Source organism: Janthinobacterium salmonicoloratum, from assembly GCF_051380845.1.
GTDB classification, from domain to species: domain Bacteria; phylum Pseudomonadota; class Gammaproteobacteria; order Burkholderiales; family Burkholderiaceae_D; genus Janthinobacterium; species Janthinobacterium lividum_F.
This window is the reverse complement of the sequence record NZ_JBNYXV010000004.1, coordinates 1-55,222: the sequence shown is the minus strand read 5'-3', so window position 1 is coordinate 55,222 and position 55,222 is coordinate 1. Positions and strand designations below refer to the sequence as shown.

At 62.4% G+C, this 55,222-nt stretch carries 53 protein-coding genes (1 of these 53 cut by a window edge); 29 read left to right on the top strand and 24 right to left on the bottom strand.

Annotated elements, in window-relative coordinates:
- Positions 1 to 92 carry the beginning of a protease inhibitor I9 family protein gene (locus ACQ4WY_RS19870; protein ID WP_436505495.1) on the bottom strand. 280 nt of this gene lie to the left of the window's left edge, so only the first 92 of its 372 coding nucleotides appear in the window; it begins with the start codon at positions 90 to 92; its stop codon lies off the left edge, out of view.
- Positions 93 to 357: 265 nt separating this feature from the next.
- On the opposite strand from ACQ4WY_RS19870, the gene gspG reads away from it, so the two are divergent.
- The 12 genes from gspG to ACQ4WY_RS19810 all read left to right on the top strand — a co-directional run bounded on the left by gspG (position 358) and on the right by ACQ4WY_RS19810 (position 10,455).
- The gene (gene gspG, locus ACQ4WY_RS19865) at positions 358 to 801 is read left to right on the top strand and encodes a type II secretion system major pseudopilin GspG (RefSeq protein ID WP_353658382.1); all 444 of its coding nucleotides are present in this window, start codon (positions 358 to 360) and stop codon (positions 799 to 801) included.
- A 38-nt stretch (positions 802 to 839) separates the two neighbouring features.
- The gene (locus tag ACQ4WY_RS19860) at positions 840 to 2,045 is read left to right on the top strand and encodes a type II secretion system F family protein (protein WP_436505494.1); all 1,206 of its coding nucleotides are present in this window, start codon (positions 840 to 842) and stop codon (positions 2,043 to 2,045) included.
- A complete protein-coding gene (locus ACQ4WY_RS19855) occupies positions 2,042 to 3,739 on the top strand; it encodes a GspE/PulE family protein (protein WP_436505492.1) in 1,698 nt (565 codons plus the stop codon). The genes ACQ4WY_RS19860 and ACQ4WY_RS19855 overlap by 4 nt, the downstream gene beginning before the upstream one ends.
- A complete protein-coding gene (locus ACQ4WY_RS19850) occupies positions 3,732 to 4,550 on the top strand; it encodes a hypothetical protein (protein WP_436505491.1) in 819 nt (272 codons plus the stop codon). Before ACQ4WY_RS19855 ends, ACQ4WY_RS19850 begins: the two co-directional genes overlap by 8 nt.
- A complete protein-coding gene (locus tag ACQ4WY_RS19845; RefSeq protein ID WP_436505490.1) occupies positions 4,547 to 5,095 on the top strand; it encodes a ubiquitin family protein in 549 nt (182 codons plus the stop codon). The genes ACQ4WY_RS19850 and ACQ4WY_RS19845 overlap by 4 nt, the downstream gene beginning before the upstream one ends.
- A complete protein-coding gene (locus ACQ4WY_RS19840) occupies positions 5,092 to 5,667 on the top strand; it encodes a hypothetical protein (RefSeq protein WP_436505489.1) in 576 nt (191 codons plus the stop codon). Before ACQ4WY_RS19845 ends, ACQ4WY_RS19840 begins: the two co-directional genes overlap by 4 nt.
- Positions 5,664 to 6,185, top strand: a complete 522-nt coding sequence (locus tag ACQ4WY_RS19835) for a hypothetical protein (RefSeq protein WP_436505488.1) — start codon at positions 5,664 to 5,666, stop codon at positions 6,183 to 6,185. The genes ACQ4WY_RS19840 and ACQ4WY_RS19835 overlap by 4 nt, the downstream gene beginning before the upstream one ends.
- Entirely contained in the window at positions 6,185 to 8,206 is a 2,022-nt protein-coding gene (locus ACQ4WY_RS19830; RefSeq protein ID WP_436505811.1) for a secretin GspD/PilQ domain-containing protein, read from the top strand. Before ACQ4WY_RS19835 ends, ACQ4WY_RS19830 begins: the two co-directional genes overlap by 1 nt.
- Positions 8,203 to 8,685 (top strand): type II secretion system protein, encoded by a 483-nt coding sequence (locus tag ACQ4WY_RS19825; protein ID WP_436505487.1) that lies wholly within the window; start codon positions 8,203 to 8,205, stop codon positions 8,683 to 8,685. Before ACQ4WY_RS19830 ends, ACQ4WY_RS19825 begins: the two co-directional genes overlap by 4 nt.
- Positions 8,686 to 8,688: 3 nt before the next feature.
- Positions 8,689 to 9,081, top strand: coding sequence for a type II secretion system protein (locus ACQ4WY_RS19820; RefSeq protein ID WP_436505486.1), 393 nt, complete (start codon positions 8,689 to 8,691; stop codon positions 9,079 to 9,081).
- A 5-nt stretch (positions 9,082 to 9,086) separates the two neighbouring features.
- On the top strand, positions 9,087 to 9,734 hold the full coding sequence (locus tag ACQ4WY_RS19815; protein ID WP_436505485.1) for a type II secretion system protein: 648 nt from the start codon (positions 9,087 to 9,089) through the stop codon (positions 9,732 to 9,734).
- A 223-nt stretch (positions 9,735 to 9,957) separates the two neighbouring features.
- The gene (locus ACQ4WY_RS19810; protein ID WP_353658372.1) at positions 9,958 to 10,455 is read left to right on the top strand and encodes an FxDxF family PEP-CTERM protein; all 498 of its coding nucleotides are present in this window, start codon (positions 9,958 to 9,960) and stop codon (positions 10,453 to 10,455) included.
- Between the two features lie 75 nt (positions 10,456 to 10,530).
- Here ACQ4WY_RS19810 and murJ read toward each other — a convergent pair whose 3' ends face one another.
- Positions 10,531 to 12,078 carry a murein biosynthesis integral membrane protein MurJ gene (gene murJ, locus ACQ4WY_RS19805; RefSeq protein WP_436505484.1) on the bottom strand — a complete coding sequence of 516 codons (1,548 nt, stop codon included), beginning with the start codon at positions 12,076 to 12,078 and terminating at the stop codon, positions 10,531 to 10,533.
- A gap of 308 nt (positions 12,079 to 12,386) precedes the next feature.
- Here murJ and rpsT point away from each other — a divergent pair, with 308 nt between their 5' ends.
- On the top strand, positions 12,387 to 12,653 hold the full coding sequence (gene rpsT, locus ACQ4WY_RS19800; RefSeq protein ID WP_010395935.1) for a 30S ribosomal protein S20: 267 nt from the start codon (positions 12,387 to 12,389) through the stop codon (positions 12,651 to 12,653).
- Between the two features lie 166 nt (positions 12,654 to 12,819).
- On the opposite strand, the gene ACQ4WY_RS19795 is transcribed toward rpsT, so the two are convergent.
- From ACQ4WY_RS19795 to ACQ4WY_RS19785, 3 genes are all read right to left on the bottom strand, one after another.
- Positions 12,820 to 13,272 carry a DUF192 domain-containing protein gene (locus tag ACQ4WY_RS19795; RefSeq protein ID WP_436505483.1) on the bottom strand — a complete coding sequence of 151 codons (453 nt, stop codon included), beginning with the start codon at positions 13,270 to 13,272 and terminating at the stop codon, positions 12,820 to 12,822.
- A 131-nt stretch (positions 13,273 to 13,403) separates the two neighbouring features.
- Complete coding sequence (locus ACQ4WY_RS19790) at positions 13,404 to 13,727, bottom strand: hypothetical protein (protein WP_353658370.1); 324 nt, start codon at positions 13,725 to 13,727, stop codon at positions 13,404 to 13,406.
- Positions 13,728 to 13,837: 110 nt separating this feature from the next.
- Positions 13,838 to 14,401, bottom strand: coding sequence for a pseudouridine synthase (locus tag ACQ4WY_RS19785; protein WP_353658369.1), 564 nt, complete (start codon positions 14,399 to 14,401; stop codon positions 13,838 to 13,840).
- Positions 14,402 to 14,693: 292 nt separating this feature from the next.
- On the opposite strand from ACQ4WY_RS19785, the gene icd reads away from it, so the two are divergent.
- On the top strand, positions 14,694 to 15,947 hold the full coding sequence (gene icd / locus ACQ4WY_RS19780; protein ID WP_353658368.1) for an NADP-dependent isocitrate dehydrogenase: 1,254 nt from the start codon (positions 14,694 to 14,696) through the stop codon (positions 15,945 to 15,947).
- An 89-nt stretch (positions 15,948 to 16,036) separates the two neighbouring features.
- Here icd and cspE read toward each other — a convergent pair whose 3' ends face one another.
- Positions 16,037 to 16,240, bottom strand: a complete 204-nt coding sequence (cspE, locus tag ACQ4WY_RS19775; protein WP_010395943.1) for a transcription antiterminator/RNA stability regulator CspE — start codon at positions 16,238 to 16,240, stop codon at positions 16,037 to 16,039.
- 322 nt (positions 16,241 to 16,562) lie between these two features.
- Here cspE and clpS point away from each other — a divergent pair, with 322 nt between their 5' ends.
- From clpS to ACQ4WY_RS19760, 3 genes are all read left to right on the top strand, one after another.
- Positions 16,563 to 16,865, top strand: coding sequence for an ATP-dependent Clp protease adapter ClpS (gene clpS, locus ACQ4WY_RS19770; RefSeq protein WP_034751577.1), 303 nt, complete (start codon positions 16,563 to 16,565; stop codon positions 16,863 to 16,865).
- Complete coding sequence (clpA, locus tag ACQ4WY_RS19765) at positions 16,862 to 19,162, top strand: ATP-dependent Clp protease ATP-binding subunit ClpA (protein WP_353658366.1); 2,301 nt, start codon at positions 16,862 to 16,864, stop codon at positions 19,160 to 19,162. The genes clpS and clpA overlap by 4 nt, the downstream gene beginning before the upstream one ends.
- 297 nt (positions 19,163 to 19,459) lie before the next feature.
- Positions 19,460 to 22,822, top strand: coding sequence for a S41 family peptidase (locus ACQ4WY_RS19760; protein ID WP_436505482.1), 3,363 nt, complete (start codon positions 19,460 to 19,462; stop codon positions 22,820 to 22,822).
- Between the two features lie 5 nt (positions 22,823 to 22,827).
- On the opposite strand, the gene ACQ4WY_RS19755 is transcribed toward ACQ4WY_RS19760, so the two are convergent.
- From ACQ4WY_RS19755 to prpR, 5 genes are all read right to left on the bottom strand, one after another.
- Entirely contained in the window at positions 22,828 to 23,547 is a 720-nt protein-coding gene (locus ACQ4WY_RS19755) for a LytR/AlgR family response regulator transcription factor (RefSeq protein ID WP_436505481.1), read from the bottom strand.
- Positions 23,544 to 24,608: a sensor histidine kinase gene (locus ACQ4WY_RS19750; RefSeq protein ID WP_353658363.1), complete on the bottom strand. Its 1,065-nt coding sequence runs from the start codon at positions 24,606 to 24,608 to the stop codon at positions 23,544 to 23,546. Before ACQ4WY_RS19750 ends, ACQ4WY_RS19755 begins: the two co-directional genes overlap by 4 nt.
- A gap of 3 nt (positions 24,609 to 24,611) precedes the next feature.
- A complete protein-coding gene (locus ACQ4WY_RS19745; RefSeq protein WP_436505480.1) occupies positions 24,612 to 25,484 on the bottom strand; it encodes an alpha/beta fold hydrolase in 873 nt (290 codons plus the stop codon).
- Between the two features lie 90 nt (positions 25,485 to 25,574).
- A complete protein-coding gene (locus ACQ4WY_RS19740) occupies positions 25,575 to 26,495 on the bottom strand; it encodes a phytanoyl-CoA dioxygenase family protein (protein WP_436505479.1) in 921 nt (306 codons plus the stop codon).
- 25 nt (positions 26,496 to 26,520) lie between these two features.
- Positions 26,521 to 28,158, bottom strand: coding sequence for a propionate catabolism operon regulatory protein PrpR (gene prpR / locus ACQ4WY_RS19735; RefSeq protein ID WP_436505478.1), 1,638 nt, complete (start codon positions 28,156 to 28,158; stop codon positions 26,521 to 26,523).
- A 211-nt stretch (positions 28,159 to 28,369) separates the two neighbouring features.
- Here prpR and ACQ4WY_RS19730 point away from each other — a divergent pair, with 211 nt between their 5' ends.
- A complete protein-coding gene (locus ACQ4WY_RS19730; RefSeq protein WP_436505477.1) occupies positions 28,370 to 32,014 on the top strand; it encodes a sensor domain-containing protein in 3,645 nt (1,214 codons plus the stop codon).
- Positions 32,015 to 32,109: 95 nt separating this feature from the next.
- Here ACQ4WY_RS19730 and xth read toward each other — a convergent pair whose 3' ends face one another.
- A complete protein-coding gene (gene xth, locus ACQ4WY_RS19725) occupies positions 32,110 to 32,874 on the bottom strand; it encodes an exodeoxyribonuclease III (protein ID WP_436505476.1) in 765 nt (254 codons plus the stop codon).
- 568 nt (positions 32,875 to 33,442) lie between these two features.
- Here xth and ACQ4WY_RS19720 point away from each other — a divergent pair.
- Genes ACQ4WY_RS19720 through ACQ4WY_RS19705 form a run of 4 tightly spaced genes read left to right on the top strand, consistent with a single transcriptional unit; the run spans position 33,443 to position 35,056 of the window.
- Positions 33,443 to 33,814, top strand: coding sequence for a phiTE_015 family protein (locus tag ACQ4WY_RS19720; RefSeq protein WP_096234395.1), 372 nt, complete (start codon positions 33,443 to 33,445; stop codon positions 33,812 to 33,814).
- Positions 33,815 to 33,824: 10 nt separating this feature from the next.
- Positions 33,825 to 34,013: a DUF1653 domain-containing protein gene (locus tag ACQ4WY_RS19715; protein ID WP_034782199.1), complete on the top strand. Its 189-nt coding sequence runs from the start codon at positions 33,825 to 33,827 to the stop codon at positions 34,011 to 34,013.
- 33 nt (positions 34,014 to 34,046) lie between these two features.
- The gene (locus tag ACQ4WY_RS19710) at positions 34,047 to 34,517 is read left to right on the top strand and encodes a CreA family protein (RefSeq protein ID WP_070219479.1); all 471 of its coding nucleotides are present in this window, start codon (positions 34,047 to 34,049) and stop codon (positions 34,515 to 34,517) included.
- An 11-nt stretch (positions 34,518 to 34,528) separates the two neighbouring features.
- On the top strand, positions 34,529 to 35,056 hold the full coding sequence (locus ACQ4WY_RS19705) for a hypothetical protein (protein WP_436505475.1): 528 nt from the start codon (positions 34,529 to 34,531) through the stop codon (positions 35,054 to 35,056).
- Positions 35,057 to 35,241: 185 nt separating this feature from the next.
- Here ACQ4WY_RS19705 and ACQ4WY_RS19700 read toward each other — a convergent pair whose 3' ends face one another.
- On the bottom strand, positions 35,242 to 36,735 hold the full coding sequence (locus ACQ4WY_RS19700) for a leucyl aminopeptidase (protein ID WP_436505474.1): 1,494 nt from the start codon (positions 36,733 to 36,735) through the stop codon (positions 35,242 to 35,244).
- A 67-nt stretch (positions 36,736 to 36,802) separates the two neighbouring features.
- Here ACQ4WY_RS19700 and lptF point away from each other — a divergent pair, with 67 nt between their 5' ends.
- From lptF to ACQ4WY_RS19680, 4 genes are read left to right on the top strand one after another with little or no spacing between them, the layout of a single operon-like run.
- Positions 36,803 to 37,948 carry an LPS export ABC transporter permease LptF gene (gene lptF, locus ACQ4WY_RS19695; protein ID WP_436505473.1) on the top strand — a complete coding sequence of 382 codons (1,146 nt, stop codon included), beginning with the start codon at positions 36,803 to 36,805 and terminating at the stop codon, positions 37,946 to 37,948.
- Positions 37,945 to 39,114, top strand: coding sequence for an LPS export ABC transporter permease LptG (lptG, locus tag ACQ4WY_RS19690; protein ID WP_436505472.1), 1,170 nt, complete (start codon positions 37,945 to 37,947; stop codon positions 39,112 to 39,114). Before lptF ends, lptG begins: the two co-directional genes overlap by 4 nt.
- Positions 39,114 to 39,521, top strand: a complete 408-nt coding sequence (locus ACQ4WY_RS19685) for a sirohydrochlorin chelatase (RefSeq protein WP_436505471.1) — start codon at positions 39,114 to 39,116, stop codon at positions 39,519 to 39,521. The genes lptG and ACQ4WY_RS19685 overlap by 1 nt, the downstream gene beginning before the upstream one ends.
- Complete coding sequence (locus ACQ4WY_RS19680; protein WP_436505469.1) at positions 39,518 to 40,483, top strand: Stealth CR1 domain-containing protein; 966 nt, start codon at positions 39,518 to 39,520, stop codon at positions 40,481 to 40,483. Before ACQ4WY_RS19685 ends, ACQ4WY_RS19680 begins: the two co-directional genes overlap by 4 nt.
- 6 nt (positions 40,484 to 40,489) lie before the next feature.
- Here ACQ4WY_RS19680 and ACQ4WY_RS19675 read toward each other — a convergent pair whose 3' ends face one another.
- The 8 genes from ACQ4WY_RS19675 to ACQ4WY_RS19640 form a co-directional block, all read right to left on the bottom strand.
- Entirely contained in the window at positions 40,490 to 41,140 is a 651-nt protein-coding gene (locus ACQ4WY_RS19675; RefSeq protein WP_436505468.1) for a hypothetical protein, read from the bottom strand.
- Positions 41,141 to 41,385: 245 nt separating this feature from the next.
- On the bottom strand, positions 41,386 to 42,150 hold the full coding sequence (gene cobA / locus ACQ4WY_RS19670) for a uroporphyrinogen-III C-methyltransferase (protein ID WP_436505467.1): 765 nt from the start codon (positions 42,148 to 42,150) through the stop codon (positions 41,386 to 41,388).
- A 28-nt stretch (positions 42,151 to 42,178) separates the two neighbouring features.
- Positions 42,179 to 43,495 (bottom strand): sulfate adenylyltransferase subunit 1, encoded by a 1,317-nt coding sequence (locus ACQ4WY_RS19665; RefSeq protein WP_436505465.1) that lies wholly within the window; start codon positions 43,493 to 43,495, stop codon positions 42,179 to 42,181.
- The gene (gene cysD, locus ACQ4WY_RS19660) at positions 43,495 to 44,406 is read right to left on the bottom strand and encodes a sulfate adenylyltransferase subunit CysD (RefSeq protein WP_121668791.1); all 912 of its coding nucleotides are present in this window, start codon (positions 44,404 to 44,406) and stop codon (positions 43,495 to 43,497) included. Before cysD ends, ACQ4WY_RS19665 begins: the two co-directional genes overlap by 1 nt.
- Before the next feature lie 40 nt (positions 44,407 to 44,446).
- Positions 44,447 to 45,163 (bottom strand): phosphoadenylyl-sulfate reductase, encoded by a 717-nt coding sequence (locus ACQ4WY_RS19655; protein ID WP_436505464.1) that lies wholly within the window; start codon positions 45,161 to 45,163, stop codon positions 44,447 to 44,449.
- Positions 45,164 to 45,172: 9 nt separating this feature from the next.
- Positions 45,173 to 45,733: a DUF934 domain-containing protein gene (locus ACQ4WY_RS19650; protein ID WP_353658346.1), complete on the bottom strand. Its 561-nt coding sequence runs from the start codon at positions 45,731 to 45,733 to the stop codon at positions 45,173 to 45,175.
- A complete protein-coding gene (locus tag ACQ4WY_RS19645; RefSeq protein ID WP_353658345.1) occupies positions 45,726 to 47,414 on the bottom strand; it encodes a nitrite/sulfite reductase in 1,689 nt (562 codons plus the stop codon). Before ACQ4WY_RS19645 ends, ACQ4WY_RS19650 begins: the two co-directional genes overlap by 8 nt.
- Positions 47,415 to 47,484: 70 nt before the next feature.
- Entirely contained in the window at positions 47,485 to 48,258 is a 774-nt protein-coding gene (locus ACQ4WY_RS19640; RefSeq protein WP_034751508.1) for a sulfite exporter TauE/SafE family protein, read from the bottom strand.
- Positions 48,259 to 48,418: 160 nt separating this feature from the next.
- On the opposite strand from ACQ4WY_RS19640, the gene ACQ4WY_RS19635 reads away from it, so the two are divergent.
- The 3 genes from ACQ4WY_RS19635 to ACQ4WY_RS19625 all read left to right on the top strand — a co-directional run bounded on the left by ACQ4WY_RS19635 (position 48,419) and on the right by ACQ4WY_RS19625 (position 51,205).
- Positions 48,419 to 49,360 (top strand): CysB family HTH-type transcriptional regulator, encoded by a 942-nt coding sequence (locus tag ACQ4WY_RS19635; protein WP_034751505.1) that lies wholly within the window; start codon positions 48,419 to 48,421, stop codon positions 49,358 to 49,360.
- A gap of 61 nt (positions 49,361 to 49,421) precedes the next feature.
- Positions 49,422 to 50,072 carry a class I SAM-dependent methyltransferase gene (locus tag ACQ4WY_RS19630; RefSeq protein WP_133993661.1) on the top strand — a complete coding sequence of 217 codons (651 nt, stop codon included), beginning with the start codon at positions 49,422 to 49,424 and terminating at the stop codon, positions 50,070 to 50,072.
- A gap of 185 nt (positions 50,073 to 50,257) precedes the next feature.
- Positions 50,258 to 51,205 (top strand): porin, encoded by a 948-nt coding sequence (locus tag ACQ4WY_RS19625; protein ID WP_436505463.1) that lies wholly within the window; start codon positions 50,258 to 50,260, stop codon positions 51,203 to 51,205.
- A 46-nt stretch (positions 51,206 to 51,251) separates the two neighbouring features.
- Here the strand turns inward: ACQ4WY_RS19625 and ACQ4WY_RS19620 are convergent, their stop codons facing one another.
- From ACQ4WY_RS19620 to ACQ4WY_RS19610, 3 genes are all read right to left on the bottom strand, one after another.
- Positions 51,252 to 52,442, bottom strand: coding sequence for a PAS domain-containing sensor histidine kinase (locus ACQ4WY_RS19620; RefSeq protein WP_353658343.1), 1,191 nt, complete (start codon positions 52,440 to 52,442; stop codon positions 51,252 to 51,254).
- A gap of 160 nt (positions 52,443 to 52,602) precedes the next feature.
- Complete coding sequence (locus ACQ4WY_RS19615; RefSeq protein ID WP_353658342.1) at positions 52,603 to 53,361, bottom strand: LytR/AlgR family response regulator transcription factor; 759 nt, start codon at positions 53,359 to 53,361, stop codon at positions 52,603 to 52,605.
- Between the two features lie 68 nt (positions 53,362 to 53,429).
- A complete protein-coding gene (locus ACQ4WY_RS19610) occupies positions 53,430 to 54,722 on the bottom strand; it encodes a sensor histidine kinase (RefSeq protein ID WP_436505461.1) in 1,293 nt (430 codons plus the stop codon).
- Positions 54,723 to 55,222: the final 500 nt, after the last annotated feature.

Sequence of the window (55,222 nt, the reverse complement as noted above, 5' to 3'; positions counted from 1 at the left end):
GGCTGTCGCTGCGGCGCCGCCGCCGCCGACGCGCCGGCAGGCAACACGCTGGCAGCGGCCAGGATGGCAAGGCTCAAGCGGATTGCAGACATGCAAACTCCTTCGGCAGGCGGCGCGATGGCCGCTCGTGTCCTGATTGTACGCCGGCGGCAGGGCGGGTGGCGCGCGACTTGCGTTAGTGCAGATGCGATGGTTTCCCCCGGAATTTTGTTGTTTTCAGTACAAAGAAAAGATTGTATTAACCATAAGCGGCATGGTAGCCTGCTATGCATCAGGCAGGCGCGCGCCGCCTGTGCGCGGCCACCAGCGGCGCACATGGTGGCAATGTATTGAAGGTAGGCAAGAAGGAGTTAGCGGATGCATGCAGCACACAGGCAGAACCTTGCGGCAACGCGCCATGCGCGCGGCTTTACCTTGCTCGAACTGTTGGTCGTGATCGTGATCATCGGCTTGCTGGCGGCCTATGTCGGCCCCAAATATTTCGCCCAGCTGGGCAAATCCGAAGTGACGGTGGCCAAGGCGCAGATCGAGGCGTTTGAAAAATCGCTCGATACCTACCGCCTCGACGTGGGGCGCTATCCCACCACGGAAGAAGGCCTGGCCGCGCTGCTGGCCGCGCCGCCCGCCGCCGGCACGCGCTGGAATGGTCCCTACCTGAAAAAGGCCGTGCCGCTCGACCCGTGGGGCCATGCCTATCAATACCGCGCACCGGGCAGCAAGGGCGACTATGACATCGTCTCGATGGGCAAGGATGGCCAGCCGGGCGGCAGCGGCGAGAATGCCGACATCAGCTCGCAATAAGGCCAGCGCGCCCACTCTTTCGTTACGGATACGCCATCATGCAGTTTGAAGTACGCGCGCTTTCCACGGACCAGGCAGTAGCGACCTTGCACACGTGCGTGATCGACGGCCGCGACGAAGCCGACGCGCGCCGCCAGGCCGAGGCGCGCGGCCTGTTCGTCAGTGCCATCCGTCCGCTGCGGGCCACGCCGTTCAGCGCGGCCGGGCGCCAGCGCGCGCGGGCCTTGCCCCTGCTGCTGTTCAGCCAGGAATTGCTGGCCTTGCTCAGTGCGGGCCTGGGCATCGTGGAAGCGCTGGAAGCCTTGCTGGAAAAGGAAGCGTCGCCGGCCACGCGCAGCGTGCTCACGCGCCTGCTGGAAGGCTTGCGCGAAGGCAAGCGCTTTTCCGCCGTGCTGGCGGAGCAGGCCGAACTGTTTCCCCCTCTGTATATCGGCATCGTCAAGGCGGCCGAAGGCACCAGCGACTTGCCGCGCGCGCTGTCGCGCTACATCGACTACCAGCAGCGCATCGATACGGTGCGTGGCAAGATCGTCAGCGCCGCCATCTATCCCGCCATCCTGCTGGCCGTGGGCGGCGGCGTCAGCGCCTTCCTGATCAGTTATGTGGTGCCCCGTTTTGCCGAGGTCTACCAGGGTGCCGGGCGCAAGCTGCCGTGGATGTCGCAAGTGATGCTCAGCTGGGGCCAGTTCGTCACCGAACATGGCTTGCTGCTGTTGCTCGGGCTGCTTATCACCGGCGGCGTTGTGTTCACGGCCGTGCGGCGCGCGCTGCGCCATGGCGGCCTGGCGCGCCTGCTGGCGAAGTTGCCCGGCATCGGCGAGCGCGTGCGCATCTATGAACTGTCGCGCCTGTACCTGACTCTGGGCATGCTGGCAGAAGGCGGCATCACCATCGTGCAGGCGATTGCCACCGTGCAGGCGATGGTTTCGCCGGGCATGCAGGCGTCGTTGCAACAGGCGCGCGGCGCCATCGAGGCGGGCCAGCCCCTGTCCTCGGCCTTCGAGCAGCATCAATTGACGACGCCCATTTCCCTGCGCATGCTGCGCGTGGGCGAGCGCACGGGCGACATGGGCCCGATGCTGACGCAGTCGGCCGCCTTTTACGACGGCGAAATCAGCCGCTGGATCGACCGTTTTACGCGCACTTTCGAACCCTTGCTGATGGCTGCCATCGGCCTGGTCGTGGGCGCCATCGTGATCCTGCTGTACATGCCCATCTTTGACCTGGCCGGCGACATTTCATGATGCAAACCGAATCCGTGCCCACCGTGGCCATCGACCCTTCTCTGCTGCAGCGCGCGCGCGTCCTGTGCCGGCAATCGAAGCGCAGCCTGGTCGAGGAATTGCAGCAGTTGAGCGGTATCGAGGCGCGCGCCGTGGTGCGCGAATTGGCGCGCCCCTTCGGCCTGGACGTGCTGGAGACGGCCGACATGCTGGCCTTGTCTCCCGCTTTCGATGTGCTGCCCCTGTCGCAGGCGCTGGCGCGCCACAGCGTGCTGCTGCGCGCCGCCGACGGTCAGCTGGTGGGCGTGATCGCCGACCCTTTTGACCTCGACCTGCAAACCTGGCTCAGTGCGCGCGCCGGGCAGGGCGCCTTGAACGTGCGCCTGGCGCTGCAGGCCGACATCGGCGCCTACCTGTCGAAGCAGGAAGAGTCGGCGCGCGCTGTCGACAGCCTTCTGCCCGGCGCAGCTACCGATGCGCGGCGCGACGGCAAGACGGCCGCCGTGCTGTCGTTCGCCAGCGTCTCGGAAGCGGCCAGCCCCGCCGTCAAGCTGGTCAACTCGACCTTATATGATGCGCTGAAGGCGGGCGCTTCCGACATCCACCTGGAAAGCACGGCCGGCGGCCTGGCCGTCAAGTACCGCGTCGACGGCGTGCTCGATCACGCCACGTCCGTCAACGGCATCGAAGTGGCCGAACACATCATCTCGCGCCTGAAAGTGCTGGCCGAACTCGATATTGCCGAGCGCCGCGTGCCGCAGGACGGCAGCTTCCGCGTCGAATCGGGCGGGCGCGAAATCGATTTGCGCGTCTCCATCATGCCCAGCATCCATGGCGAGGATGCCGTCATCCGCATCCTCGACAAGCGCGCCATGATCGAGGCGTATGGCGCCCTGACCCTCGAAGCGCTGGGCTTTGACGCGCCGTCGCTGCAAGCTCTGCGCGCGCTGGCGCAGGAAGCCTACGGCATGCTGCTCGTCACCGGCCCCACGGGTTCGGGCAAGACGACGACCCTGTATGCGGCGCTGACGGAAATCCATAACGGGCGCGAAAAGATCATCACCATCGAAGACCCCGTCGAATACCAGCTGCCCGGCATCTTGCAAATCCCCGTCAATGAAAAAAAGGGGCTGACCTTTGCCAAGGGCTTGCGCTCGATCCTGCGCCATGACCCCGATAAAATCATGGTGGGTGAAATCCGCGACCGCGAGACGGCGGAAATCGCCGTGCAATCGGCCCTCACGGGCCACCTGGTGCTCACCACCGTGCACGCGAATAATGTCTTCGACGTGTTTGGCCGTTTTACCCACATGGGCATCGATCCGTATGCGTTCGTCTCGGCCCTGAACGGCATCTGGGCGCAGCGGCTGATCCGTACCAACTGCCCCCATTGCGCCACCGACTACACGCCTGACGATGCTGAGCTGGCCAGCGTGGGCCTGGCGCGCGCCGACGTGGCAGGCTATCAATTCAAGCAGGGAAAGGGTTGCGGCGACTGCCGCGGCACGGGCTACAAGGGGCGCCGCTCGATCGCCGAGATTCTCGTGCTGACCGATGAAATCCGCGAACTGATCGTCGATAAAAAGCCGATCCGCCAGATCAAGGTGGCCGCGTATGCGAACGGCACGCGCAGCCTGCGCCTGGCGGCGCTGGAACTGGTCAAGCGGGGCGCCACCACCATCACGGAAATCAAGAGGGTCACCCTGCATGCGTAGAGGTTACGGACTAGGGCTGCGCCTGGGCGTGGCGGCGGGCAAGGTGAGCCTGTGGCGCAGCAGCCGCTGGCGTGCGCCCGCCTGGACCTTGCTGGGCGAAGCCGCGTATGTGCCGGATGACACGCTGCATGGCGATTTTGCCGCCCTGGGCCAGGCGCTGGCGCAGTTGCTGCCAGCCAGCGAGTACGCGGGCTGGCCCCTGTCCGTGGTGCTCGACGATGGGCTGGCGCGCCTGTGGCAAGTGGACATGCCGCAAGGCGCCGCGCGCCTGGCCGATATCGAGGCGGCCGCCGCGCTGCGCTTCCAGTCGCTGTATGGCGATCCTCCGAGCCTGTGGCACAGCAGCAGCGCCTGGGATGCGCGCGCGCCGTTTTCCTGCGCCGTGCCGCGTGCGCTGTTGGCGCAGCTGACGCGCGTGGCGGCCGCACGCAAGCTGGCCCTGATTTTTATTACGCCGCAATTTGCGCGCCACTGGAACCGCTGGCATGGCGCGCTGAAACCGGGCGCCTGGTTTGGCCAGCTGCAGGAGGACGCCTTGACCCTAGGCGTGCGGCACGATGGACGCCTGCGCGCCGTGCGCGCGCTGCCCGTTCCCCCAGACGCCGGCCATGGCTGGCTGGAGCAGATGCTGGCGCGCGAAGCGCTGCTGCAAGGCGTGCCCGCACCGGCGCTGCTGCAGCTGTGCGGCGCGCCGCCAGCGGGCTGGCTGGCGCCGGCGAAAGAGTTTCACTGCCAGATATTCTCGACGCCAGACGGGGATGGCGCCTTGTCGCCGGCCGCCCGGCTGGCCCGCAGCGGAGGCGTGGCATGACGCGCCTCGATATCGATTTCGCGCCACCCAACTGGCGCCGCAGCCTGCACCGCATGCCCGCGTGGGCATGGTGCGTTGGTGCGCTGGGCGTGGCGCTGACCGTCACGGCGGCGTACAGCGGCAGCGCCGCGCTGCAGCGCCAGCAGGCAAGCGAGGCACGCTGGCATCTGGCGCAGCAGCGCGTGATGGCCGCCACGCAGGGGCCGGCGCCGCCACCGCAAGTGCTTATCGCGCCCGCGCAGGCGGCAGCCGTGAACGCGGCCATCCTGCAATTGAACCTGCCGTGGCGCGACTTGCAGGATGCGCTGGCGAGCGCCACGCCGCCCGGCATCGCGCTGCTGGCGCTGGAGCCGGACGCGCGCAAGCGCGTGCTGAAGATCACGGCCGAGACGACGGGCAGCGATGCCATGGTGGGCTACATCGCGCAATTGAAGCAGCAGGAACTTTTCGGCGCACGTGTGCAGCTGCTGCGCCATGAAATCAACGCGCTCGATCCGAACAAACCCTTGCGCTTCCAGCTTGAAGCGCGCTGGGGCACGCCATGATGGCCATCGACATCAGCCTCTTGCGCCTGCGCGTGCAACTGCTGTTGCGCCGCCTGGGCGCGCCCGCCTGCCTGGCCGTGGCCCTCCTCGCGCTGGGCGCGGCCGCCTGGGTCTGGGCCTGGCAGCAGCGGGCCGTGGCGGCGCAGCTGGAAGCGCGGCCCTTGCCCGTGCCATCGCTGGCAGTGGCGGCCGCGGCGCCAGGGGCGACGGCCAGCGAGAACCTGGCGCGCTTTTATGCTGCCCTGGGACCGCAGCGTCACGCGGAGCAACAGGTCAAGCAGTTGTTCGACCTGGCCGCGAAAAACGGTTTGCTGCTGGCGCAAGGCGAATACAAGAGCGGTTACGACAAGGCCAGCAGGGTCGCCACCTGGCAGGTGACCTTGCCGCTGAAGGGCAGTTATGCGGCCGTGTGGCAGTTCGCGCTGCAGGCGCTGCGCGCCGCCCCCTTCGCCTCGCTCGACGAACTGAGTTTTCGCCGCGAGCAGATCGCCGACACGCAACTCGAAGCGCGCTTGCGCCTGACCTTTTATTTGACCGATGGCTTGTCCGACAACGCGGGAGAGGCGCCATGACCCCGCGCCATAGTCTCATGCTGGCCGGCGTGCTGGGCGCGGGTGCCTTGCTGTTGTGGGGCGAGCGCCAGCCCGTGGCCGAGGTGGCCGAAGCCGTCGAGCGGGCCGTCGCGCCCGCGCGCCATGCGGCCGTCAAGCAGCCATCCGCGCAGCCGGCCATCCTGGCCCTGCTGCCGCGCAGCGAGGTGGCGGGTGAGGAGGGCGAAACCTTTGGCGGCGCCGATGGCGTCTTCCAGAGCCAGAACTGGAATCCGCCGCCGCCGAAAATGGCGCTGACGGCCGCGCCGCCGCCACCTCCGCCGATGGCGCCACCGCTGCCCTTCGTCTACCTGGGCAAGGCGGCCGCCGATGGCGCCTGGGAAGTGTTTTTGTCGCGCGCCGACAAGACGTATATCGTGCGCGCCAATACCGTCATCGATGGCGCCTACAAGGTCGTGACGATCGCGCCGCCCGTCATGACGCTCACTTATCTGCCGTTGAACCAGGTTCAGCAGCTCAACATTGGAGTACTCGAGTGATGTCTCGTTCCTTTTCATCGGCGCCGTTGCTGGCGCTGCTGCTGGTGCTGTCAGGCTGCGCCGGGCAGCAGGCATACCGCGACGGGCGCGAGCTGCTTGCGCAAGATCAAATCCCGGCCGGCCTGCAAAAGCTGCAGGAAGCGCTGCAGCAGGACCCCGGCAATGCGCAATACCGCAGCGCCTATCTGCAGGCGCGCGAACGGGCGACTGGCAGCCGTTTGCAGCAGGCCGAGCGCCAGGCGCAGGCGGGGCAGGGCGAGCTGGCGCGCGCCTCCTTCATGAGTGTGCTGGAAATCGATGCGCAGAATGAGCGCGCCATCAGCGGCTTGCGCGCGCTTGAACGCGAGCAGCGCCAGGCCAAGCTGCTGGCCGAAGCGCAGAAAGATATCGAGGCCAAGCGCTACGATCCGGCGCGCCAGCGCCTGAACGCCATCCTCACCGAGCAGCCGAATCACGGCGGCGCGCGCGCGCTGCTGCGCGAAGTCGACGAGAAGACGGCGCCGCCCGTAGTGGAGTCGGGCCTGGCCAAATCGTACAAGCAGCCGATCACCATCGAGTTTCGCGACGCGCCGTTAAAACAGGTGTTCGAGCTGATCGCGCGCCGCTCCGGCCTCAACTTCGTCTTCGACAAGGACGTCAAGGCGGACGCGAAAACCTCGATCTTCCTGAAAAACAGCACGGTGGAATCGGCCGTCTACTTCCTGCTGGTGACGAATCAGCTGGAGCAGCAGGTGATGGATGCGAACACGATCTTGATTTACCCGAACGTGGCGGCCAAGCTGAAGGAATACCAGGAAGTGCTGGTCAAGACCTTCTTCCTGGCGAACGCGGACGCCAAGCAGGTCGCCAACACGCTCAAGACCATCTTGAAGACGCGCGACGTGGTGGCCGATGAAAAGCTTAACCTCGTCATCGTGCGCGACACGCCGGAGGCGATCCGCCTGGCCGAGCGCCTGATCGCGCTGCAGGACGTGCCCGAGGCGGAAGTGGTGCTGGAACTGGAAATCCTCGAAGTCAAGCGCAGCCGCCTGCTGGAACTGGGCGTGGCCTGGCCATCGAGCCTGACCCTCACGCCGCTTTCCACCTCGGGCGGGATAGGCCTGACCATCAGTGACTTGAACAAGCTGAACCAGCGCAGCATCGGCGTGAGCGACCTGTCCGTGACGGCGAATGTCAACAAGACGGACGGCGACGCGAACATCCTGGCCAACCCGCGCATCCGCGTGCGCAACCGGGAAAAGGCGAAATTCGTCATCGGCGACAGGGTGCCCGTGGTGACCACCACCATTTCGCCGGGCACGGGCGGCTTTGCTTCCGAGTCGATCAGCTACCTGGACGTGGGCCTGACGGTGAACGCCGAGCCGACCATCTATTTGAATAATGAAGTGGGCATCCGCATCTCGCTCGAAGTGAGCAACCTGGGGGCGGCCACCATCACCAGGAGCGGCTCGACCCTGTACCAGATCGGCACGCGTCAGGCGTCGACCATGCTGCAGTTGAAGGATGGCGAAAACCAGGTGCTGGCTGGCCTGATCAACAATGAGGAGCGCAGCTCGGGCAACAAGGTGCCGGGCCTGGGCGACATACCCGTGCTGGGACGCCTGTTCGGCAGCAGCAAGGACGACAGTCAGAAGACGGAAATCGTGCTGTCGATCACGCCGCACCTGGTGCGCACGGTGCAGCGCCCGGAAGCGAAGGAGTCGGAATTCTCTGCCGGAACGGAAGGCAGCTTCCGCCGCCGTCCCGACATGGCGGCCAAGGCGCCCACGCAGATGCCGGGTACGGTGATCGTGCGTTCCGGACCGTCCGCCGTCGGCATGCAGCCGGCGCCGGCGCAGCCGCTGATGGCACCGGGCCAGGTGCCATCGACCTTGCCGCAGACATTGCCGCAAACGGTGCCCGCGCCGGAAGTGTCGCCGTCGCCCGAGCCGGCCGCGTCGCCTTTGCCGATATCGGCTGGCCAGCCCCTGCCGCTGTCATCGAGCCAGCCGGTGCCGGTGGCGTCGCCGCCCGCCAAATGAGACTGGCGCATGGGCAGGGGGGCTTCACCCTGATCGAGCTGCTGGTGACCCTGGCCATCCTGGGCGTGCTGGCCACCCTGGTGATCCCCGTCACCCAGGTGACGGTGCAGCGGCGCCAGGAGCAGGAATTGCGGCGCGCGCTGCGCGAGATACGCCAGGGGCTCGATGCCTATAAACGGGCCGGCGACGAGGGCCGCATCCTGCGTGCGCCTGATGCCAGCGGCTACCCGAAAAGCCTGGAACTGCTGGTCGAAGGCGTGCCGGACCAGCGCAACCCGAAGCGCAGCAAGCTGTTTTTCCTGCGCCGCGTGCCGCGCGACCCGTTCAACGCGGACGCGGGCCTGAGCGATGCGCAAACGTGGGGCAAGCGCAGCTACGCCAGCGAAGCGGCCGAACCGCGCGAGGGCGACGATGTCTACGATGTGTATTGCACGTCCGGCAAGACTGGCTTGAACAACGTGCCTTACCGTCTATGGTGAACCATGGCTGCTGAAACCCATCCTGCCCGCGCGCGCGGCTTCACCCTGATCGAGTTGCTGGTGGTGCTCGGCATCGTGGCGCTGCTGCTGACCCTGGCCGTGCCCCGTTACTTTCCCAGCCTCGACAAGGCGAAGGAAACCGTGTTGGCAGATAACTTGCGCAACCTGCGCACGACCATCGACCAGTTCCACGGCGATACGGGCCGTTATCCCGATTCCATCGAGCAACTGGTGGAAAAGAAATACCTGCGCGCCATGCCCATCGATCCCATCACGGACAGCGACGCCAGCTGGGTCATCGTGCCGCCGCCCGACGACACGCCGGGCCTGGTGTATGACGTGAAGAGCGGCGCGCCCGGCAAGGACCGCAGCGGCACGCCGTTCGCCGACTGGTAGCGGCCGTGCATCGTTCTGCGCGCCGCCAGCGCGGTTTTACTTATCTGGGGCTGATCATCCTGGTGGCCATCCTGGGCCTCGTGGGCGCGGCTGGTCTGAAGATGGGCTCCCTGTTGCAGCGCCAAGCTGCCGAGCAGGAATTGCTCGACATCGGCGCGCAGTTTGTCGATGCGCTGCAGAGCTATGCGGGCGCCACGCCAGCTGGCCAGCCGCAGCATCCGCCGACCTTGGCCGCCTTGCTGCGCGACCCCCGCTTTCCGCAGGTGCGCCGCCATTTGCGCAAGCTGTATGTGGACCCCATCACGGGACGCGCCGAGTGGGGCTTGCTGTACCAGCCCGGCAGCCAGGGCATCATCGGCGTGCATAGCCTGTCGTCGTCCAAGCCTTTAAAAGTGGGCAATTTCGAAGCTCGCTTCACGGGGTTCGAAGGCAAGTCGCACCTGTCCGAGTGGCAGTTTGTCACCGGTGGACCCGTGCCGCCGGCGGGACTGGCCCTGGTGCCGGCAGACGCCGTCGCGCCGCCCTCCGCCGCACCGTCAGCGTTGTTTCCGGCACCGCATCCTGCCGCGCCAGCGCCCGAACCATCGGCGCCCGAGGCGGTGGAGCCGGAGGAAGGGACCGGCGTGCAGCAGGAGGCCCCCAATCCGCCGTAACCATAAGTCGATGGTAAAACGATATAGAGAGAACTATTTTCTTTAGGAAATTGCTCTATGCACGCAACCAATTCATGACAGAAATAATTATCCTAAATGCAATTTCAATAAAATAATTACAATTAATTTGATGCCTTTATGCTACCATTGTGGCTGGTACTTTCAGTACTAAAGCGATGGCTGACCCACCTGGCGGCCATAAATTACTTTTAAGGGATAATTTATGAAATTGAAATTTATCGCGGCAGGCATTCTGGCTGCAGCATCGTTCAGCGCATCGGCGGCCACCTACAATCTGGGTATCCTGGATCCGAGCGGCTTCGATACGCGGGCATCGATCACCACCAATTTCGCCGCCAATTCGGTGGTCGACGATTTGTGGACCTTTAAACTGTTGACCCCATCGTCGGCGTCGTTTGGCGCATTGCAAACGTTTTCCGTTGCCGAAGGCGCGATCAGCAATTTCGCCGCTACCCTGGTGGGCTATGGCGACCTGACCCTGACGTCGGTGGCCGGTATCCAAAGCCTGAGCTGGGCTGGTTCCTTGGGGGCAGGCACCTATGAGGTGCACGTTTCGGGCTTGACCGGTTTGCAGAATGGCCAGTACGTGGGCACAGTATCGGCCTTGCCGGTGCCGGAACCTGAAACCTACGGCATGCTGCTGGGCGGCCTGGCGCTGGTCGGCTTCGCCGCACGTCGCCGCGCCCGCAAAGCTGTTTGATTTTCGTTAGCCAGAATGTCAAAACCCGCCGAGGCGGGTTTTTTTGTTTCTACTGCATGACTAGATGCGCGATCGCTACGCGTGGCGTTTGAAATCGCGGAAGCGGAAGCCTACTGCAAATAGCGTTGCAAAGTACGCCACGCCGCACGCGGCCACCACCAGGGCGAGCGCGCCGGCCCGCAACAGCGGATGGGCTTGCATAGCGATCCAGTCGATGCGCATGGCGCCAAAATAGGCCACGCCACCCATCACGATGAGTGCCGGTAGCAGGCGCAGGAAGAACTTGGCCCAGCCCGGTTTCGGCTGGTAGATGCCGCGCTTGCGCAAGCCCCAGTAGAGAAACGTGGCGTTCAGGCAGGCGCCCAGGCCGATCGACAGGGCCAGACCGGCCACGGCGATATACGGCACGAACAGCAGATTCATCAACTGCGTGGCGATCAGCACGCCGATGGCGATTTTCACGGGCGTGCGGATATCCTGGCGCGCATAAAACGCGGGCGCCAGGGTTTTTACCAAAATGATGCCGATCAAACCCAGGCTGTAGGCCACCAGCGGCTCTGTCGACATGGTCACGGATTCGGCCGTGAACTTGCCGTAGTGAAAGAGCGTGGCGATCAGCGGCGTGGCCAGGGTTGCCATGCCGACGGCGGCGGGCAGGGCCAGCAGGAAAGTCAGGCGCAAGCCCCAGTCCAGCAGGGCCGAGTATTCCGTCTTGTCGCCATCGACGTTTGCCTTCGACAGGCTGGGCAGCAAGATGGTGCCCAGGGCCACGCCCAGCATGGCGGTGGGAAACTCCATCAGTCGGTCCGCATACGACAGCCAGGAAATGCTGCCCTCGGCCAGACGCGACGCGATGCTGGTATTGATCATCAGGCTGATCTGCGCTGCCGAAACGGCGAACACGGCCGGCCCCATCTTTTTCAGCACGCGGCGCACGCCGCCGTCGGACAAGCCGATGGCGGGATTGATCGACAGGCGCGGCAGCATGCCGATCTTGATCAGCGCGGGAATCTGGATGGCTACTTGCAGCAGGCCGCCGGCGAACACGGCAATGGCCATGGCGTAGATCGGCTGTTTCAAGTGCGGTGCGAGGAACAGCGAGGCGGCGATGAACGACAGGTTCAGCAGCACCGGCGTAAATGCGGGAATCTTGAATTCGCGCCAGGTATTCAAAATGCCGCCGGCCAGGGCCACGAAGGACATGCAAGTAATATAAGGGAACATCAGACGCGTCATCCACACGGCCGCGTCAAAAGCACCCGGGTCCTTGGACAGGCCCGTGGCGATGGCGTAGACGAACCATGGCGCGCCGACGATGCCGATGGCGGATACGAGCAAAGTAGCCCAGACGAGGGTGGTGGCCACATGGTCGGCCAATCGCTTGCTGGCTTCCTGGCCATGCTGGTTCTTGTATTCAGACAAGATCGGCACGAAGGCTTGCGAGAAGGCACCCTCGGCAAACAGGCGGCGCAACAGGTTGGGGATGCGGAAGGCAACAATGAAGGCGTCCGTGTAGGCGCCGGCGCCAAAGGCGCGCGCGAACAGGCTTTCGCGCAATAATCCGGTTACACGGGACAGCATGGTCATGCTGGAAATGGCGGCGAGGGTTTTAAGCAAGTTCATGGGGGCAGATTATAGCCGGACGGGGTACCGTTAAACGCTTAAAATATGGTAACAAACGCTGCCGATTCGCTGCCAATTCGCCCTTGCCAGCCCCATTTTCAGGTCTTTTTGGCGTCACACACGGTTTTTTGATTTGCCCCCGCTTGAAAATATCGCTATAATCGAAGGCTGTACAGAATTCTGTTACGCAGACACTAATGTTTGACAGGCACTGGTTTGGCACACATGGTTCGGCAGACGCACAGAACGCACCGGTTGGCAAACACTAATGTTTGCAAACGCACTTTGACCCTGTTTTAGGAAATTCCATGGCAAATACCGCACAAGCGCGCAAACGCGCTCGTCAAGCAGTTAAGCAAAACGCACACAATTCGTCCCAACGTTCGACCTTGCGCACGGCTATCAAAGCTGCTCGCAAAGCGATCCAGGGCGGCGACAAGGCAGCTGCTGCTGCAATCTTCCAAGCATCCGTGTCGACCATCGACCGTATCGCTGACAAGAAGATCATCCACAAAAACAAGGCAGCTCGCCATAAGAGCCGTCTGGCAGCTGCTTTGAAAGCACTGTCCGCTTAATATTCGCCAGCAGGCAAGCCACCACGGTGGCCTTGCCTGTGCCGGTACGCTGGCACTGGTTGAAAAGCAAAAACCCGCAGATTCATTCTGGCGGGTTTTTTCGCGTTTTTTTCGTTTTCTTTTCCGTTTTTTTGCGGCCGTGTCCACGCTGGACAGCGGCCACGGCCTACCGCGCCGTCGGCAGGTTGCCGATGCTCATGCCTGGCTTGATGTTCTTTTGCTTGAACCAGCCCAGGTTCATTTCCAGCGCATAGCGCACGGGCACGGTCCTGGTCGAGCAATGGCTGTCGAGCGTGTGTGGCTGCATGTCTTCGATGTTGACGATCTTGCCGCTGGCATCGATAAAAGCCACCGACAGGGGCAGCGGCGTGTTCTTCATCCACATGCATTGCGTCGATGGGTTGCCAAAGACGAACAGCATGCCCGCATTGGCCGGCATCTTTTCACGGTACATCAAACCCTGTTCGCGCTGCTCTTCCGTGGCGGCCACTTCCGCCTGAATCAAATGCATGCCAGCCGACAGTTGCAAGCTCTTGCCTTGCGGTGTTTGCGCTTGGGCAATGCTGGTGCACGCCAGCAGGGCGATAGACAGGCTGAGATGGCGTAGGGAATTTTTCATGGGGCGGGACGGTGGCTGCGAAGCGGCGATTAAGCCATGCTGGCGGCTGCCCGGTCAAGCGTGCTGCCTGTCCGTACCGAAAGCGTGGGGTTACAGCAACATGCTTGCTGCCGTAACCCCGGGAACTGCGTTTATTTCACGGGCTTGCCTGCTTCAGCGGCTGGCTGCTTCGTCTTGTGTGCCTGGGGAATCAGGCGCGGCGCATCGGTTGCGGCCGAGGCCTTGGTCGAGGCACCGGCACGCGCCGCATCCGTGGCGGCCGAAGCGTTGACGGAGGCCGACGCCGGTGGTACCGGCTTGACGGCGTCGGTGGCGGCCGAGGCATGGCTGGCAGCCGATGCGGGTGGCGGCTTGACGGCATCGGTAGCGGCAGAAGCGTGCACCTTGGCGCCCGATTGCGCGAGTGCTGCGCCAGCGAGCAGGGAAGCGGCCAAGGCCAGTATTACTTTTGTCATCATCTTTCCTTTTCAGTCATGTTAAGGTCAGATGATTTTAATGCATTATCTAAAAATAAATAGTGCATCTTGGCAAAATTTGGCGCCCGAGTGGGTTTTTCTTGTCCAGTTCACGCTTTTCCAATGTTCTCGGCCGGCACTTCGCACCATTCGCCGGGCAGGAGGGGGTGGCTGGCCAGCGAGAACGGGCCGATGGCGCTGCGCACCAGGCGCAGGGTGGGCAGGCCGACGGCGGCTGTCATGCGCCGCACTTGCCGGTTTTTTCCTTCCTTGAGGGTGATCGCTAGCCACGAGGTGGGTTTGTCGGCACGCGCGCGGATGGGCGGGTTGCGGGGCCACAGCCAGTCCGGCTCGGCAATGCGCACGGCCTTGCACGGCTTGGTGATGAAGTCGCCCAGGTCCAGCGGCGCCTGCAGGCGCGCCAGACTGGCCGCATCGGGCACGCCGTCGACCTGCACCAGGTAGGTTTTCGCTTCCTTGCGGTCCGGGTGGCTGATCTCGTGCTGCAGGCGGCCGTCGTCCGTCAGCAGCAGCAAGCCTTCGCTGTCGGCGTCGAGCCGGCCGGCCGGGTAGATGCCGGGGATGCTGAGATGGTCGGCCAGAGTGGCGCGGCCATCCTGTGGCGAAAACTGGCACAGGACCTGGAATGGTTTATTGAAGAGGATGAGTGGCATGCTGGTAATGGAATTGATGCAAATGATGGTGGCTGCTGGTTGGCGCCGCAAAAGCGTGGCGCCCTGTAAGATACTGGTGCATAATGTGAAACGCTGGTCTTATGTCTTATAGAAGACTTGAGGCGGTGTGGCGATAAGGTTCTTTGGCGCCGCAGATGGCCCGGGTGTTCTTTCCCTGCTAAAGTGCGTTGTTGCCGCCATGTTCGGGCTTGTTTTTGTAAACTCTGCAACCGCAGAGCGCGTCGCCGGCCTGTGTTGCCCGCCAGCGGTGTGTCCCACTTCGGAGATCACGATGTATCAACATATCACTGTACCTGCTGACGGCCAAAAAATCACCGTCAACGCCGATTTTTCGCTGAATGTACCAGATAATCCCATCGTTCCCTTCATTGAAGGCGATGGCACGGGCATCGATATCAGCCCGGTCATGATCAAGGTGATCGACGCTGCCGTGGCCAAGGCCTACGGCGGCGCGCGCAAGATCAGCTGGATGGAAATCTATGCGGGCGAAAAATCGACGAATGTGTACGGCCCCGACGTGTGGCTGCCGGAAGAAACGTTGGAAGTACTGAAGGATTACGTGGTCTCCATCAAGGGCCCGCTGACCACGCCCGTCGGCGGCGGCATCCGCTCGCTGAACGTGGCCCTGCGCCAGCAGCTCGATTTATATGTCTGCCTGCGTCCCGTGCGCTATTTTACGGGCGTGCCATCGCCCGTGAAAGAGCCGGAAAAGACCGATATGGTGATTTTCCGCGAAAACTCGGAAGACATCTACGCCGGCATCGAATACCAGCAAGGCTCGGCCGAAGCCAAGAAACTGATGGATTTCCTCATCAATGAAATGGGCGTGACCAAGATACGCTTCCCGGCCACGTCCGGCCTGGGCATCAAGCCCGTCTCCATCGAAGGCACGGAGCGCCTGGTGCGCAAGGCCATCCAGTATGCGATCGACAATGACAAGCCATCCGTGACGATCGTGCACAAAGGCAACATCATGAAGTACACGGAAGGCGGCTTCCGCGACTGGGCGTATGCGCTGGCGCAAAAGGAATTCGGCGCCGAGCTGATCGATGGCGGCCCCTGGTGCAAATTCAAGAATCCGAAGACGGGCCGCGACATCATCGTCAAGGATTCCATCGCTGACGCGTTCCTGCAACAGATTTTGCTGCGTCCGGCCGAATACAGCGTCATCGCCACCCTGAATTTGAACGGCGACTATATTTCCGACGCACTGGCGGCGCAAGTGGGCGGCATCGGCATCGCGCCTGGCGCCAACCTGTCCGACTCCGTCGCCATGTTTGAAGCGACGCACGGCACGGCGCCTAAGTACGCGGGCAAGGATTACGTGAATCCCGGTTCGCTGATCCTGTCGGCGGAAATGATGCTGCGCCACATGGGCTGGCTGGAAGCGGCCGACCTGATTATTTCATCGATGCAAAAGTCGATCGCCTCGAAGCGCGTCACCTACGACTTTGCCCGCCTGATGGAAGGCGCCACGCAAGTGTCGTGCTCCGGTTTCGGCGAGGTGATGATCGAACACATGTAATAGCAGGGGCAGGGGGCGCTGCGCACCCTGCGGACGAAAAAAAACCCCGTCAGGAGACGGGGTTTTTCACATCTGAGGGCCGGCGATGCTTAGGCTGCTTGGATGTTGGAAGCTTGCTTGCCTTTAGGGCCTTGCGTGACTTCGAATTGAACTTTTTGACCTTCTTTGAGGGTCTTGAAACCGTTCATGTTGATTGCGGAGAAGTGAGCAAACAAATCTTCGCCGCCGTCATCTGGAGTGATGAAGCCAAAACCTTTGGAATCATTGAACCACTTAACTGTACCTGTTGCCATAAAAAGAACTTTCAAAATTAAAACAAATCACACGAGCCATAAAAGCAAGAAGCTTCTTGCCCCCTCCTCGACGTCTCACTTCTTATCAAGCTGTACATTACTGCAACAGTCGATACAGCCATTGTTGGCGGAATAAATAATGAAGTCAAGCGCTTTTCCATCGATATTGCCAAATTCTTCACGGCAACCAAAAAAGCAACTCTTGATTTTGACAGCAAGGTCGCCATCTGCGCACTATTAAGAAAACGCGTAAGATTGAAAACAATTGGAAAGGCGTAGATATTGCGCATGACAACCACTGTGAAAGCATTAGAATAAGCGTATGGCAACCAAGCACGACACAGAAACCCTGCTGGAGCGGCAGGTACTGAAGCCGCCACCGCTCTACCAGGTAGCCTTGCTCAATGACGACTACACCCCGATGGAATTTGTGGTGGCCATCATTCAGGAGTATTTCAACAAGGACCGTGAAACGGCGACGCAAATCATGCTCAGTGTTCATCGCTACGGCAAAGGAGTGTGCGGCGTGTTCTCTAAAGATATAGCGTGTACCAAAGTGGAGTTCGTTTTAACGCATGCGCGCAAGGCGGGGCACCCCCTGCAGTGCGTGATGGAGGAAGTATGATTGCGCAGGAATTAGAAGTAAGTTTGCACATGGCGTTTGTCGAAGCTCGGCAGGCACGGCACGAATTCATCACGGTTGAGCATTTACTGCTGGCACTGCTGGACAATCCCTCCGCTGCCGAGGTGTTGCGTGCCTGCGCGGTCAATATAGAAGACCTGCGCAAGACCCTCACCAATTTCATCGGCGATAACACGCCGACCGTGCCTGGCACGGGCGAAGTCGACACCCAGCCGACGCTTGGTTTCCAGCGCGTGATCCAGCGCGCCATCATGCACGTCCAGTCCGCCTCGAATGGCAAGAAGGAAGTCACGGGCGCCAATGTGCTGGTGGCCATCTTCGGCGAAAAGGATTCGCATGCGGTGTACTACCTGCACCAGCAGGGCGTGACGCGCCTGGACGTGGTCAATTTCATTTCGCACGGCGTGCGCAAGGACCAGTCGACGGAAAGCGCGAAAGCCTCCGAAGGCGTGGAAGAAGCGCCCGTCGATGGCCAGCCGAAGGAAAGCCCGCTCGACCAGTTCACGCAAAACCTGAACAAGGCCGCTGCCGAAGGCAAGATCGACCCGCTGATCGGCCGCGAGGAAGAAGTCGACCGCGTGATTCAGATCCTGTGCCGCCGCCGCAAGAACAACCCGCTGCTGGTCGGCGAGGCGGGCGTGGGCAAGACGGCCATCGCCGAAGGCCTCGCGTACCGCATCACGCAAAGCGATGTGCCGGAAATCCTGCAAAATGCCGTCGTGTATTCGCTGGACATGGGCGCCTTGCTGGCCGGTACCAAATACCGCGGTGACTTCGAACAGCGCCTGAAAGCCGTGCTGAAGCAATTGAAGGACAATCCGAACGGCATCCTGTTCATCGACGAGATCCACACCATCATCGGTGCCGGCTCGGCTTCGGGCGGTACCCTGGATGCGTCGAACCTGCTGAAACCGGCACTGGCCAACGGCCAGCTGAAATGCATCGGCGCGACCACGTACACGGAATTCCGCGGCGTGTTCGAAAAAGACCATGCCTTGTCGCGCCGCTTCCAGAAAGTGGACGTCAACGAGCCGACCGTCGAGCAAACCGTGCAGATCCTGCGCGGCTTGAAATCGCGCTTCGAAGAGCACCATGGCGTGAAGTACTCGGCTTCGGCCCTGTCGACGGCGGCTGAACTGGCGGCGCGCTTCATCAACGACCGCCACCTGCCCGACAAGGCGATCGACGTCATCGATGAAGCGGGCGCGGCGCAGCGCATCCTGCCGAAGTCGAAGCAAAAGAAAACCATCGGCAAGGCCGAGATCGAGGACATCATCGCGAAGATCGCCCGCATTCCGCCGCAAACGGTCAATCAGGACGACCGCAGCAAGCTGCAAACGATAGACCGCGACTTGCGCAATGTCGTGTTCGGGCAAGATCCCGCTATCGACGCGCTCGCTTCGGCCATCAAGATGGCGCGTGCCGGACTGGGCAAGACGGACAAGCCGATCGGCTCCTTCCTGTTCTCCGGTCCGACCGGTGTCGGCAAGACCGAGGTGGCGAAACAGTTGGCCTTCATCCTCGGTATCGAGCTGATCCGTTTCGACATGTCTGAATACATGGAGCGCCACGCCGTCAGCCGCTTGATCGGCGCGCCACCGGGCTACGTTGGTTTCGACCAGGGTGGTTTGTTGACGGAAGCGATCACCAAGAAGCCGCATGCGGTCTTGCTGCTCGATGAAATTGAAAAAGCCCATCCGGACATTTTCAATATCCTGCTGCAAGTGATGGATCACGGCACCTTGACGGACAACAATGGCCGCAAAGCCGATTTCCGCAACGTGATCATCATCATGACGACCAATGCGGGTGCGGAAAGCTTGCAGAAAGCCTCGATCGGTTTCACCAATTCCAAGCAGGCAGGCGACGAGATGGCCGACATCAAGCGCATGTTTACGCCGGAATTCCGCAACCGCATCGACGCGACCATCAGCTTCCGCGCGCTGGACCAGGAAATCATCCTGCGCGTGGTCGACAAGTTCCTGATGCAGCTGGAAGAGCAGTTGCACGAGAAAAAGGTCGAAGCCGTGTTTACCGAGAAGCTGCGTGCTTTCCTCGGCAAGAAAGGCTTCGATCCGCTGATGGGCGCGCGGCCGATGGCGCGTCTGATCCAGGACATGATCCGCAAGGCCCTGGCCGACGAGCTGCTGTTCGGCCGCCTGGTGACGGGCGGACGGGTCACGGTCGACCTCGACGACAAGGACCAGGTCTTGCTGGAATTCCCGGAACCGCCCGACGCGGCACCGACGGCAGCACCGGAAACGGTGGAAGTGGAATAAGAACACCGAACCAAACCTACTGCGCGTCGCGATTTGCGGCCTCCGATGCTCACTGTGCTCTTGCACAGTTCCGCTTCTCAGCCGCAACTCGCTGCCGCTCGCTACGGTTTTGTTCGGCGTTCAGAGCGTTTCTGCTCTTGTTAAGAAACTCGCCCCACGCAAGTGGCGCGGGTTTTTTTACGTTTTTGCGGGCAATAAAGAAGGTTTTCTTTGGTCCCAGTTATGCCAGAATTGTTGTCCGGTATCGACATGATGTCCATACCATTTCATCGCCCTGACCGCTATCTGGATGCCCACATGAAAATTTCCCGTACTCTTGCCTTCTTCCTGTTGTCCGCCGGCTTGCTGGGTGGCGCCGCTGCCGTCGCCGCTCCTGCTGGCAGCTACTTCCGCTTTCCGGCCGTGCGCGGCGATACCGTTGTCTTCACGGCCGAAGGAGATTTGTGGAAAAGCAGCGTGCGCGGTGGCGCGGCGCAGCGCCTGACTACGCATCCCGGCTATGAAACGAATGCGGCGATTTCGCGCGATGGCCAGTGGCTGGCGTTTTCCGCCGCCTACGAAGGGGCGCAGGAAGCGTATGTGATGCCGCTGGCCGGTGGCTTGCCGCGCCGCATTTCGTATGACAATGGCGGCGTGCTGGTCCTGGGCTGGACGGCGCAGGGCGAGGTGCTGGTCAGCACGCAAAACACGGACGGTCCCGCTTCGCGCCGCATCGTCGCCGCCATCGATCCCGTGAAACAGACGCGCCGCGTGTTTCCCGTGGCCGACGCCAACGACGCCGTGCTCGACGACACGGGCAAGACGCTGTTCTTCACGCGTTTCGGCCTGGCCATGACCAACGACAATGTGCGCAACTACCGGGGCGGCGCGCATGCCACCCTGTGGCGCTATGACCTGGGCGGCAAGGGCGAGGCCGTGCGCATGCACACGGAGCCTGCGGTGTTGGCTGGCAACAACAAGCGCCCCATGTGGTGGCAGGGTCGTGTCTACTATATTAGCGACGCGGGCGGCAGTGACAATCTGTGGAGCATGCTGCCCGACGGCTCCGACCGCCGCGCGCTGACGTTCCATACGCAGTGGGACGTGCGCAATGCCTCGCTGGGCGATGGCAAGGTCGTCTACCAGCTGGGCGCCGATTTGCATGTGCTGGACCTGAATGCGCCCGGCACGGCGGGCGCCTCGCAGCCGCTGGCCATCAGCCTCGTGTCCGATTTTGACCAGCAGCGCGCGCGCCAGATCCGTTCGCCGCTCGACACCCTGAGCAATGTGCAGCTGTCTGGCAAGGATGAGCGCATCATCCTCACCGCTCGCGGGCGCGTCAGCATCGCCGGCACGGGCAGCCTGCGCCGCGTCGATATCGCCGTTCCCGAAGGGGCAAGGGCGCGCGATGCCGTCTTTTCCAGCGACGAGAAATCCGTGTTCGCCATCGTCGACACGAGCGGCGAAAATGAAATCTGGAAGTACGCCGCCGATGGCTCCGGCAAGGGCGAGCAGTTGACGACGCAGGGCGATAATCACCGCTGGAAGCTGTACCCATCGCCGGACGGACGCTGGCTGGCGCACACGGATAAAAAAGGCCGCTTTTGGCTGCTGGACCTGGCGACCAAGGGCAACCAGCTGATCGACGATGCGGGCAAGGCGGGCGTGGACAAGCACGACGAAGTGCAATGGTCGCCCGACAGCCGCAACCTGGGCATCGTGCGCGTAGCCAGCAACGAACAGCGGGAGCAGATCGGCTTGTACAACCTCGCATCGAAACAGCTGCAATTCGTCACCAGCGACCGCTATACGTCCGGTTCACCCGTATTTTCCCCCGACGGGCGCTGGCTGTATTTCCTGTCGGCGCGCAATTTCCAGCTGGCCAACGGGTCGCCGTGGGGCGACCGCAACATGGGCCCCGTGTTCGACAAGCGCATCGGCGTGTACGCGCTGGCGCTGCAGCCGGGCAACCGTTTCCCGTTCCAGCCCGACGATGAGCTGAGCCGGCCTGGCGTCAAGCCGGCCGAGACGGACGATGAAAAGGCGGCCGAATCGGCGGCGGAAAAGGCCCTGGAGAAAGCGGGAGGCAAGGCGGCCGTGAAGAAAGCGCCGGCCAGCTTGCCGGACATCGCCTTCAAGGGTCTGGCCGAGCGCCTGTATGAAGTGCCGCTGGCGGCGGGCAATTACAGCGCGCTGGCCGCCGATGACAAGCGCCTGTATTTCCTCGAACGCGACAGTGGCGAAAACAAGTCCAGCCTGAAGACCTTGGCAATCGGCAATACCGGCTCCAAGCCGGAACTGCTGGTGGCCAATGTGCGCGAATTCGACCTGGCGCAGGATAAAAAGCATTTGTACTATCGCACGGCGGCCGCCACCGGCCCGGGCGAGATGCTGGTGATCGAGGCGGGCGCCAAGCTGCCGGCCGACCTGTCGAAGGCCAAGGTGAAGGTCGACGACTGGACGTTTGTGTCGAATCCGCGCCTGGAGTGGAAGCAGATGTTCAACGACGCCTGGCGTTTGCACCGCGACTTCCTGTACGACGCGAAGATGCGCGGCGTGAACTGGAAGGCGGCGCGCGACAAATATGCGCCGCTGGTCGAGCGGGTCACGGACCGCGCCGAACTCAATGACGTGCTGGGCATGATGGTGGCCGAAGTGGGCGCTCTGCATTCGCAGATCCGTCCCGGCGAACTGCGCCGCACGGAACAGGAAGGCACGCCGGCGGGCCTGGGCGCCGTGCTGACGCGTACCGGCGACGGCTACCTGGTCGAGCATGTCTACCGCAGCGAAGCGGAGCTGCCCTCGGCGCGCGCGCCCCTGTCGCGGCCCGACGTGGATGTGAAGGCGGGCGACGTGATCACGTCCGTCAACGGCAAGGATGTGCTGGCCGCGCGCGACATCAGCGACCTGCTGCTGAACCAGGCCGACAAACAGGTGCTGTTGCAGGTCAAGCGTGGCAATGGCAAGGGCGCGCCGCGCGCCGTCATCGTCACGCCCGTGAACATGGCGAAACAGACGGCGCTGCGTTATGGCGACTGGGAATTGAGCCGCGCCGAGCAGGTGGCCGCCGCCTCGCAAGGACGCATCGGCTACCTGCACCTGCGTGCCATGGGGCCCAATGACATCGCCTCGTTCGCGCGCGATTTTTACGCCAACATCAACCGCGAAGGCCTGATCATCGACGTGCGGCGCAATAACGGCGGCAATATCGACAGCTGGATCATCGAAAAACTGCTGCGCAAGGCCTGGGCCTACTGGGCGCCGCCGGGCGTGCAGCCGTCGTCGAACATGCAGAACACCTTCCGCGGCCACCTGATCGTGCTGGTCGATGAACTCACGTATTCGGATGGCGAGACCTTCGCCGCCGGTATCAAGGCCCTGGGCCTGGCGCCGCTGGTGGGCAAGCGCACGGCCGGCGCCGGCGTCTGGCTCAGCGACAATACGCGCCTGCTGGATAACGGCATGGCGCGCGTGGCGGAAAACGGCCAGTTCGGCATCGACGGCCAGTGGCTGATCGAAGGCGTGGGTGTGGTGCCGGATGTGGAGGTGGAGAACCCGCCGCACGCCACCTTCAATGGCGCCGACCGCCAGCTGGAAGTGGCGCTCGACATGCTGGCGAAAAAGCTCAAGGAGCAGCCGCGCCCCGCCTTCCAGGCGCAGCCGATCCCCGCGCTGAAATAGTCCCGTTACAGGCCGCAGGCGGCCTTGAACTGCTGCGCGCGGCGGCGCGACACCTCGACCACGCTGCCGTCCAGCAGCTGCAGGTCGAGGCCATCGGCGGCGTTCGTCACGAGCTGCGCCACCTGCGCCAGGTTGACGATCTGGCGCCGGTTGGCGCGCAAGAACAGGGCGGGATCGAGCTTTTCTTCCAGCTGGTTCAGGGTGCGCAGCATCAGCGGATGCTGTGTGCCGAAATGCACGCGCGTGTAATTGCCTTCCGATTCCAGCAGCCGGATATCGTCGAGCGCCACGAACCAGCAGCGTTCCCCATCCTTGATGAAGACTTTGCGCGGCGCGGGCGGCGGCACGGCTAGTGCCCGCGCGCCGGCACGCGCCAGCGCCGTGGCCAGTCGCGCCGCCTGCACGGGTTTTTGCAGGTAATCGAGGGCGCTCACTTCAAACGCCTGCAGCGCGTACTGGTCGAAGGCCGTGCAAAAGATGACGTCGGGAGCATCATCCAACGCGGCCAGCAGGTCGAAACCGGAGCCGCCCGGCATTTGCACGTCGAGCAGCAGCAGGTCGGGCCGCAGCTTGCCGATCTGCGCGACGGCGTCGGCCGCGCTGGCCGCCTCGCCCACGATGTCGACCGCACCGCGCTGCACATGCGGCGCCAGCAGCCGCCGCAGTTCGGCGCGCGCCAGGCGCTCGTCATCGACCAGCAGTACTGTGAGCGGCTGACCGTTCATGTTTGCTCCGGCAGGTGGATGGTGGCGTACACCCAGCCGGCCTGTTCGCGCAGTTCCAGGCTGGCGCGTTCGCCGCAGGCCAGCTGCAAGCGCTGGCGTGCATTGCGCAGGCCGACGCAGGTGGAGTTGCCTGGTTCGCGCAAGGCGCCCGTGTTGGCCACCTCGATCTGCAGCATGACGGCGCCGTCGGCAGGGCTGGAACGCCGTACCGCGATGCGGATGTCGGCGCCATCGGCGCTCGTTTCGACGCCATATTTGACGGCGTTTTCCACCAGCGTTTGCAGGGCCATGGGCGGCACACGCACGTGTTCCAGGTCGGGCGCGCTTATTTCGATCGCGAAGCTGACGCGCAGGCGTTCCTCGAAGCGTATCTGTTCGATGGCCAGGTAGGCGCGCACGGCGTCCATTTCGGCCGACAGCGGCACCGTGGCGTGCTGGCCTGATTGCAGCGCGTGGCGCATCAGGCCGGCCAGCTGGTCGATCATGTGCGCGGCTGCTTCGCGGTCTTCGAAGATCAGCGCGCGCACGCTATTGAGGCTATTGAAGAAAAAATGCGGATTGACTTGCGCCTGCAGGGCGCGCAACTGGGCATCCTTGGCCAGCACTTCCAGGCGCAGCGCCTCGGCCTCGAAGCGGCTGGCGCGGCGCAGCGACAGCGCAGTGAAGTAAAACACTGTCCAGGTCAGGAATACCCCGAACCAGAACAGCAACGCGCCGGGCAGCCAGGCGATGCCGCGGATGGTGTCCGGCGGATACATGACGTGGAAGGCGGCCGTCACGCTGGCCGTCTGGATGGCGGCCAGCACGATCAGCGACGGCACGATGCGTTTCCAGCGCAAGCCGTTCGCCGCCCAGCCGCGCCGGCGCAGGACGCCATGCCACAGGTGCGACAGCAGCAAGCCGCCCAGGGAACCCCAGCTGGCAATCGTCACGACGATGCGCAGCTGCGTGGAGCCGCCATACACGCTATTGAACAAGGTGAGCGCGCCCCAGCCGGCCAGCTGGAAGGTCCAGTACCAGTTGATCCTGGCCAGCGGCGGCCGGTGCAAGGGCGCGTTCACTGTCTAGTCCAGGAACTGTTCGATGCGCGCATACATCCAGTCCGGCTGGTCGTACATGATGAAGTGGCGCGCCGTGTCGGCCAGCGCGACTTTTACGCCCGGCAGCTGTGCATACTGCTGCTGGAAGGTCGCTTCGATGGCGGTGCGCGGCGCGTAATCCTTGTAGGCGATCCAGGTGCCCAGCACCAGCGTGGGCGACTGCACTTTCGCCACGTCCTGGCGCAGGTCGCTGGCCATCAGCGTGCCCATGGCCTTGATCACCGTTTCGCGGTTCGAGCGCTGGCCCCAGCCGATGATGCGTTCCACGTCGGCTGGCGCGCTGGCCATGCCGCTCACCGCGCGGCGCTGGCTCGCGGCGTAGGTGGCGTCATCCTGCGCGCGCATGGCCGTTTGCATCTGCGTTGACATGGCTTGCAATTGCGGCGGCGTGATGGACGGCAGTTGCGTCGCACCCAGCGCCGGCAGCGAGTCGACGATCACCAGCTTGCCTGTTTGGGCAGGATGGTCGATGGCCATTTTCAGGGCCAGGAAGCCGCCCAGGCTATGCCCGATGATGGCCGGTTGGCCCAGTTTTTGGGTGCCGATGTAGTCGGCCAGTTGCTGCTCGGCCTGCGCCAGCAAGTCGCCATCGATGGGCGCCACGCCGGCAAAGCCGGCCAGTGTCAGTACGTGGCATTGGCGTGCGGATTGCGGGCCGCACAGGCGCGCCACCGTGCCTTGCCAGACTTCGCCGGAAGACGCCAGGCCGGGAATCAGGATCAGGGGACGGCCTTGTCCGGTGACGTCGACCTTGAATGCGGTGGGCGCGGCGGCCTGGCTGGCGCCCGCCAGCAGCACGGTGGTGAGCAAGATGCATGTTTGCAGTGTTCGTTTCATGGGGTACTCCTCCTTGACGACCATGCTAGCGGCGCAGGCAAGAGGCCGCCAGTGCCGCGGGATGAGCGGCGCCAGGGCGGGATGAGTGGTTCAGAGCCACGCATCCTGGTCCTGGCAGTCGTCCGGAAGATAGGTCAGGTACTGCACCATGCGCGGCGCTGGGCCGCGGTTGGGCGTGGCGCAATGGGGCAGGGACTGGTGCCAGATGATGAAATCACCGGCCGTGCCTTCGACGGGCAAGGGCCGCAAGTCTTCGATGGCCCATTCGCGCGGCTGGCGGCCCGGCGGCACTTGCCGCAGCCAGTCGGCCATGTGCCGCTGGAAGCCGGGCACGCAGTGAAAGGCGCCGTGCTGCGCCGGACAGTCGCTCAGGTAGAGCATGCCTTGCAGCTTGAAGGGAATCGGCTGTTGCAGGCTGACGTCCCAGTGCAGGGCGCTGCCAGGGAAACGGTGCTGCGGCGTTTCCGGCGGATTGAAGCTCACCTTGTCGATGCTGGCGTAGATGCCGGCGCCGGCGCCGTATAGCTGCTGATAGGCGTGACGTATGTGCGCGCCGTGGCGGTTTTCCTCGAGGGCAGGATGGTCGGAAAACTGCAGCATCAGGCCCCGCTTGCCCGGATGCGGCTGGTACCACGATGCCGCATCATCCGGGCTGGCGCCCAGGTAGTCCCAGATGGCCGCCTGGGCGGCGGCGCACTGCGCGCGCGGCACGGCGCCGCGCAGCACCAGATAGCCGTGCTCCTCGAAATGGCGCAGCTCGGCGGCGGACAGCACGTCCTGGTGGGGACTGGCGGCGTGCGCCGGGCGTGGGCGCGTGCGCGCGGCGATCCAGTCCGTGTAGGCCTGCAGGGTCGGCCGTTGCTGATACAGGAAGTGCAGCGCGTCTTCCATCGAAATGCCGCGCGCGTACAGGGCCTTGATATCCCGGTGGTCGCGCGCCAGTGTGCCGCTGGCGTCGCCGTGTCCCGTGCAGCGTTGCCATAAATCGTGGAGGTGAGGCCAATCGTCCATGGTGTTTTGGGTAAGGTTGAAAAAATCAGCCAGCGCGCAGGCGGCGCCACAGGGTGGTGCGGCTGATGCCAAGGTATTGGGCGGCGGCGTCGCGGCGCCCGCCGAAGCGCGCCAGCACGGCGCTGGCGCTTTCATCTTCCAGGCGTGGCGCGATGGCGGCGGCCGGTGCTGGCGTCGGTGTCGGCGGCAGCGCCGGCGTGCCGGCGGCGTTGGCCAGTTCCGGCGCCACGCCCAGCACGAAGGCGGCTGTCAGCGCCTGCAGCGGTTCGGCGGCCAGGAACAGCGCCAGGCGCTCGGCCAGGTTGCGCAGTTCGCGCACGTTGCCGGGCCAGTCGTAGCGGCGCAGCAGCGGTGCGCAAGCCTGGATCTCCGCGTGCAGGTTGGGGTGCGGACGGGCGCCCAGCGCGGCCAGCGCGTTTTTCAGCGACCATTCGGTCAGGCCGGGAATGTCACTGGCGCGTTCGCGCAAGGCGGGCAAATGCAGGCGCAGCACGGCCAGGCGGTAGAACAGGTCGGCGCGGAAGCGTCCTTCGCGGATGCGCTGTTCCAGGTCGCAGTGTGTGGCGCTGATGATGCGCACATTGATGGCGATGGGCCGCGTGCCGCCCACGCGCACCACTTCGCGCTCTTCCAGCACGCGCAGCAAGCGCGTTTGCAGGGCCAGCGGCATTTCGCCGATTTCGTCGAGGAAGAGGGTGCCGTGGTTGGCCGCTTCGAACAGGCCTGCATGGCCGCCCCGGCGCGCGCCCGTGAATGCCCCATCCTCGTGGCCGAACAGTTCCGATTCCAGCAGGGACTCGGCGATGGCGCCGCAATTGATGGCGATGAAGGGCCGGTTGGCACCCAGGCTGCGCGGGCTTTCGCGGTGGATCGCCTGCGCCACCAGTTCCTTGCCGCTGCCCGTCTCGCCCTGGATCAGTACCGTCGCCGGCGAGCGGGCATACAGCACCACCGACTGGCGCAGCGCTTCCATCGCTTCCGATTCGCCGCGCAGGTCGTGCAGGCCGTGGCGTGCGCGCAGGGTGTCGGCGACCACCGCGCGCCGTCCGCGGTTCGATTCGATCTGGGTCAGGCGCGCCAGTTCCAGCGCGTCGTCGAAGGCGCGCCGGATGGCCGTGGCCGAATAGACGAAGACGGCGGCCAGTCCCGCCTCTTCGGCCAGGTCGGTGACGAGGCCCGCGCCGACGACGGCTTTTACGCCGGCCGCCTTCAGTTCATTGATCTGCGCGCGCGCGTCTTCCTCGGTGGCGTAGGTGCGCTGCGCGATCTGGAAGCCGAATGTGGTGGCAAATTCGGCCAGTTCCGGCATCGGGTCCTGATAGGTGACGACGCCGATGTGCGGCGAGATGCGCCGTGCGCGTGCCAGCGCCTGCATCACGTCGTAGCCGCTGGCCTTGGCGATGATGACGGGTACCGACAGCCGGCCTTTCAGGTAGGCGCCGTTCGAACCGGCCGCAATGACGGCGTCGCAGCGCTCGGTGGCCATGCGTTCGCGGATGTGGCGCACGGCGTCGTCGAAACCCAGGTTGATCGGTTCGATCGTCGCCAGGTCGTCGTATTCGAGCGTGATGTCGCGGAACAGGTCGAACAGCCGCGAGACGGAGACGGTCCAGATGACGGGTTTGTCGCGGTGGTCGAGCGGAGGTTGGGGAGGGCGGCGCATGCTTTATTCTAAACGATTTGTTTCAATTTTTTGCCATGCAACGGCGTTGCAACGGGCGTGTTGCAAGTGGTCTGTGGTGTTTCAGATATTGCCAATAAGGAATATGAAGAAACCGCCGGAAACTGGTTTATGATCTAGCAGCACCATGAAACCTGTGAAAGTTTTTTGTTCAGGTGCATGCTCACTTTGCCGTCAACCATCCATGGTGTCCATGAACCGCGTACCGACCAGTCCCGATTTCATCGCCGATGCCTTGCAATTGATCGCCTTGCCGGCCTGCGCCTGCGATGCCTGCGGCATGGTGGTGGCCGCAAATGGCGCCCTGGTCGCCCTGCTGGGCCGGGATGTGTCGGGCCGGCTGCTGGCCGACTGTTTTACGGGCGCCTACCGCGCGTCGAGCACCAGCATGTTGCGTGGCGCGCTCGGTGCTGCCGGGCGCGAGCGGCACTGGGACAGCAGCCTGGAAGGGGAGGCGGGCGCCATCGCCGTGCAGGTCTGGTCCAGGCCCCTGCTGGTGGACGACGGCTTGCCTGGCGCGACCCTGGTGTTTGCCGACATCCGCGTGCAGCAGCGCGACCAGCAAGCCTTGCGCAAGACCCTGCTCGAGCAGCAGGCCATCCTGGAAAGCGCGGCCGTCGGCATCGTCTTTTCCAAGGGCGGCTTCATCGAGGAGTGCAATATTCGCGCCGCCGAGATGTTCGGCTATGCGCGCCACCAGTTGACGGGCATGCCGGGCGCGGTGCTGTACCGCTCCGCCGAGCATTGCCGCATCCTGGGGCTGGAAGCGGCGCCGCTGCTCTCCAAAGGCAAGCCGTACCGTACCGAACTGGAATTGCGGCGCCAGGATGGCACCTTGTTCTGGAGCCGCTTGCACGGACGCGCCGTCGATCCCCTCAATACGCATGACGGCACGGTGTGGATCATCGAAGATATCAGCGACCACCGGCGCGACGAAGATCAGCTGCGCCGCGCCATGCTGGAAATGCAGGCCGTGATGGACAACGCGCCCCTGGCCATCGGTTTTCAGCGCGACAAGGGCGTGCTGCGCTACAACCGGCGCTTTGCCGAATGCTTCGGCTTCGATGGCGACAGCGGCGTGGGCCTGGCCGTCGCCGACCTGTACCCGTCGCGCGCGGCGTATGAAAATGTCGTCCGGCAGGCCTCGCCCCTGCTGCGGCGCGGCCAGCCGTTCCAGGGCGAGATGGAGATGCGCCGCCGCGACGGCTCCACTTTCTGGGCGCTGGCGTATGGCTATGTACTGAACCCGGAGAGCCAGACTGACCGCGGCTTGCGCGACACGATCTGGCTGTTCGACGACCGCAGCGCGCAGAAGGCGGCCGAGGAGGCGACGCGCCAGCTGATGCTCGAGCAGCAGGCCATCCTTGACAATGCCTCCGTCGGCATCCTGTTTTCCCGTTCGCGCCTGGTCCTGCGCTGCAATCCCCGCTTCGCCGAAATGTTCGGCTACGCGCAGGAGGAGATGACGGGCCTGCCCGCCGCCGAGTTGTTTCCTTCGTCTGTCGCCTACGAGGCGTTTGGCGTGCAGGCCACGCCGCTGCTGGGACAGGGCTTGCCGTACGAGCAGGATGAAGCGCTGTTCCGCCGCCGCGACGGCAGCCTGTTCTGGTGCCGCATCCGCGCCAAGGCCGTCGACCAGGCGCACAGCGAGCAGGGCGCCATCTGGATACTCGAAGACATCACGGCCAGCCGCCAGACGCAGATGGAAGTGGCGGCCATCATGACGAATGCCTCGGTGAGCATCCTGTATACCAAGAACCGCCTGATCACGCGCTACAACCTGGGGTTTGCCGCGATGTTCGGCTACAGCGGCGACGAGGCGCTGGGCTTGCCAGGGCGCGCGCTATACGTGTCGCAGCAATCCTACGACTTGCTGGGCGCGGCGGCCTTCCCCTTCCTGTCGGTGGCCAAGCCCTTCCAGACGGAAGTGGAAATGATGCGCCGCGACGGCAGCACCTTGTGGGCGCAGCTGATCGCCTATGTCGTCAATCCGGACGATCCCGCCGCCGGCACCATCTGGATCATCGAGGACCGTACGGAAGCCAAGCGCGCCGAAGAATCCCTGCGCAACGCGCTGCTGGAAAACCAGGCCATCCTCGACAGCGCCGTGCTGGGCATTTCGGTGGTGGAGGGCGGCTACAATTTGCGTGCCAACAGCAAGATGGAAGAGCTGTTCGGCTATGGGCCCGGCGAGATCAACGGCTTGTCGGTGCAAGCCTTGTATCCGGACGTGGCCGCGTGGAAGGCGGCGCGCGGCGAGACGGCGCGCGACTTCGAGGCGGGCAGGGTGCACATGTCGGAATATCAGCTGGTGCGCAAGGACGGCAGCCGCTTCTGGGCGCGCTTGTCCGGCCGGCCGTTTGACCTGGCGCATGCGCATGGCCGTTCCGTGTGGCTGGTCGACGACGTGACGGCGCGCCGCGAGGCGGCCGAGGCGGTGCGCCGCGCGCGCGACGAGCTGGAATTGCGCGTGCAGGAACGCACGGCCGAACTGGCCGGCGCCAACCTGCTGCTGCAGGGCGAGATTGTCGAGCGGCGCCAGGCCGAGGCGCGGGTGCACCACATGGCTTACCACGACAACCTGACGGGCTTGCCGAACCGCGCGCTGCTGTCGGACCGGCTGGAACGGGCCATGCTGGCCTCGCAGCGCTCCGGGCGCAAGCTGGCCGTGATGTTCATCGACCTGGACCGTTTCAAGACCATCAACGATTCGCTGGGTCACATGACGGGCGACCTGCTGCTCAAGGAAGTGGCCGCTCGGCTGTGCGGCGCCGTGCGCGCCAGCGACACGGTGGCGCGCCTGGGCGGCGACGAATTCGTCGTGCTGGTGCCGGGCATCCGCGGCGGCGAGGAAGCGGCCCGCGTGGCCGAGAAGATCATCGAGGCGCTGACGCCCGCCTTTCCGCTCGACGGCCATGTGCTGCATGTGACGCCGTCGATCGGCATCTGCATGTATCCGGACGACGGCGGCGATGTCGACGCCCTGATGCGCCATGCCGATGCGGCGATGTACCACGCCAAGGGCAATGGCCGCAATAACTACCAGTTCTTCACGCAGACGATGAACCAGGCGGCGGCCCTGCACTTCGACCTGGAAAGCAGCTTGCGCACGGCGCTGGCGCTGCAGCAGTTCGAACTGTTTTACCAGCCCGTCATCGATATCGCCACGCGCCGCCTGCATGGCATGGAAGTGCTGCTGCGCTGGCGCCGCCCCGGCCACGGCCTGGTGCTGCCGGACAGCTTCATTCCCATCATGGAGGAAAACGGCTTGATCGTGCCGGTGGGCGAATGGGTGATGCGCCAGGCCTGCGAGCAAAGCATGGCCTGGCAGCGCCAGGGCTTGCAGCCGGTGCCGCTGGCGGTGAATTTGTCGCCGCGCCAGTTCATGCACAAGGGCCTGGTGGCGGCCATCGGCGCCGTGGTGCGGGAAACGGGCATCGATCCGGCACTGCTGGAATTCGAGATCACCGAGACGGCGCTGATGCAGCATGGCGAGCATACGCTGGAGATTTTACGGCAGATCAATGGCATGGGCTTGCGGCTGTCGATCGACGATTTCGGCACCGGCTATTCCAGCCTGGCCTACCTGAAGCGCTTCCCCGTGAAGAAGGTCAAGATCGACCGCGCCTTCATCAAGGACCTCGAGCACAGCGCGGAAGACCGCGCCATCGTGGCGGCCATCATCGCGCTGGCCGACAGCCTGCAATTGTCGGCCGTGGCCGAGGGCGTGGAAACGGAAGAGCAGTTCGCTCTGCTGCAGGCGAAAGGCTGCCGCTATGCGCAGGGTTATCTGTTTTCCGCGCCGGTGCCAGCTGCAAATGCGCGATCGCTGCTGTAACGGTTGCCTGCTTAGTCGATGGTGGCGATGACGGGCGTATGGTCGGACGGCTGTTCCCACTTGCAGTGGTCCACCTTCGATGATGCCCGCATCGCTTAATCGATGGTTGCCACAACCGGCGCATGGTCTGAAGGCTGTTCCCATTTGCGGGGCACGCGGTCGATCACGCAGGACTTGCAGCGGGCGCTCAGGGCCGGCGAGAGCAGGATGTGGTCGATGCGCAGGCCCTTGTTCAGGCGGAAGCCCAGCTGGCGGTAGTCCCACCAGCTGAACGATTTGTCCGCCTGCTCGAACAGGCGGAAGGCGTCCGTCAGGCCGATGTCGAACAGGCGCTGCAGGGCGGCGCGTTCCTTGTCCGACACCAATACCTGGCCAGCCCAGGCGACAGGGTCGTGCACGTCGCGGTCGTCGGGCGCGATATTGTAGTCGCCGACGACGGCCAGTTGCGGGTGCTGCTGCGCTTCTGCGGCCAGCCAGTCGTGCAGGGCGGCCAGCCAGCCCAGCTTGTATTCATACTTGTCCGAGTCGACGCTCTGGCCGTTCGGCACGTAGGCGCAGACGACGCGCACGCCGCCGATGGTCGCGGCCAGGATGCGCTGCTGCGCATCTTCATAGAGGGGATTGTTCTTCACCACATCGGTGATCGGCAGCTTCGACAGGATGGCCACGCCGTTGTAGGTTTTCTGGCCGCTGAAGACCACCTGGTAGCCGGCCGCCTCGATCTCGGCGACGGGGAACTTGTCATCCGTGAGCTTGGTCTCTTGCAGGCAGAGTATGTCGACTGGGTTATCTGTCAGCCACTGCAGCACTTGCGGCAGACGCACTTTGAGCGAGTTGACGTTCCAGGTGGCTATTTTCATGGGATAAATCCTTGCTTGAATAGGTATCGATAGGCGCGAATCTTACCGCATGCGTGTCGATGGCGTCCTGCCTCGCTTGCCGGGGAGTGGTTTTGCTTACTGGCAGGGAAAAGGGGTCTTAATAAAGTATTTGTCTTTAACCAATCGTGACGCATGAATATTATGTTTTTGTGTATCATTGATCAACCCCTATGCTTGATTTGGCATAAGCGGCTGGCGTGGCAGGCCGCGTCCCGCCGTTTAACGCGACAAAGGTGTAAAGTTTCTCGCTAAAACGTAATAAAAACTACTAAAATGGCACAATGTAACAACTGTGTCATACGGCTTTGTTACAGCCTAGTTAAGAACCGAACAGGAAGCAGTTGTAATTAGTTGTAATTGCTATTCCGATTACATGACCACTGTGCCCGGGACGGAGCGTCAATTCCGTCCCGGGCGCCGCCAGACTTGTTATATAAATTGCAGTACTATATCTAGAGACTGTTTTGCGACATCAATAGATGGTACTATTTTGAAATGTTGCAGTTTTAATAGTGAGACTTGCGCGTAGCATTTGCAAAGGAAGAAAATGCGAACTGCATTTGAAGCGTGGGCGCAGCGTGACGGCCACATTGTGCGGCGAAGAGAAGACAAACCGGATGAGTACCTGATTTTCGAGACCCAGCGTCGCTGGGTTATCTGGCAGGCTGCTCTGACGCATGGCAAGACGGCTGCCAAGCCGCGCGTGAGCGCGGCCGAAAAGGCGGCGAAAGCCCAGCGCGCGCTGGAAATGTCTTCCGATGAAGCGACCGTACGCAACAAGGTGCTCAATGAGGTGCTCGACGCCTTCAGCGGCGCCGATGGCGCGGCCGGCATGGAAGGCATACTGAAAGTGATCCAGGGCCTGAAGATGAAGCAGAAGGCACTGGCCGACGACAAGAGCGAAGATTCAACGGCTTGAGGGGACGGCGATGCGTTATCGGCACTACAAGGGCGGCATTTATGAACTGGTGTGCGAAGCCACGCTGGAAGCGGATCTGACGCCGATGATCGTGTATCGCGCCGCCGACGGTTCCATCTGGACCCGGCCGAAAGACGTGTTCTTTCAACTGATCGAAGTCGAAGGCGTCATGGTCCAGCGTTTCGCTCCCATCAACTGATGGCCGCCTGCGTGCGTGCCCGGGATTCTCTTCATGCGTAAATTGCTGCCTGCCGCTTTGGTGCTGGGCTTTGCCTGCGCCGCGGCGCATGCCGAAACCATCGGTTCGGTCGACACGGTGTTCAAACTGATCGGCCCTGACCACAAGATTGTCGTCGAAGCGTATGACGATCCGCGCGTCGCTGGCGTCAGTTGCTATCTGTCGCGCGCCAAGACGGGCGGCATCAAGGGGGCCGTCGGCCTGGCCGAAGACAAGGCCGATGCGGCCGTGGCTTGCCGCCAGGTGGGGCCGCTGCAATTCAAGGGCAAGCTGCCGCGCCAGGAAGAAGTGTTTACCGAGCGTGCCTCGATCTTCTTCAAGCATGTGCGTGTCGTGCGCATGGTCGACAGCAAGCGCAATGCGCTGGTCTACCTCGTGTATTCCGACCGCTTGATCGAGGGCAGTCCGAAAAACAGCGTCACCGCCGTCGCCGTGCCCGGCGACCAGCCGATTCCCGTCCGTTAAGCGAGCGTCCCATGCGCGTACCATCGTCTGCCGCCCTTGCCGCCAGGACGCTGCTGCTGTTTGGCCTGGGCGGCTGCGCCACGCTGACGGGCAACACCGAGCAGATGGTGCTGGTGCAAACCATCCAGGACAACCGCGAATTGACCGGCGCTGGCTGCATCCTCAGTAATGATGTGGGCAAGTGGTTTGTCACCACGCCCGGACGCATCACCATCCGCAAGAGCCAGGAACCCTTAAAAGTCGACTGCCGGAAGCACGGCTCGCCCGCCATCGCGACGGACGACCATATCGACCCCAAGCTCAATGGCAGCGTCTGGGGCAATGTCATCCTGACCCTGGGCGTCGGCTATTTCGTCGACCGCAACACGGGCGCCGGCTTCGACTACCCGTCGATCCTGACCATCGTCATGCAAGACCCCGCGCGCCTGCCGCCGCCGCCCGCGCCCGTCGCCGTGAAACAGCCCCCGGCCGCAGTGCCGGAAACGGTGGTGCAGCCGAAAGTGGCACCATCGCCTTTGCCCAATTCCGTCGTCTACTGAATCAAATACACATAAAAAAGCCGCCAGGTCAGTGACCATGGCGGCTCTCTTCTTACTTAACGACGCCTGACAAAACCGTAGCGAGCGGGAGCTAGTGGTGGTCGAGAAGCGCAGCTGTACTTTATGTACAGCGAGCATCGCCGGCCGCCAATAGCCCCGCGCAGTAGGTTTGGTCTGGCGTTCTCTTACACGCGGTTGATGAGGAACGTCGTCAGCAGGGGGACTGGACGGCCGGTCGCGCCTTTTGCGCCGCCCGATTTCCATGCCGTGCCGGCGATGTCCAGATGCGCCCAGGTGTACTTCTTGGTGAAGTTTTCCAGGAAGGCCGCTGCCGTCACCGAACCGCCGCCTGGCGTGCCGATGTTGGCCAGGTCGGCGAAGTTCGACTTCAGCTGCTCGTTGTACGCCTCTTCGATCGGCATGCGCCATGCCGTGTCGCTCGACTGCTTGCCCGCTGCCAGCAGCTCATTGGCCAGCTGGTCATGCGCCGCATCGCTGCGCGTAAACAGGCCGCTGTTGTGGTGGCCCAGGGCCACGACGCAAGCGCCCGTCAGGGTGGCGATATCGACCACGGCTGCCGGCTTGAAGCGTTCGGCGTAGGTCAGCGCGTCGCACAGCACCAGACGGCCTTCGGCGTCCGTATTCAGCACTTCGATGGTCAGGCCGTTCATGGATGTGACGATGTCCCCCGGCTTGGTGGCGCGGCCCGATGGCATGTTTTCGCACGCGGCGATGACGCCGATGACGTTCAGCTTCAGGTTCATTTCACCGATGGCGCGGAAGGTGCCCAGGACCGAGGCGGCGCCGCACATGTCGTACTTCATTTCATCCATGCCAGGACCGGCCTTGATCGAAATGCCGCCCGTGTCGAAGGTGATGCCCTTGCCGACCAGGACCACCGGCGCATCCTTGGCTTTGCCGCCCATGTGTTTCAGGACGATGAACTTCGGTGGCTGCTCGCTGCCGTTGGTGACGGACAGGAAGCTGCCCATTTTCAGCGCTTCGAGCTGTTTGCGGTCCAGTACTTCGACTTCAAACTTGTAATCCTTGGCCAGCTGCTTGGCGGTGTTGGCCAGGTAGGTCGGATTGGCGATGTTCGCCGGCAGGTCGCCCAGGTTGCGCGTCAGGTCGGAACCGTTGGCGATGGCGATGGCTTGCGCCAGCGCGCCGCGCGTGGCGCTGGTCGCCGCAGCTGCCAGGACGATCTTGCGCACGCCTGCTGGCGCCGGATCTTTTTTGCTTTTTTGCGAGTCGCAGCGGTATTCGCTGTCGTGGGCGGCTTGCACCACGCAACGGATTGCCCAATTTACGTCGCGCTCTTTCACTTCAGCCAGCGGTAATGCGATAATGGCGTCCGCAGCGCCCAGCGAGCCGAAGGCCTTCAGTGCGGCTTGTACGCCGGTTGTGAAGCTTTTTTCGCTGACAGTGTCATCGCTGCCCATGCCTACCAGCAAAACACGTTCGGCGGCGACGCCATCGACTGCGCGCAGCAGCAAAGTGCTGCCAGGCTTGCCGCTGATGTCGCCGGACTTCAGCGCAGCCGAAATCGCACCCTTGCTGTCCAGCGATTTTGCCGCTGGCGACAGTTTTTTGTTTTCGAATACCGCAACCGCGATGCATCCGCTTTTGGCCGTGCCGAGGGTGCTCTTGGTATCGAATGCTTTTATGCTAAAGTCCATTTGGTTCTCCGTTTTCATTTACTAGTAACGTGTTACTCAACTAACTGACCCGAATTATAAACTCCGAATGATCTTTCAACGCGCCCTTCGACGTGAATTGGCTAGTGCCGCCGGGGCCACCTTCACTGTTTTGTTCAGCATCCTGCTCACCTGGATGCTGATCGGTATTCTCGGCAAGGCGGCGGGCGGCAAGATTGCGTCGTCCGACGTCATGTCCCTGATGGTTTTTTCCGCCCTGATGCAGCTGCCCACCATCCTCATCCTCACCGGTTTCATTTCGGTGCTGATGGTCGTCACCCGCAGCTACAAGGAGTCGGAGATGGTGGTGTGGTTCGCCTCCGGCCTGAGCCTGTCGCGCTGGATCTGGCCCGTGCTCAGCTTCGGCCTGCCGCTGGTGCTGGCCACCGGCATCCTGAGCCTGTACGCCACGCCGTGGGCGCAAAAGAAAAGCGATGAATATGTGGCGCGCTTTGAAAAGCGCGAAGACCTGCAGAAAGTCACGCCTGGCCAGTTCCGCGAATCGGCCGGCAGTAACCGCATCTTCTTCGTCGAGGGCGTCAGCGGCGAGAAGACCGTGGTGCAAAACGTCTTCGTCAATACCGTCGATGAAAAAGGCAGCGCCGTCGTCGTCGTCGCCAAGGAAGGCGTGATCAATACCGACGCCAAGGGCGAACGCTTCCTGGTGCTCAAGAGCGGTCGCCGCTACCAGGGCGTGCCGACGCAAGCGGACTTCCAGACCATGGAATTCGAGCAGTACATCATGCGCATCGAGAGCAAACAGCAGGAGCTGGGTGCGGAACTGGGCGTGCGCGCCATGAGCACCATGGCGCTCATCGCCGAGCCGAATCCCTACACCATGGCCGAATTGCTGTGGCGGGTCAGCGCGCCCCTGATCGGCCTGATGCTGATCCTGTTGGCCATTCCGCTGGGCTTTGTCAATCCGCGTGCCGGCAGTTCGACCAACCTGATCATCGCCCTGCTGATTTTCTTTACCTACAGCAATCTGATCAAGGTCATCGAAGCAAGCGTGAAGCAGGGGCGCCTGACCTTCGGCCTGGCCTGGTGGCCGCTGCACCTGCTGGCGGCGCTGGCCGTGGTGGCGCTGTTTGCGTGGCGCCTGAATGTGAACCACCGCTACCATCCGCTGGTCCTGCTGGCGGCTTTCAAGCGCGCGCGCCGCGCCGCCAATACAAGTAAAGCGGCATCGAAATGAAGATTTTACAGCGCTATTTTGCGGTCTCGATATTCCAGGCGGTGCTGTTCGTGCTGCTGGCCTTCCTGGCACTGCAGGCTTTCATTGACCTGACGGGCGAGCTGCCCAAGGTGGGCCGTAACGGCTACACCATCCAGTATGCCTTCCTGTATGTGCTGGTGCTGGTGCCGGGGCATGTGTACGAGGTGATGCCGATCGCGGCGCTGATCGGCACGATCTACACGATGGCGCAGTTTGCCGCCAGTTCGGAATTTACCATCATGCGCGCATCGAGCATGTCGACGGCGATGGCGGCCGGTTTCCTGTTTCGCATCGGTATCGTCTTCGTGGTCATCACCTTCATCTTCGGCGAGTTGATCACGCCGCGCACGGAGCCGCTGGCCGAACGCCTCAAGCTGACCTCGCGTGGCGCGGCCGTGTCGAGCGAGTTTCGCTCGGGCCTGTGGACCAAGGACATGGTCAAGAGCGATGGCCTGACGGGCACCGTCACCGGTTCGCGCTTTTTCAATGTCGGCGAAGCGCGTGCGGACGGCCAGCTGAAAAACGTCAAGCTGTATGAATTCGACACCGATATGCGTTTGCGCACCCTGACCGTGGCGAAGGGAGCGACGTATCAGGGTAATAATATCTGGCGCCTGACCGATGTGACGGAAACCTCGTTCTCGAACAGCGCGGCGGCTTCGCCTGGCTTCGAGCCGAAGCTGGCGAACTACTATGCGCAGGAAACGAGCCTGGTACGCACGGTGCAAAGCGCCAGCAAGGACATGACGTCGGAAGTGACGCCGAAGATACTGACGGTGTCGGCGTCCGATCCCGAGCGCATGTCGGCCAGCGAACTGGCCGTGTACACGCGTCACCTGGCCGAGAACAAGCAGGAAACCGAGCGCTTCCGCATCGCCTTCTGGAAAAAGCTGATCGATCCGCTGGCCATTTTCGTGCTGATGGCGCTGGCACTGCCGTTCGCCTACATGCATACGCGCAGCGGCGGCATCAGCCTGAAGATCTTCATCGGCATCATGATCGGTGTGAGCTTCATGCTGGTCAACACCCTGTTCTCGCATCTCGGGCTGCTCAGCACCTGGCCGGCCTTCCTGACGGCGGTGGCGCCGAGTGCCCTGTATCTGCTGCTGGCGCTGGGCGCCCTGTGGTGGGTGGAACGGCACTGATGGAGACGAACGTGAAACAGGCACTGATTTTGTTTGCCCATGGCGCGCGCGCCGCATCGTGGGCTGCGCCCTTCGAACGCCTGCGCGACCTGACCCAGGCGCGCATGCCTGGCGCCAGCGTGCACCTGGCCTTTCTGGAGCTGATGACGCCGCGCCTGCCCGAGCTGGTAGCGACCCTGCTGGCCGAACTGCCCGCCGGCGCCACCCTGGACGCCACCGTGGTGCCCGTGTTCCTGGGACAGGGCGGGCATGTGCTGCGCGACTTGCCGCTGTTGCTGGAAGAGCTGCGCCAGCAGCATCCGGCACTGCGCTTGACAGTGGTCGAGGCGGTGGGCGAAAACGCCAGCGTGCTCGCCGCCATCGCTGATTACTGCGTGGCGGCGCCAGGCTCCAGCCCTCTCCCTTGAGCGGCATCGACATCGTCTACCTGTGGGTAGACGGCGCCGATCCCGCCTGGCGCACGCGCCGGCAGCAAGCGTATGCCGTCTGGGCCCTGGCGCATCCCGGCCAGTTGGCCCTGCACGGCAACGTGGCGGGGCGCTACCGCGACAACGGCGAACTGCGCTACAACCTGCGCGCGCTCGAGCGCTTCTTCCCCGGCCACGGCCATGTCTACCTGCTGACGGACCGGCAAGTGCCCCGCTGGCTGCGCGCCTCACCGCGCCTGACGGTGATCGACCATGCCAGCCTGATGCCAGGCGCCGCCTTGCCCGTGTTCGACTCCGGCCATATCGAATCGTACCTGCACCATATTCCGGGCCTGTCCGAACGCTTCCTGTATTTGAACGACGACGTATTTTTTGGTGCGCCCTTCGAGCCCGCATTCTGGTTTGGCGGGGAAGGCGACCGGCGTTTGAGTGTGTTTACGGAGAGTGCGCCGCACGATGAGGTGCGCGGCTTGCGCGCCGACGTGGCGGCGCCTGTCAATTGCGCCACGCTGTCGCGGCAATGGCTGTCGGCGCAGTACGCCGCTTACCGGCATGAGCCGCGTCTGTATGCGCATGCGCCGCGGCCCATGCTGAAAAGCGCGCTGCATGTGCTCGAGGCGCTGGCGCCGGCCATGTTTGCCAAGGTGCGTGCGACGGTGTTCCGCTCCTGGCAGGTGCCGGCATTGCTGCCTGACCTGGTGCCGCGCTGGATGGTGCATCAGGGATTGGCGCGGTCGCACATGCTCGACCCGCTGCATATCGCCAGCGGCGATGTGCAGGCGCCGCAGCAGCTTGAGGAGCTGGCGGCGCGTTTCGGCAGCTTGCCGTTTTTCTGTATCAACGATACCTGCGACGAGGCCGAGGACGATGACCCGCGCCTGCTGCGCGTGGCCGCCACCTTGCAGCGGCTGCTGCCGCTGCCATCGTCCTTTGAAATTTGAAGGCGGTTAAGTCGCTTTCTTTTTTGGCGCCAGGCTGATGCGCGCGGCGGCCGAACTGTCGGACAGCGAAGCGAGGAACAGCAGCAAATAGGCGCCCAGTTCGAAGACTTCCTCGCCCAGCAGCGCGTAGGCGTCCGGCATGCCATGGAAGACCTTCTTGTCGAAGGGCCAGCCGGCGACCATCAGCAAGCCGCCGATGGCCGTCAGGATGGTGATGCGCATGCTGAAAATCAGGTTGGCATGGGCAAACACCTTGCGGGAACGCGGCACGAAAAAGATCAGCACGCGTATTAGTATCAGCAATTCCACCACGCGCAGGGCTTTTTCCAGTTGCGCCCAGGCGGGCGCCGTGCCGAACTGGTCGATATCGAGTTCGCGCAGCAGGAAACCGAACAGCAGGGCAGACAAGCCGGCATGCATCAGGAAGCGCAGCGACTGGCGGTCCGTCTCTTGCCAGGCGCGCACGCCGTGCACGGTGCAAGCCAGGGCCAGGAACAGCGCCTGCAGCCATTCCAGCAAATGGTTTTCATCGTCGATATTCGGGAACACCGTCCACAGGGCGATAGAGGCGAGCATGCTCAAGAGCACGGCGCTGGCGACGCCGGCATTGCTGCGGCTGAGCGAAGTCAGGGCTTCGCGCATGGAGGTGAAATTCATGTGTGCTTGTAAGGCTAAAGTTGCGCGGCGCGGTATTGCAGCCTGCGGGCGCAGCTTTTTTCGGGGAGATTGCTGGGCGGTCCCGTCAGCAGGAAGACCTTGCGGCTAGCGCTATGACAGGTAAAGCATGAATTTATTGCTACTACGCAATAACTTCTCGAGAAAAGATGCGTGAGCATCGTATCATGTTTCCTCGGAATACGTCGGTTACTGACTTTAAAGTCGGTAAAATACGCTGTGTTTATTCAAGCATGGCGCGCCAGAATGAGTGCCGCTTCTTCCGTGGCCTGGTGCGTGCGCGCGGCCATGGCGTCGCCCAGCATCACCAGCACGGGGCCGTGGGTGTCGCCCAGGCCATGCGCCAGGGCGCTCAGCGGCAGGCGCACGATGCGCTGGTCCGGGCGGCTGCAGTTTTCTATCACCACTACCGGGGTGTCGGCACGGCGGCCCTGCGCCAGCAGGCGCTGCGCCGTGGCCATGGCTTCGCGGCCACCCATGTATTGCACCAGGGTATCGCAGTCGGGAATGCGCGTTTGGTCCGGTTCGCCCGGCGCCGTGCTGGACGTGAAAAAGGCCACGCTGCGCGACACGCCCCGTTTGGTCAGCGGCTGCTGTGTGGCGGCGGCCGCCGCCAGGGCCGTGGTAATGCCGGGCACCACTTCGACGGCGATGCCCGCCTCTTCCAGCGCGCGTAATTCCTCGTCTGCGCGGCCGAACAGCATGGGGTCGCCCCCTTTCAGGCGCACGACGATGGCGTGCTTGCGCGCGTTGTCGACCAGTTGCTTGTTGATGAAGGCCTGCGCCGTCGATAACTGGCCGCAACGCTTGCCGACAAGAATCTTTTGCGCCTGGGGGCACAGCTCCAGCATCTCTTCGGTGACCAGCGCGTCGTGCAGCACGACGTCCGCTTGCGCCAGCAGGCGCGCGCCGCGCAAGGTCATCAGGTCTTGCGCGCCGGGGCCGGCGCCGATCAGGTAGACCTTGCCGGGGAGTGATGGGGAGCTGTGCATATGGCTGCCTTTCCTGGACGATGCGGGTTTAGAGTCGAACCATGCCGGCCGCGACCGTTTGGTGGGTGACTTCATCGATCAGGATAAACGCCCCCGTGGCGCGGATATCGGCATACGCATCGGCCGCCAGCGCCTGCTGTACGTTCAGGCTGATGCGGGCGATGTCGTTCAGCTTCAAGCCTTCGGCCGGATGGCGCTGCTGCGTATTGATGTCGAGGATAGATTCAATCGCCGTCACTTTTGCCGCCGTCTGTTTCGTGCCGTGCTTGATCCAGTACTTGCGGCGCAGGTCCAGCGCGTCTTCCGACAGCCAGCACACGTCGGCCACCACCTGTTTCAGCAGGGTGGCAGGGCGCTCGCTGCTGGCCAGCAAGTCGCCGCGCGAGATATCGAGGTATTCATTGAGCAGCAGGGTGACGGACTGGCCGACCACAGCCGTTGGCAGCGAACCGTCCAGGGTGACGATATCTTTCACTGTTGCCGTCTGGCCCGACGGCTGCACCACCAGGGTGTCGCCGATGCTGACCTTGCCCGCCTCGATGCGGCCCATGTAGCCGCGGAAGTCGTTCGCTTCGTGGCCGTTGTGGCGCGCCACCAGTTGCACCGGGAAGCGGAAGGGCGTGTCGTGCGATTCATCGTAGACGGACAGCGATTCGAGCAGCTCGATCAGGGTCGGGCCCGTGTACCAGCCCAGCTTGTCGCCGCGTTCGACGACGTTGTCGCCGGTCAAGGCGGACAGCGGAATCGGCGTGATGTCCTTCAAGCCCAGCGACTGGGCGAATTCGCGGTAGGCGGCGACGATGCGGTTATATACCGTCTCATCGTAGTCGACCAGGTCCATCTTGTTGACGGCGACGACCACGTGCTCGATCTGCAGCAAGTGGGCAATCGTCGAATGGCGCTTGGTCTGGATCAGCAATTCCACGCTGCCATCGTCGCCCAGTTTGACTTTCGACACGTCGATCAAAATGATGACGGCGTCGGCCGTGGAGGCGCCCGTGACCATGTTGCGCGTGTATTGCTCGTGGCCCGGCGTGTCTGCGATGATGAATTTGCGTTTCGGCGTGGCAAAGTAACGGTAGGCCACGTCGATGGTGATGCCTTGCTCGCGTTCCGCTTCCAGGCCATCCGTCAGCAGCGACAGGTCGACCGTGTCGCCCACCGTGCGCTTGTGCTTGGAGCGCGACATGGCGTCGAGCTGGTCGGCGAAGATGCCCTTGCTGTCGAACAGCAAACGGCCGATCAGGGTGCTCTTGCCGTCATCGACGGAACCGGCCGTGATAAAGCGCAGCATGCCGCGCTCCAGGCTGTCGGTTGGAATGGTGTTCTGGATTGCTGCGTTCATTAGAAATACCCTGCTTTCTTGCGTTTTTCCATCGAGGCTTCGGAAGTCTGGTCATCCATGCGGGTGGCGCCACGTTCCGTGATTTGCGTGATTGCCGTCTCGGCGATGATGGCGTCGACCGTCGCCGCATCGGATGACACGGGGCAGGTGCACGAGATATCGCCCACGGTGCGGAAGCGCACGACTTGCGTTTCCACGGTTTCGCCTTCGCGCGGCGGCGTCAAATCCGTCAGCGGCACCAGCAAACCATTGCGCGGGATCACCTGGCGCTCGTGCGCGAAGTAGATCGGCGGCAATTCCAATTTTTCACGGGCGATGTATTGCCACACGTCCAATTCCGTCCAGTTCGAGATGGGGAAGACGCGCATGTTTTCACCGGGATGCACGCGGGTGTTATACAGGTCCCACAGCTCGGGACGCTGGGCTTTCGGGTCCCAGGCGCCAAATTCGTCGCGGAAGGAAAAGATGCGTTCCTTGGCGCGGGCTTTTTCCTCGTCGCGGCGCGCGCCGCCGATGCAGGCGTCAAAGCCGTGTTCGGCGATGGTTTCCAGCAAGGTCACGGCTTGCGCCGCATTGCGCGAATCCGTGGCCGGGTTGCGCAGGCGCACGGTGCCGCGCTGGATCGAATCTTCTACGGAGCCGACGATCAGGCGCTCGCCCAGTTCCGCCACTTTCTTGTCACGGAAAGTAATGACTTCCGGGAAGTTGTGGCCCGTGTCGATATGCACGAGGGGAAATGGGAACTTGCCTGGGCGGAAGGCTTTCTCGGCCAAGCGCAGCAGGACGACGGAATCCTTGCCGCCGGAAAACAGCAGCGCGGGATTGGCCGATTCGGCCGCCACTTCGCGCATGATGTGGATGGCTTCCGATTCAAGGCTGTCGAGGTGACGCTGGTTCAAAATATTGCTCATATGGGGTGCTTTCTTGTTCTGCTGAGTCTGTTGTGTCTGTTCAGGCTGCCACGGATTTGATGCGTATCAACTTACCGTCCACCATGTGCAGGCCGCATTCCTTGGAGTCCGGATTTTCCCACCACCAACGCCCGGCCCGTACATCTTCGCCCGGCTGGACGGCCCGCGTACAGGGTTCGCAGCCGATCGACGGGTAGCCCTGGTCGTGCAGCGCGTTGTAGGGCACGTCGTTGGCGCGGATGTAGGCCCACACGTCTTCTTCCGACCAGTCGGCCAGCGGATTGAATTTCGTCATCGCGTGCGCGGCGTCGTCTTCCTGCACGTGCAGCTCGGCGCGCGTGGTGGACTGGGCGCGGCGTTGTCCCGTGACCCAGGCCTTGTTGCCAGCCAGGGCGCGGCCCAGCGGTTCGACCTTGCGGATGCGGCAGCATTCGCGGCGCATCTCGACGCTGTTATAAAAGGCGTTCAAGCCATTCTGCTCTACGTAGGCGGCTACCGCTTCCGGCTGCGGGCGGTACAGGGTGATGTCGTGGTCGTAGCGGACCTTGACCTTGTCGAGCACGGCCAGGGTTTCCTGGTGCAAGCGGCCTGTTTCCAGAGAAAAGATGCCGATTGGCAGCTTTGCCTTGAGAATCATGTCAGTCAGCACCATGTCTTCGGCTGCCAGGCTAGAGGCGAACACGGCCGGCGAAAAATCCGCGGCGATGCGTGTCAGCGTTTGCTCGGTGGCGTTAATCAAAGAAGTCAAATCACTCATGATTGGTCCTCAGATGCCAGCCGCGTTGTCGAGGTCAGGATTCTGGCCTTCGCGCTGGTGACGGCGGAACAGCGGCGATTTTTGATCCCACGACGCCTGGTAGGTTTCCGAAAAGACAGACAAACCTTTCAAGGCGTCATGGATGCTGCGGTCCGGACGCGTCGCATACGCGTCGAAGCCGACCCTGTGCATGGAAAACAGCTGGTCGCGCAGCACGTCGCCAATGGCGCGCAATTCGCCCCGGAAGCCCAGACGGGCGCGCAGGTTGAAGGCGATGGAATAGCCGCGGCCATCCGTGAATTTCGGGAAGTCCACGCCGATGACGGGCAGTTGCGCAACGTCGGCAGCCAGTTCTTCCGGGCGCTCGTCGCTGGCCAGCCAGACGCCGATATCGGGCAGGCGAGCCAGCAGAGTCTCGCGCTGGGCTTGCCATACGGGCAGGGGCACGATGACTTTGCCGGCAGGCACGACCACCGTTTCCGGCGTCTCGCTTTCATCGAGGCGCAGCAAGCCCCAGGCATTCGGCACCACGGCGGCGTTCTTGATGATTTCTTCGCGTACTTCAAACATATTCGTCTTCTCCCACCAGGTTGCCGACCGTGATCGGCGTTGCATATACGTGTTCCTTGAATGGCGCCAGGCCCAGGCGCTGGGCCGTGTCGACGAAGCGCTCGCCTTCATGGCGGTCGCGCACGTAGACGTGCAGCAGGCGGCCGATGACTTCAGGCATCTGCAGGGAAGAGAACGATGGTCCGATGATCTTGCCGATGGCCGCGTTGTTGCCTTGCGCGCCGCCGATCGACACTTGATACCATTCGCTGCCATCCTTGTCGACGCCGAGGATGCCGATGCTGCCCACGTGATGGTGGCCGCAGGCATTGATACAACCGGAAATATTCAATTCGATTTCGCCAATGTCGTGCTGGAAGTCGATGCTGTCGAAGCGTTCCGCAATGGCGGCCGCGATCGGCAGCGACTTGGCGTTGGCCAGCGAGCAGAAATCGCCGCCCGGGCAGCAGATCATGTCCGTCAGCAAACCGATGTTCGGCGTGGCCAGGCCGTGCGCCTTGGCTTCCTGCCACAGTTTGAACAGTTTCGATTGCTCGACGTCGGCCAGCACCAGGTTTTGCTCGTGTGTCACGCGCAGTTCGCCAAAGCTGTAGCGGTCGGCCAGGTCGGCCACGAAGTCGATCTGCTCGGCCGTCGCGTCGCCCGGTGGCACGCCCGTTTTCTTCAAGGACAGTACCACGGCCACGTAGCCGGGGCGCTGGTGCGGCTTGACGTTGCGCGCCAGCCAGTTCACATACGCCTTGTTGTCCGCGTGTTCCGTCTTGTAATCGAGTTCCGGCAGGGCCAGGTAGGCGGGTGGATTGAAGAAGTCTGCCACGCGCTGCATTTCCTCGGCGCTCAATGTTTCCGGACCGTCCTTCAAGTCGACCCACTCTGCTTCCACCTGGCGCGTGAATTCTTCCACGCCGATGGCTTTGAGCAAGATCTTGATACGCGCCTTGTATTTGTTGTCCCGGCGGCCGTGCAAGTTGTACACGCGCATGATGGCCTGGATGTACGTCAGCAAATGCTGCCACGGCAAGAATTCGCGCACGACGCTGCCCAAAATCGGCGTGCGGCCCATGCCGCCGCCGGCCATCACCTTGAAGCCCACCTCGCCAGCCTCATTGCGCACGGCCGTCAAGCCGATGTCGTGCACGGCGATGGCGGCGCGGTCTTCCTCGGCGCCATTGATGGCGACCTTGAATTTACGCGGCAGGGCGATGAACTCGGGGTGGAAGGTGCTCCACTGGCGCAGCACTTCCGCGTACGGGCGCGGATCGATGATTTCATCGGCCGCGACGCCGGCGTACGGATCCGATGTTGTATTACGGATACAGTTGCCCGACGTCTGGATCGCGTGCATTTCCACGGAAGCCAGATCCGTCAGGATGTCGGGAGTCTGCTCCAGCTCGATCCAGTTGAACTGGATATTCTGGCGCGTGGTGAAGTGGCCATAGCCGCGGTCGTACTTGCGCGCGATGTGCGCGAACATGCGCATCTGCTTCGACGACAGCAAGCCGTACGGCACGGCGATGCGCAGCATGTAGGCATGGCGTTGCATGTACAGGCCGTTTTGCAGGCGCAGCGGAATGAATTCCTCTTCCGTCAGTTCATTGGCGATACGGCGCGCAACCTGGTCTCGGTACTGGGCGATGCGTTCTTTGATGATGAGGTGGTCGTACTGATCGTAATGGTACATATCAATTCCTAAAAAAGCCGGGGTGCTGGAAGATTGCCTGGGATGATGTTCTTGATACTGCTCTTGCCACTTAATAGATTAGCTTCACTGCCACGCCGGTCAAGGTCATCGCCAGCAGTACTCTTAAAAACTTTTCCGGCACGGAGCGGGCGACCCAGGAACCGAGCGTGATGCCGGGCAGGGAGCCGACCAGCAGCGAGGCCAGCAATTCCCAGTGGATGGAACCGAGCCACCAGTGGCCCAGGGCGGCGATGGCCGTCAGGGGTACTGCGTAGGCGATATCGGTGCCCGCCACTTCGGCCGAGCTCATGCGTGGATAGAGCATCACCAGCAAGGTTGCGCCGATGGCGCCGGCGCCGATCGACGACACCGTCACCAGCACGCCCAGCACGGCGCCGGCGATGATGGTCGCGGCGGCAAGCTTGTTGCCTTGCAATTGTTTCTCGGGGTGCGCGTTGATCCAGGCCAGCATGCGGCCCTTGAAAATCAGTGCCACGACGGTCAGCAGCACGGAGCCGGCGATCGAGTAACGGATGATCTGGCCGATTTCCGGCGACAGGGTGCCGAACGATTTCAGCGCCAGGGTCGCGATGACGGCGGCGGGCAGGGCGCCGATGCACAGGCGCTTGACGATATCCCAGCGGATGGTGCCGCGCAGGCGGTGCGTCAGGGTGCCGGCGCTCTTGGTGATCGAGGCGAACGCCAGGTCGGTGCCTACCGCTACGGAGGGCGGCACGCCAAACAGCAAGGTCAGCAACGGCGTCATCAGCGAGCCGCCGCCCACGCCGGTCATTCCTACGAGTAATCCTACGGCAAATCCTGAGACTATATAAGACAAAGTCATGCTTGCACCCCCAAAGTACCCGCAATAGTAATAAACTTAGTGTTTATTCCAAACTACTAAGTACGCATTTGCTTATATGCGATATGCGTATATGCATGAACGCAAAATCATGGGTGGGGCGGAAACTCGGCAAATCACGGCAATCTAGGGCAAACCAGCAATGAATCTCCATCAACTGCGCTTCGTGCGCGAAGCGGTCCGGCAGAATTACAACCTGACGGACGCCGCCAAGGCCTTGTTTACGTCGCAACCGGGCGTATCGAAAGCCATCATTGAGCTTGAGGAAGAGCTGGGCGTGGATATTTTTACACGCCACGGCAAACGCATCCGAGGCTTGACGGAGCCGGGCCGCCTGGTGCTGGAATCGGTCGAGCTGATCATGCAGGAAATCGACAGCATGAAGCGCATCGGCAAGGAATTCGCGGCGCAGGACAGTGGCAGCTTTACCATTGCCACCACGCATACGCAGGCGCGCTACACCTTGCCCAAGGTGGTGCAAGCGTTCATGCTGAAGTTCCCGAAGGTGAGATTGTCATTGCTGCAAGGCAATCCGCGCCAGATTGCCGAGATGGTGCAGCGCGACCAGGCCGATCTGGCCATTGCCACGGAATCGATCGCCGCCATCGATGGCTTGATTACCTTGCCATGTTATCAATGGGAGCACGTGGTCGTGGTGCCGGTCGACCATCCGCTGCTCAAGTCGAAGTCCGTGACCTTGGAAGAGATCGCCGCTTTCCCCCTGATTACCTATGACAGTGCGTTCGCCGGACGCAACAAGATCGACCACGCTTTCGTGCTGCGCGGCCTGAAGCCGGACATCTTGCTGGAAGCCATCGATGCGGACGTCATCAAGACTTATGTCGAGTTGGGCATGGGGATTGGTATCATAGCGGGTATGGCCTTCGACGCCGAGCGCGACAAAGGCTTGCGCGCCATCCCTGTCGGCCACCTGTTCGGCATGAATGTGTCGCGCGTGGCCGTCAAGCAAGGCGCGTATTTGCGCAGCTATATCTATACCTTTATCGAGTTGCTGACGCCGACCCTGAACCGCAAGCTCATCGAGCAGGCGATGAGCGGTGATAAAGAGCACTACGAACTATAACAATGCATGAAGTCGGCCGGGCGAGGTGCCTGGCCAAGATTATTTAAGAAGAGAAGAAACAATGATTACCGATCAGCTTGCCAAATATTACGCCACCATCGCGCAGCAGTACGAGCGCGTCTATGACAAGCCCGAACGCCAGGAAGACCTGGAAGTGTTGCGCGACAAGGTTGCCGACGTGCTGGAAGGCCATACCGTGCTGGAACTGGCTTGCGGCACCGGCTACTGGACGGAAGTGGTCGCCGAGTCGGCCGAGTCCGTGCTGGCCACCGATATCAACGATGAAATGCTGGCGCTGGCCCAAGCGCGCGGCTTGTCCGACAACGTCACCTTCGCCAAGTTGGATGCGTTCAATCTGCCCGATGACCTGCTGGGCAAGTTCACGGCCGTGTTCGCCGGTTTCTGGTGGTCGCACGTCAAGCGCGAAGACCAGGACAAATACCTGAAGCAATTGCGCAGCAAGCTGGGCAAGGACATCCTGCTGGTACTGATCGACAATTCCTATGTTGATGGCAGCAGCACGGTCATCGCGCGTACTGACCTGGAAGGCAACACCCACCAGTTCCGCACGACGGATGGGGGCGAGCGCTATGAAGTGCTGAAAAATTTCCCATCGGATAGCCACCTGCGCAAGAAGTTTGCCCACTCGGCCCGCGAAATTCGCATGAAGCGCCTGGAATACTATTGGCTGCTGAGCTGCCGCCTGAAGTAAGGCTGGAACGGCCATACAAGCCGCCCTCGGGCGGTTTTTTTTCGTCTGTTGTTTTTATTTGACAAGATGTTGTGCTAAAAAACAACATCTTGTCGATGTCATATTGTTGAAGTATTTGGTGGGCATGATTCGGTTCAGCAGCTAAGCAGCAACATTCTTGTCCAACCTAATGTAGAGAATCTCAAGTGAAAAAAATTACTCTGGCAGCATTGATCATCGGCACCTTCGCAGCAGCTACGGCACAAGCACAATCGAACGTCACCGTGTACGGCCTGGTTGACCTCGGTATTGCCAAGACCACTGGCCAGCCGACGGTACAGCGCGAAAACAATGCGTCGCGCCTCGGTTTCAAGGGTACGGAAGATCTGGGTGGCGGCCTGTCCGCCATTTTCAACCTGGAAAGTGAGTTCCTGGCTGACACCGGCGCGCAAAAAGGCGTGTTGTTCGACCGTCAAGCATATGTGGGCTTGAAAGGCGCGTTTGGTACCGCCATCCTGGGCCGCACCAAGAATCTGGTCGATGGCACCATCGCCCGCGTCGACCCATTCAACACCTATGGCGTGGTCGGCAAGAACAATGAAACCCTGCTGCGTTCGGGCGTCGGCTCGTCGCGCGTCAACAATGCCGTGACCTACAACAGCCCAAGCTTTGAAGGTTTCGTGGGCAGCCTGCAATACGTGCTGAGCGAAGTCAACAGTGCTGACGCAGGCGTGATCGGCCTGGCAACTTACGACAACGGCCCGATCAGCTTGCACGCCGGCTACGAAAAAGCCGTGCAAGCAACGGCAACGGCGGCCAAGCCTGACCTGTGGTCCATCGGTGGCGGCTATAAATTCGGCCCAGCCAAGATCACGGCCGCCTACTCGAAAGGCGACACCAAGGTGGCGACCACTGGTGAATACAAGTCTTACCTGATCGGCCTGAACTACACGGTTGGCGGCGGCGATGCCAAAGTGTCGTATGGTAAGCAAGAGCAAAGCAACAACAAGTTCAAGGATCAGGACACCATCAAGGAATTTGGCGTCGGTTACGACTACCACCTGTCGAAGCGCACCGACGTGTACGCTTACGCTGGCCGCGAGCGCGTCAAGTCGCTGACCTCGTACCAGATTGGCCTGGCACACAAATTCTAAGCACCATTCGATGTGACGAAGTAGAAGGCGCCTGCGGGCGCCTTTTTTATTGCATCGCCGCTGCTGCCGCCTCGGCATGCATGGGCAACGAGATTTCGATGCGCGTGCCGCCCAGCTCGCTATCGGCGCCGATATGGATGCTGCCATTCAAGCCCCAGACCCGCTCGCGCATGCCCAGCAAGCCCAGGGCCGTGGCTTTTTCCAGGTCGCGTTCGGCGATGCCGCGGCCGTCATCCTGGATGGCGATGGCCAGCGAGGAGTCGATGCGGTGCAGGGCGATGGTGATGTGGCTGGCCTCGGAATGGCGCGCGATATTCGTCAGCGCTTCCTGCACGATGCGGTAAATGGCGGTGCTGCGCGCATCGTCTAGGACGAGGTCGGCTTCGTCGGCCAGCAAGTCGAAATGGATGGCGCGGCGCAGCAGGAAGTCGTGGCGCAGTTTTTGTAGCGCAAAATACAATCCCCCTTCATCGAGTGCGCGCGGACGCAGGTTGCTGGCGATGCGCCGCAGCGAGGTGATGGCCGTCACCAGCAAGCTGTCCATGCTGTGCAGCAACGCTTGCAGGGGCACGGTGGTGTCCGTGTGCTGGCGCAACAGGGTCAGGTCGCCCCGCAAGGTGGCCAGCAATTGTCCCAGATCATCATGCAGTTCACGCGCAATATGCTTGCGCTCTTCTTCGCGGATGGATTGCAGCGTGCTCGACAATTCACGCAGTTGCGAAAAGGAGCGGGCCAGCTGTTCATGCATCTGCTGTCGCGTACTAATGTCGCGCACGATGATGGTAAACACGCTATGGCCGTTTTCCTGCATGGCCGAGAGCGAGCCTTCGAGCGGAAACACGGCGCCATCGTTGCGCCGGCCCGTCAAGGTGTAGTCGGTGGTGCGCCGGCCCGTCAGGCGCAGCTCCTGGCTGATGTCGCAAAACGGCGGATCTCCATCGTGCTTGCCCAAGCCGCCCAGGGTACGCAAGTCGCGCAGGATGTAGTGGCTCAGGCGCATGCCGCGCATGCCGGCCGGCGTGTCGTCGAACAATCTGGCTGCCGCCGCATTCGCATGCAGGATGATTTGCCCGCTGTCGATGCTGATGATGGCGTCGCTGGCGCTGTCGATGATGGCCTGTCCACGCGCCTGCCGTTGCCGGCGGGCTTTCAGTGGAGGAAACAAGAACAGTAAAAGCGCCGCCGCCATGCCCAGCGGCAGGATGCGCAGCAGTGTGGAGCTGCCTCGGTCAGGCATGGAGTTCTCCTTGCGAACGTGTACGAAGGCAGGCAAGACAGGAATGGCGGACAGGACTTTAGCCTATGCCTGTTGGCGCAGCATGGCTTGATGTGGCGCAGGAAGGGGGTAGAAGAGAACCAAGCGCCGCGCCGGCCGGGGCCGGGCGGCGGCGAGAGACTTACATTTGCTTGAACAGGTGCAGGAAGCTGCGGCTCACTTCGAGCTTGTCGGATTTGCCTTTGATGAGCACCAGGTGGCGGCCGCGGATATCGCGCGTCACGCCTTCGATGGCATTCACATTGACCAGGGTGGCGCGGTGGATTTGCCAGAATAGCGAAGGGTCAAGCTCATCAGCCAGGTCGCGCACGGGCTTGCGGATCAGCGCCTCATACTTGGCTGTCTGCACACAGGTGTATTTCTCGTCAGAACGGAAGAACAGAATCTCTTCCACGGGGATCATGCGCAAGTCCTGGCCGATGCTGGCCTGTATCCATTGCAGGTAGGTGGGCTTGGCCGTGATTTTTTCCGCCAGCTGCGACAGCATGGCCGTGACGCTGCTGTTGACGTCCAGGGCCGGCTTGTTCAGGTGCGTTTTCAGGCGCTCCACCGTGACCAGCAAGCGTTCATGCTCGGGCGGCTTGAGCACGTAGTCGACGGCGCCCCGTTCGAAGGCTTCGACGGCGTGCGTATCATAGGCCGTGACGAAGACGATATGCGTCTTGCCGCCTATCACTTGCGCCGCTTCCATGCCTGTCTTGCCCGGCATGCGGATATCGAGGAAGGCAAAGTCAGGTTTGAGTTGTTCCACCAGTTCAATCGCTTCGTCGCCATTCTTGGCTTCGCCGATAATTTCCAGTTCAGGCCAGGCCTGGCCCAGGCGCAGGCGCAGCTGGTCGCGCATCAGTCTTTCGTCGTCGGCAATAATAGCGGTAGGCATAGGTCTCAAGTGTGAACAGGCGAAGATTGATTATTCAATGATTTAGCGTTTTTATCAACTACTCTGTCTTATTTGGACAATTGATATGGCACTTCGATCACGGCGCACACGCCGGACGGTTGATTTGGCGTAATGGTCAGGCTGCCCTGGTCGCCATGCAGCAGCTTCAGGCGCTCACGGATGGTGGGTAAACCCAGTCCCGTGCCATCGCTGGGCACCACGCCAAAGCCCAGGCCGTCATCGGTGACGATCACGCGCAGCTTGCTGTGCGCCACTTCGGCGACGATGCGCAGGGTGCCGCCTTCCGGTTTGACTTCCAGACCGTGCTTGATGGCATTTTCCACCATCGATTGCAGCATCATGGGAGGGAAGGCTGCGCTGCGCAGGCCATCGGGAATCTGGAAGTCGACGGTCAGGCGTTCTTCCATGCGCATTTTCAGCAGGTTCAAGTACGCTTGCACCATGTCCGCTTCGCGGCCAAGGTTGGTAATCAGGGCGTTGTCGCGCATTTGCGGCAGCACGGCGCGCAGATACTGGATCAGGCTGCGCTGCATCTTGGCCGCGCGAGGCGGATCGACCTGGATCAGGTGCTCGACGGAAGCCAGCGTGTTGAACAGGAAGTGCGGCTCGACTTGCGCCTGCATCATCTGCATCTTCGCTTCGCTGAGCTGGCGCTGCATGGATTCCCGTTCGGCTGCCTCATTCGCCGTGACGGTTTCCGCTTCCGCACGTTTCTTGCCGCCCACCAGGGCTTTCATGGCGAACAGGGCCAACACCAGCAAGGACACAAAGCTCTTGAACCAGGTCGAGGCTTGCTGGTGGTAGCGTGACACTTTTTGTTCCGCCGCATCATCGACCGCTTCTTCTATGGCATTCGACAACTCTTCGCCGATTTGCGGCGGCAATTCAATATGGACTTCTTCCCCTGATGCATTGGTGGTCACTGGATAGCTGGGCTTGGCGGGGACTGCTGGTGGTTCAGGCGGCTCTGGTGGCACGGTACTGGCATGTGCGTCTGCCTCGGCGGCATCGCTTGCATCGCTGGCCGCGTCGGCTGCGCTACTGCGTCGGTTCTTGCTGTTGCGGGGATTGAAATGGATGCCCGTATCGTCAATCAGGATATTGGTTTCACCCGAACCCTTGCTGCTGCGTTTATGCGACTTGATGACAACTTCCTCGTCCGGGCTGGACGAGAACAGTTCATCTTGCAAAATGGAACCGGCGATCAGGGCCAGCGCAGCGAACAGGAAAAATTTCCACCAGGACAGCTGGGTGACCCAGGTCGTCGTCGCGTCGAATGCCCGTTGCAACCAAGCGAGGATGGTTTTCAACAATTGGGGCAGGCTGGAAATCGGAAGCATGGGGGCACTTTCAAGTACAAGAGTTAATCGACGCAGCGGGCAAGTTTAACCCCTTGTTGAGTAGCGTCAGAGTCTGATGTTGCCACTGTGCCTAAAGACCACGAACTACGCCAGCCGATTGCGACAGGCTGCACAAAAAGGCGCTTGAAGTGAAGACAAGGCTTGCTGGGCGGTGAGGGCGGAAAAATAGCCCTTGCAGGGCGTGCGGGGCACGGCTATAATTCGCCCCCTCGCTGAACGACGCATGCAAATGCCGAGTAAGGTAGGGGAAAGAAGGAGTTGACGGATGTGGTGAAATGCTTCATACTCTTCCTTCTTCGCAGCTGACAAACACAACGCTTTGTCGATAGCGCGAAAGTAGTAAATAAGCAGTGCCGAATACCGTTCTTTAACAATTAACAGTCGATAAGTGTGGGCATTTGATGTAAGTGCAGCGTCAATCTTCGGATTGGCGTCTAACTTAAAATATCAAATGTTCACAAGAAATAATGAAATAGGAT

Excerpts from the sequence above, each read along its gene's own strand:
- gspG (WP_353658382.1), top strand. The coding sequence starts at position 358 with ATGCATGCAGCACACAGGCAGAACCTTGCGGCAACGCGCCATGCGCGC.
- ACQ4WY_RS19860 (WP_436505494.1), top strand. The coding sequence starts at position 840 with ATGCAGTTTGAAGTACGCGCGCTTTCCACGGACCAGGCAGTAGCGACC.
- ACQ4WY_RS19855 (WP_436505492.1), top strand. The coding sequence starts at position 2,042 with ATGATGCAAACCGAATCCGTGCCCACCGTGGCCATCGACCCTTCTCTG.
- ACQ4WY_RS19850 (WP_436505491.1), top strand. The coding sequence starts at position 3,732 with ATGCGTAGAGGTTACGGACTAGGGCTGCGCCTGGGCGTGGCGGCGGGC.
- ACQ4WY_RS19845 (WP_436505490.1), top strand. The coding sequence starts at position 4,547 with ATGACGCGCCTCGATATCGATTTCGCGCCACCCAACTGGCGCCGCAGC.
- ACQ4WY_RS19840 (WP_436505489.1), top strand. The coding sequence starts at position 5,092 with ATGATGGCCATCGACATCAGCCTCTTGCGCCTGCGCGTGCAACTGCTG.
- ACQ4WY_RS19835 (WP_436505488.1), top strand. The coding sequence starts at position 5,664 with ATGACCCCGCGCCATAGTCTCATGCTGGCCGGCGTGCTGGGCGCGGGT.
- ACQ4WY_RS19830 (WP_436505811.1), top strand. The coding sequence starts at position 6,185 with ATGTCTCGTTCCTTTTCATCGGCGCCGTTGCTGGCGCTGCTGCTGGTG.
- ACQ4WY_RS19825 (WP_436505487.1), top strand. The coding sequence starts at position 8,203 with ATGAGACTGGCGCATGGGCAGGGGGGCTTCACCCTGATCGAGCTGCTG.
- ACQ4WY_RS19820 (WP_436505486.1), top strand. The coding sequence starts at position 8,689 with ATGGCTGCTGAAACCCATCCTGCCCGCGCGCGCGGCTTCACCCTGATC.
- ACQ4WY_RS19810 (WP_353658372.1), top strand. The coding sequence starts at position 9,958 with ATGAAATTGAAATTTATCGCGGCAGGCATTCTGGCTGCAGCATCGTTC.
- murJ (WP_436505484.1), bottom strand. The coding sequence starts at position 12,078 with ATGAACTTGCTTAAAACCCTCGCCGCCATTTCCAGCATGACCATGCTG.
- rpsT (WP_010395935.1), top strand. The coding sequence starts at position 12,387 with ATGGCAAATACCGCACAAGCGCGCAAACGCGCTCGTCAAGCAGTTAAG.
- ACQ4WY_RS19795 (WP_436505483.1), bottom strand. The coding sequence starts at position 13,272 with ATGAAAAATTCCCTACGCCATCTCAGCCTGTCTATCGCCCTGCTGGCG.
- ACQ4WY_RS19790 (WP_353658370.1), bottom strand. The coding sequence starts at position 13,727 with ATGACAAAAGTAATACTGGCCTTGGCCGCTTCCCTGCTCGCTGGCGCA.
- ACQ4WY_RS19785 (WP_353658369.1), bottom strand. The coding sequence starts at position 14,401 with ATGCCACTCATCCTCTTCAATAAACCATTCCAGGTCCTGTGCCAGTTT.
- icd (WP_353658368.1), top strand. The coding sequence starts at position 14,694 with ATGTATCAACATATCACTGTACCTGCTGACGGCCAAAAAATCACCGTC.
- cspE (WP_010395943.1), bottom strand. The coding sequence starts at position 16,240 with ATGGCAACAGGTACAGTTAAGTGGTTCAATGATTCCAAAGGTTTTGGC.
- clpS (WP_034751577.1), top strand. The coding sequence starts at position 16,563 with ATGGCAACCAAGCACGACACAGAAACCCTGCTGGAGCGGCAGGTACTG.
- clpA (WP_353658366.1), top strand. The coding sequence starts at position 16,862 with ATGATTGCGCAGGAATTAGAAGTAAGTTTGCACATGGCGTTTGTCGAA.
- ACQ4WY_RS19760 (WP_436505482.1), top strand. The coding sequence starts at position 19,460 with ATGAAAATTTCCCGTACTCTTGCCTTCTTCCTGTTGTCCGCCGGCTTG.
- ACQ4WY_RS19755 (WP_436505481.1), bottom strand. The coding sequence starts at position 23,547 with ATGAACGGTCAGCCGCTCACAGTACTGCTGGTCGATGACGAGCGCCTG.
- ACQ4WY_RS19745 (WP_436505480.1), bottom strand. The coding sequence starts at position 25,484 with ATGAAACGAACACTGCAAACATGCATCTTGCTCACCACCGTGCTGCTG.
- ACQ4WY_RS19740 (WP_436505479.1), bottom strand. The coding sequence starts at position 26,495 with ATGGACGATTGGCCTCACCTCCACGATTTATGGCAACGCTGCACGGGA.
- prpR (WP_436505478.1), bottom strand. The coding sequence starts at position 28,158 with ATGCGCCGCCCTCCCCAACCTCCGCTCGACCACCGCGACAAACCCGTC.
- ACQ4WY_RS19730 (WP_436505477.1), top strand. The coding sequence starts at position 28,370 with ATGAACCGCGTACCGACCAGTCCCGATTTCATCGCCGATGCCTTGCAA.
- xth (WP_436505476.1), bottom strand. The coding sequence starts at position 32,874 with ATGAAAATAGCCACCTGGAACGTCAACTCGCTCAAAGTGCGTCTGCCG.
- ACQ4WY_RS19720 (WP_096234395.1), top strand. The coding sequence starts at position 33,443 with ATGCGAACTGCATTTGAAGCGTGGGCGCAGCGTGACGGCCACATTGTG.
- ACQ4WY_RS19715 (WP_034782199.1), top strand. The coding sequence starts at position 33,825 with ATGCGTTATCGGCACTACAAGGGCGGCATTTATGAACTGGTGTGCGAA.
- ACQ4WY_RS19710 (WP_070219479.1), top strand. The coding sequence starts at position 34,047 with ATGCGTAAATTGCTGCCTGCCGCTTTGGTGCTGGGCTTTGCCTGCGCC.
- ACQ4WY_RS19705 (WP_436505475.1), top strand. The coding sequence starts at position 34,529 with ATGCGCGTACCATCGTCTGCCGCCCTTGCCGCCAGGACGCTGCTGCTG.
- ACQ4WY_RS19700 (WP_436505474.1), bottom strand. The coding sequence starts at position 36,735 with ATGGACTTTAGCATAAAAGCATTCGATACCAAGAGCACCCTCGGCACG.
- lptF (WP_436505473.1), top strand. The coding sequence starts at position 36,803 with ATGATCTTTCAACGCGCCCTTCGACGTGAATTGGCTAGTGCCGCCGGG.
- lptG (WP_436505472.1), top strand. The coding sequence starts at position 37,945 with ATGAAGATTTTACAGCGCTATTTTGCGGTCTCGATATTCCAGGCGGTG.
- ACQ4WY_RS19685 (WP_436505471.1), top strand. The coding sequence starts at position 39,114 with ATGGAGACGAACGTGAAACAGGCACTGATTTTGTTTGCCCATGGCGCG.
- ACQ4WY_RS19675 (WP_436505468.1), bottom strand. The coding sequence starts at position 41,140 with ATGAATTTCACCTCCATGCGCGAAGCCCTGACTTCGCTCAGCCGCAGC.
- cobA (WP_436505467.1), bottom strand. The coding sequence starts at position 42,150 with ATGCACAGCTCCCCATCACTCCCCGGCAAGGTCTACCTGATCGGCGCC.
- ACQ4WY_RS19665 (WP_436505465.1), bottom strand. The coding sequence starts at position 43,495 with ATGAACGCAGCAATCCAGAACACCATTCCAACCGACAGCCTGGAGCGC.
- cysD (WP_121668791.1), bottom strand. The coding sequence starts at position 44,406 with ATGAGCAATATTTTGAACCAGCGTCACCTCGACAGCCTTGAATCGGAA.
- ACQ4WY_RS19655 (WP_436505464.1), bottom strand. The coding sequence starts at position 45,163 with ATGAGTGATTTGACTTCTTTGATTAACGCCACCGAGCAAACGCTGACA.
- ACQ4WY_RS19650 (WP_353658346.1), bottom strand. The coding sequence starts at position 45,733 with ATGTTTGAAGTACGCGAAGAAATCATCAAGAACGCCGCCGTGGTGCCG.
- ACQ4WY_RS19645 (WP_353658345.1), bottom strand. The coding sequence starts at position 47,414 with ATGTACCATTACGATCAGTACGACCACCTCATCATCAAAGAACGCATC.
- ACQ4WY_RS19640 (WP_034751508.1), bottom strand. The coding sequence starts at position 48,258 with ATGACTTTGTCTTATATAGTCTCAGGATTTGCCGTAGGATTACTCGTA.
- ACQ4WY_RS19635 (WP_034751505.1), top strand. The coding sequence starts at position 48,419 with ATGAATCTCCATCAACTGCGCTTCGTGCGCGAAGCGGTCCGGCAGAAT.
- ACQ4WY_RS19630 (WP_133993661.1), top strand. The coding sequence starts at position 49,422 with ATGATTACCGATCAGCTTGCCAAATATTACGCCACCATCGCGCAGCAG.
- ACQ4WY_RS19620 (WP_353658343.1), bottom strand. The coding sequence starts at position 52,442 with ATGCCTGACCGAGGCAGCTCCACACTGCTGCGCATCCTGCCGCTGGGC.
- ACQ4WY_RS19615 (WP_353658342.1), bottom strand. The coding sequence starts at position 53,361 with ATGCCTACCGCTATTATTGCCGACGACGAAAGACTGATGCGCGACCAG.
- ACQ4WY_RS19610 (WP_436505461.1), bottom strand. The coding sequence starts at position 54,722 with ATGCTTCCGATTTCCAGCCTGCCCCAATTGTTGAAAACCATCCTCGCT.